This is a genomic window from Holdemania massiliensis AP2, from assembly GCF_000327285.1.
GTDB classification, from domain to species: Bacteria; Bacillota_I; Bacilli_A; order Erysipelotrichales; family Erysipelotrichaceae; genus Holdemania; species Holdemania massiliensis.
In genome coordinates, this window is the sequence record NZ_HE998567.1 from 1,017,594 (window position 1) to 1,073,600 (window position 56,007).

The window sequence follows — 56,007 nt, forward strand, 5'->3', positions numbered from 1 at the left end:
AACAAACAAAAGAAAAACCGGATTGCTCCGGTTTAGAATTTCAATTTTTTTACGCGCCCGTAGCCTAACGTCCGCGGTCCAGTATGCGCCATGATAATCGGTCCCATGGCATGTATCGTTACCGGCTGACCAATGCGTTCTTCCATTTGCTGCTTTAACTCTTCAGCTTCTTCTTTCATGTCCGCCTCGACGATCATCCATTCATATTCGTTGGGATCATCAACTTGGGCAATGGCATCCAGTCCCACTTGATAAGCTTTTTTTACCGTCCGAACTTTGCCAAGAACATCAATGCCGCCGTGTTCCACTTTCAGGATTGGAACAATCTTTAAAAGATTACCCAAAGCGGCAGCCGCTGCGGATATCCGTCCGCCTCGTTTCAGATATTCCAGCTTCTCAGGAATTAAGGCAGCCCACAGCTCAGCCTCTGCTTCAATCTTATTCTTGATTTCTTCGCAGCCATGTCCTGCCTGGATTTGATCCTGTGCCCATTGGCACAACCAGGCTAACGGATAACAAGCAAAGCGGGCATCGACAACGGTAACCCGTCCTTCAAAGGCCGCCGATGCAGTCAAGGCAGACTGATAAGATCCGCTTAAGCCTGAAGAAAGTGGAATATAAAGAATTTCATCATATTCCTTTAATAAATCGCTCCATTGCTGGATCAGTTTGCCCAAATGCGCCTGAGACGTTTTCACGATGGCACCTTGTTCCATCTTTCGGATAAACTCTGGTGTCTTGATCTCCATTTCTTCAATGTATTCCTGACCGTCGATCATCAGCGGGAAACGCATCACGGCCAATTTCATTGATTCAGCCTGCTGAGTATTAATATCAGCGGATGAATCTGTCATTACTGCAATTTTTGGCATCTTTTTCACCTCGTGCTTTACAATTATACCATAAGACATTCTAGGGCAGGGAAGACTTTTCTAAGTTTCCCCGGTTCTTTCAAATTTATTAGACAAATCTTTCAAATTGCCTAGTTCTTAGAAAAATAGCATTTTAAGAAAAAGGACACCTGAAACCAGATGTCCTGTAAGAACTATTTATGGGGCGATCGACGAGACTCGAACTCGCGAATGCTGGAGCCACAATCCAGAGTGTTAACCAACTTCACCACGACCGCCATCAGCGAGTATTATTGTAACCCAGATAACCGTATTTGTAAAGCATAAATTTAAAAAAAAGATAATTGTCTCAATTGAAAAGTTAAGCAAAAACAAAACAGCCGTCCGTTGTTCTGCATTGAGAACAAACGGACAGCTGTTTAACTAAGCTTTAATGTTAATTGTATTGCCGTCTGGGCCAGGTGTTGTCGTCAAATATTCAACGATCTTCGTCCGGGCATCCGGCTTGCTTGGCTTGCAGGCTGAAGCTGAGGCAACTTCACCGGCCACCATGGCTTCCGCCATACCGGAACATCCGGCAAAGCCGCAGCTTCCGCAGTTGTAGCCTGGAAGCATGGCCGTTACCTTTTCAACGCGTTCATCGACTTCAACTTTGAACACGTTGGAGGCAATCCCCAGAATCAAACCGAGAACGGCACCGACCACAAACATCATGATAATTGCTGTAATCATTCTTTATTCTCTCCTTTTGATTGTTTCAACACAGGGTTGTGAGCGCAGGAAGTAATCTTGCAGCCCTCACACTCCGCCGTCAGATCCTCGCATCCCTCAGGTACCGGCGTTTTACTATTCAGATAGTAGAACAGACCAAACAAAGCCCCCAGCCCCAACAAGACAAGGATTGCGATCATCATCGATTAAACCAGTCCGGCAAAACCGCTGAACGCCAGCGCCATCAGCGCAGCAACGATCAGAGCGATTGGATTGCCCTTGAATGAAACCGGGGAATCCGCCGCATCCAGGCGTTCCCGGATCGTGGAGAAGATGTAGAGAACCAACGTAAAGCCGATTGGGATGCCAATCGAATAGACCAGCATTTCAGGGAAAGTAAAACCCTGCTTAATGTTGTCCAATGCTACACCCAAAACAGCACAGTTCGTTGTGATCAGCGGCAGATAAATTCCCAACGACTTGTATAAAGCCGGAGAGAACTTCTTGATGAACATCTCAACAAACTGAACAAAGGAAGCAATGATCAGAATGAATGACAGCAGATCCATATATTCCAGCGAATTCGGTTGCAGAACCAGCTTGTACAAGCCATAGGTCAGAATTGAAGCACCGAAGATAACAAAAGTTACCGCTGCGCCCATGCCGATTGCTGAGCTCTTGTTCTTGGAAACACCTAAGAATGGGCAGACCCCAAGAAACTGCGACAGAATGACGTTATTGATCAGCACTGCCGAAATAAATAAAGTAAACAAGTTAGCCATTGTTACTTAGCCTCCTTTTTCGCAGCCTTCGCCGCCTGGGCGTTTTTATACGCCGTCAATGCCGCCGCCAACACCGCAAAGGTCAGAAATGCGCCGGTTGGGGAACCAAACATCGAGATTGTGAAGCTTTCCGGAATCAAACGGACTTCAAAAATCAGCTGATTTGTGAATGGATTAGTAAAATTAATCAACCCTGTCGCAAGAATCTGACGGATCAGCGACATGACGATTAACGCACAGGTATAGCCTAAGCCCATGCCCAGACCATCCAGGGCGGAATCTAGTACGCCGTTTTTACTGGCGAAAGCTTCTGCACGGCCAAGGATGATGCAGTTCACGACGATCAGCGGCAAAAACAGACCTAACGCAGAGTCAATCGAAGGTGCATAAGCCTTGACTAAAAGTTCAATACTCTTAACCAGTGCCGCAATGACGACGATATAAACAGGAATTCGGATCTCATCCGGAATAATCTTACGCATCAAAGAGATGATGACGTTGGACAGAATCAAAACGATAATAACGGAAACGCCCATGCCGATAGCATTATTGAGCGATGTGGTGATGGCTAGTGTGGAACAGCATCCCAGATACAGCCCGAATACGGGATTTTCGCGGATGAAGCCCGCTGTAAAATTTTCTTTACGATTCATTGTTCATCCACCTCATTTCTGGCTGGCCGCGAACGCCGCGCGGACAGCTTCAATTGCGGAATTGCTGGTGAAGGTCGCGCCGGATTTCACGTCAACCTTGGCAATTTCATCCTCCGACTTCAAGCCGGCAAAACCTGCCAGATAGTCGTCGTTGACGGTATCGCCAACGCCTGGTGTATCGTTGAAAGCGGTCATCTTCACGCTGACAACTTCCTGCTTTTCGGTGTCAATTACAACTTCATATTCGTTATCACCCTGAAAACCTTTTGCTTTTACAGTATAGGTTTCAAGGGCGCCGTCAGCAGAAGTCAGCACAGCGGCATCCTCGCCCGCATTGTCAGCTCCGGCTGTCGGCTGATCAGCTTCCACAGTAAAGACGGCATTCCATGCCGCTTTGACAGCGTCAATCGCAGAATTGCTCGTATACGTAGCGCCGGATTTCACATCAACTGCACTGATCGCATCCGCGGTATTCAAGCCGGCAAAGCCTGCCAGATATTCATCATTAACAACATCACCAACGCCTGGTGTATCATTAAACGTCGTCATGGCAACACTGAGGACTTCCTGGCTGTCCTTATCAATCACAACAGTATAAGTGTTGTTGCCCTGGAAGCCTTTTGCTTCCACGGTAACGGTAACCTGGCTGCCGTCTTCCTGCTGATCAAGAACCGTAGCGGATGAAGCTGGTGCTTCCGGTTCCTTCGTCGTTTCCGGAGCTGTCGGTGTGCTCGGTGCCGGAGCTGCATTGCCGCTTAAAGAAGCATAAACGGCTTTCGCTGCATCCAAGCCCTTAACCACGGCCGTTGAGGAAATCGTAGCGCCGGAAAGCGTATCGACCTTATCACCGGTCGTTTTGCCAATTACTGTATTTCGGAAATCATCTTCCGCTACACGGCTGCCGATTCCGGAGGTTTCCGAAATCGAAATTACATCATATCCTACAATTTTGGAATCATTATCGATGCCCAAAACAAACTTAATCGTATCTTTGAAACCAGAAGTTTCGACCTGGAACATATAACCTTGGCCTTCGGCCTGATAAACTCCAGTGACTAAGCCGGATTCATCCGTATACTCTGTCACTTCGGCATAGGTTGTGCCCGGGAATACTTTTTCCAGACTGCCCATCACTTCAGCCAAAGCATTGGCATTGATCTTAGCCGCGGTAACTTCATTGACTGCCGCCAATAAACCGCCCGCCAAGGCGCTGACAATGGCTAAGAAACAGGCCAGATATAAAGTTTTTTTCATTTCTGACCCTCCTTAATTTCCGGCTGACAATGCCTGAAGCACTGCATCTTTAGCCGATTTGCTGGTATAAGTTGCACCGGATACGTTATCCACGGCATTGACATCCGCTTCACTCTTCGCTCCGACAAACTGGCTCAGGTATTCATCATTCACACCATCACCAATGCCCGGCGTATCGTTGAATTCCGTCATCTTGACGCTGACAACTTCACCCTTGGCCGTATCGATAACCACTTCAAACTGGTTGTCACCCTGGAAGCCATGCTGCGTTACATTGTACGTTGTTTCCGTACCGTTGGTTGCACCCGCTTCAGCTGAACCGGCAGCAACCGGCTTGATCGTGCTGCCGACCAGCAGCGTAATCGCTAAGCCTGCAGCAAACAGAATCACCAGATTCCGGATATTCTTGGATTTCATCTTGATCTGCTGACCATCAGTTAAACTTTCAATCCACGGCGTCAGCATGTTCATGATCAGAATTGAATACATAACACCTTCCGGCAGATTGGAACGCAGACGCAGCACAATCGTAATCACCGCGCAGCCGATCGCAAACATAATCCGGCCGGCCGCACTGGTCGGATTGGTCACCGGATCGGTCATCATGAAGACAGCACCGAACATTGCACCACCCGTCAAAAGATGGAACAGAGCATAGCTGATCGGAGCTCCGTGCATCATTCCGACGCCCGCTCCCAAAACAAACAGCGTAATCAAATAGGTTGCCGGCACACGCCAGTCAATAACCTTGCGGATTGCTAAGATCACACCGACGACCAGAATCACCAATGCGCTCGTTTCTCCGATCGCGCCCGGATACAGACCGACAAACATATTGCCCAAACCGCCAAACGGCTTCAGGAAGCTGCTCATGCCTTCGGCAGAATTAATGATCCAGTTCTGCGCCGCCATCGAAGAAGTCGGCGTCGCTCCGGTAACGATATCGGCTGTCGCAGCCCCTGCAAACGACGCAAAGATCGTTGCCCGGCCCACCGCCGCCGGATTGAAGATATTCTGTCCAAAACCGCCGAAGACCAGCTTGCCGAAGAAAATTGCGATCACGGTTGCCACCGCTAAGGCATAGTATTCAATCGACAGCGGACACATCATCGTTAAAATGATGGCAGTTACCCATGGATAAGAATTTTTTAAGCTGTTCAGGATGTCCTTTTTAGTAAAGACACACCACAGAATCTCCGTACCGCAGGCACTGATAATCGCCGTGATCATCAGCAGAATTGCCCGCAAGCCGTAAGATGCTGAAAAATTGCTGAAATAGTAATACAGTGAAAATGCAAATACCGCCAACAGCCCCAAGGTCAGCTCGCCCATGATCCGGCCGGTGCTCTGACCATCACGATAGTTCGGGGACGGTTTAAAATTAAATTTCATACAAACTCCCCTCCTTATTTCTTAGCGCGCAGAGCCATGTAGCGCTTCGCTCTCCGGACGCCTTCAGTGACGTCGATTTTCGACGGGCAGACAAAGCTGCACATGCCGCATTCAATGCAGTCCATGATGCTCAATTTTTCCAACATCGCCACATTCTTGGACTTTTCCGCCTGATTGATCCGCACCGGCTGCAATCCGGCCGGACAGTGATCTGAACAGCGTCCGCAGCGCAGACAGGCAACCTGATTGACCGGCTTGTTTTTCAAGACTGTCAAGGCGTTGCTGTACGGCGTGATGACAAACTGATCGGTTGTGATCGTCTTGCCCATCATCGGACCGCCCGCGATCAGCAGCACATCTTCCGCACTGTATCCGCCGCAGGCTGCGATGACATCGGCCGCTTTCACGCCCACCGGAACCAGTACGTTGGCCGGCGTATTGACGCCGTCACCGCTGACCGTCACATATTTGTGAGTGATCGGCATGCCCTTGCTCAAAGCCTGACCGAAAGCGATCGCCGTCGTCGCATTGTTGACGATGACTCCAACTTCACCCGGCAGCTTTTCATAACGCTTCTTGGTAATTTCGTACACCAGCGTCCGTTCCCAGCCCATCGGATAAACATCCGGAACTTCCTTGACATTGATGTTGCTGTAATCCTTAAAGGCTTCGACAACGGTTGGAATGAAATCCTTCTTTGTCGTCTTGATCGCGATGGCCGCTTCCTTGGCACCTGACATTTTTAACATCGCTGCTACGCCAGTAACCAGATCCTGCATATTCAGGCTGGTGTTCTTATAATCCGCCGTAATGTACGGTTCGCATTCGACCGCGTTAATGATCAGCAGATCAATGCCCTTGCAGCCTCTGTACTTGATATAGCTTGGAAAACCTGCGCCGCCGCAGCCGACGATGCCGGCATTCATCATGAAGGTAACTAATTCCTCCTGCGTTGCCGTTTGATAGTTCAATGTGCCGAATGGCTGTTCCTCTTCGTTTTTGCCATCATTTTCAATGACAAGATGATCGACCGGCCGCAGGCCAGCATGCATCATTTTCTGGATGCCTTTGACCGTACCGGATACAGATGAAAAGTAAGGAACTGTAAAATGATCATTCCGCTTGGCGATCATTGTTCCGACTTTTACACTGTCACCTTCCTTAACCAACACTTCAACCGCTGTTGAATTACCGTTAATTAAAGGAATGTATACAAGGCTGCCCGCTTCAACCTTGACAAGCTCGGTATGACTTGTAAGCTCTTTGTGACCATCCAGATGCTTGCGCATCGGTCCCGTTAATAGTGACATTCCGTCCACCTCTTCCTTTCCTCAAATACCGAAAGCTTTGGCAAACACAAAAAATCGACGATGATCGATTTTTTCATTATCCGCCTTGCGCTTCGGAGCTATTATAGCATTATCGCTATTAATTTTAAACGTTTTTTCCCTATCTATTTAATGAAATTTTAAGTTTTTTCACGATATCCCGGCTTTGAAAATGTTTCCTTTGGGTAGTATCGCTCTGCGTTTTATGCTAAAATCATCACGGGTGATTCAAATGAATAAAAAATGGATGCCGCTGGCATTCTGCGGCCTATTGATGTTAGGCGGCTGTCAGAGCCGGCCCAAGGAGCCGGAACTGACGCGTTATTCCAACATGGCGCTGGACGCCGGTTTTGATACGGTCATGACGTTGACCGGATATACGGAAACAGAAGATCAGTTCAATCAGTATTTCGCTGAAATGAAGCAGCTGTTTCTGCACTACAACGCACTGTTTGACGTGTATAACGATTACGCTGGACTCAACAATATCAAAACGATCAACGACAACGCCGGCATTGCCCCGGTCAGTGTGGATCCTGAGATCATCGAGCTGTTAAATACCGCGCGGCAGTTCTACGACCTGTCTGAGGGCGAGTTTGACGTCACAATGGGCGCCGTGCTCAAAATCTGGCATACCTATCGGGATGAAGGCATCGCACAAAACAACGCCGGACAGCTGGGACAGGTTCCTTCCGTTGAGCAGCTGCAGGAGGCGCAAGCCTGTACAGGATGGGATAAAGTTGAAATCAACGAAGCGGACAGTACGGTCTATCTGAATCAAAGCTGCGCTTCGCTGGACGTCGGCGGGATTGCCAAAGGCTTCGCCGCCGGCAAGGTACAGCAGCGCTTAATTGAAGCGGGTTTAGTCCACGGTACCGTGGATGCCGGAGGCAACATCTGTACGATCAACAACAAGCCGGGCAATCAGGACTGGCGCGTCGGCATCCGCAATCCATCCGGCAACGGCTCGCTGGCAATCGTTGAGCTTCCAGGCTCCGCAGCCTTCGTATCCAGCGGAGATTATGAACGCTTCTACGCGGCTGAAGACGGCAGCGTCTATCATCACATCATCGATCCGCAGACGCTCTTTCCTGCAACTTATTACCATCAGGTCACGATCATCACGGAGAATTCCGGATTTGCGGATGCCTTGTCCACCGCTTTGTTTACCATGAGCTACCAGGACGGGCTGGCCTTGATCGAACGATTCCGCAACACCTATCCGGATCAGCCGATCGAAGTCATGTGGGTGATGGATCCCGATCAGGTGCCATCCGGAGTAACCAGCACAGCCGCGGGCGAATATGCCGTGATCATGACGGACTCGATGAAGAACTATCTGGCTCAGTAAAATTATCTGGAAAAATCTCAGCTTGCTTTCGGCTGAGATTTTTTATTGTCTGTATAGCAAAAAAAGCGGCTTAAACGGCCGCATAAGACTTTATACCCTCACGGGGAAGCCCTGATATCATGCGGATTTGCGCATAAGCGCCTAACCCTTCCAATCCCATCGAAAACAATCGCGGCAAGCAGGATAGGCACTTCTGCGATACGGCATAATAGATAAAACCTAAATTCCGGAGAAGAACTTCCAACTGTGAAGCGTTGGGCAAGGCAGTACAAGCGGCCCTTACCCGGGATTGGGGAAGACCCCAACGATTTAGAAGAACAGGCCTGCCGGGAAAAATGATTGTTATCTGCGAATTCATGAGATGGCTAATCTGATCTTAATGCATGTTTATCCTGTCTGTATGAACTTGAAAACAAGGATGAACAATACATCCATAGGGCTGAGCTTTTTCGGCAGCGTTATTCAGTTCGCCTTCGTCTTCAGCCTTAAAATATTGAGCAGCGAAGTAAAAAGTGAATTCCGCGGAATTCACTTTTTTAATCAACGATCAAGTTTGTCCGATTAAATAGGACAAACGGACATGAAGCATCCGTTTAGTTTTTGCCCAGCAGACGGAACATGTTTTTCTTATAAACCTCCACGCCCGGCTGATTAAACGGATTTACATTCAGCAGATAGACGCTGACAGCGCAGGCCTTAAAGAAGAAGTAGCACATATACCCGAAGGTTTCTTCCCGCATATCCGGCATCGTAATGATCAAGTTCGGCACATTACCGGTAACTTCATGCGCTTCCAACGTTCCCTGACAAGCCATCTTATTGACCCAATCCAGACTCTTGCCGGCCAGATAGTTCATGTTATCCAAATTTTCCGCATCGCTTGGGAAGGTCCCGTCCAGTGTCGGCGCTTCCACCAACAGCAGGGTTTCATAAAGCATCTTCTTGCCTTCCTGAATAAACTGTCCCAAAGAATGCAGATCTGTCGAGAACGTCGCGCTGCATGGCAGAATGCCTTTGCCTTCTTTGCCCTCCGACTCGCCAAACAGCTGCTTCCACCATTCGGCAATCATCGCCATCTGCGGTTCATAGGTTACTAACATTTCTGCATCTTTGCCGCTGTTTTCCAAAATCCGGCGGGCAACCGCATACTGATAAGCTGGATTGTCATGCAGATCCGGATTCTTGAGGTCTTCATAAGCCTGTGCAAAGCCCTTCATCACCGCGTCAATATCAATCCCAGCCAAAGCCATTGGGAGTAAGCCCACCGCCGTTAATACCGAATACCGGCCGCCGATATCATCCGGAATCACGAAGGTTTCATAGCCTTCCTTATCCGCCAGCTCCTTCAACGTTCCGCGCGCCTTGTCGGTCGTTGCCAAAATCCGCCGCTGGCATTCTTCCTTGGAATATTTCTTTTCCATCAGCTGCTTCAGCATTCGAAACGCCATCGCCGTTTCCGTTGTTGTTCCGGATTTGGAAATCACGTTCAAAACGATTTCCTTATCCTGAATATACGCTTCTACCTGCTTGAAATACGTGCTGGAGAAGGTGTTGCCGATAAAGATCACTTCCGGCTTATTTTGACAATACAGGCCGCGCATCATTTCGATCGCTGCCCGCGCGCCTAAATAAGAACCGCCAATGCCGCAGACCAGCAGCACGTCGCATTGGCCTTCCAGCCGCTTGGCTGCCGCTTTAATTCTTTCAAACTCTTCATGATCATAGCTGTTCGGCCATTCTACCCAGCCGACAAAATCATTGCCCGCGCCGCTTTTTTCATGCAGCTGTGTGTGCGCCAGCGTTACGGCTTCCTGATAATCGAAAATGTTTTCCTGCAGATGCGCATGCGAAGTGTCAAATTTGATCATACTGTTTCTCCTTTATTTGCTTCCTCGATCCAGCGGTCCAGGTTTTCAGCCAGCGACCGGAATCCAATTTTCATGACTGGCAGACGACTGGCCTTCCCCCGGCCGCGTTCCTTCCGGAATGCCGTCGGATGCAGCGCTTTTAAAGACAGCCGGGCCTGGTGCGTGGATTTGTCAAAATCGATAATTTTGACCTTTACACGGTCATGGACGTGAACGAAATGATTGACATCCTTGACGAAACCTTCCGAGATTTCAGAAATGTGAATCAATCCCGAGGTTTCCTCATCCAGACTGACAAATGCGCCGTACGGCTGAATTCCCGTGATCGTCCCCTCTACTATTTGTCCGATTCGATACTGCATAGACGCCTCCAATCTTTTTTTATTATATCACCTCCCAGGGTTTTTGTGATATACTAATTCTCGAGGTGAGCACCATGCTTCAACAGATGTATCCTTTCTGGGCTGCGATTGTGGCCAATTTGACAGCGCAGCTGCTTAAGCCCGTTATCCGCTACATACGAACCCGGGAATGGGATTGGCATATGGCATTGGAGAGCGGCGGTTTTCCCAGCTCGCATACCTCGACAGTCGCGGCTTTGACGCTGGCTGTCGGAATCACGGATAATTTCTCGTCGACATTGTTTGCCGTGACCTTGATGTTTTCGCTGATCGTGGCTTATGACGCCGCCAACGTTCGTTATTATGCCGGCCAGAATATTCGGATTACGCAGCAGCTGATCAAAGATATTCAAATTTTAACGCAGACCCGTCTGGACGATCCAATCTATCTGACCAAGGTAAAAGAAGTGCTGGGTCACAAATGGATTGAAGTGTTCGGCGGCATTCTTCTTGGCCTGATCATCGCCGGGCTGATGTATTTTATAAGATAAGGTGAAAAATATGGAAACAATGGAAACGCAAGTTAAAAATGTAATTGAAAAGATCCGTCCGTATATTCAGCGCGACGGCGGCGACGTGGAATTCGTCAGTCTGGAAGACGGTGTTGTCACTGTTAAAATGCTGGGCGCCTGTTCTGAATGTCTGTCGTTGGATGCAACGCTGAAGGACGGGATCGAAGCCATTCTTCTCGATGAAGTACCAGGCGTAACAGAAGTACGGCTGGCCCCTTCCGAGCCATTATTCTTCTAGATTCAGCAATGCCGTGAAAGAAACGCATGCGGATGCGGTCCTCTGAAAGTGAAATCAGCTTTCAAAGATCAGCAGCATGCGTTTTTTTGCTTTCCCGGTTTCGGTTTATCCACAGCTAAGCAACCTGCCCGACCATCAGCTGCGGAATCTGTCCCTGAACGATTTGCATGACCAGCGGAATCTTCACTTCGATCTGCTGCGGATCAAGCAGAAAGGGACTGATCACCAACATTTCCACGCTGATCTTTAAATCGATTTCCAACAGCGTGCTGTTAATGCCGTAGGCTGAGGATACGGCGTCAATCTGACCGACCAGGCTGTTGACCGCGCGCATTCGTATGTCAATCGAAGGTCCGACATTCGCCAGCAGCACGGATCCCGTCAACATTCCGACCGGCAGAGAATAGATAATTCCTTTGTCGTAATAGACAAGATGGGTATGCGGGTCCGTTTCCCCTTCTTCTGCAGCGTTGAGCGATTCCTGTGCGGCGTCCAATGAGCGGCTCATCAGTTCATTCATCCGCTGCGTATCATAAATAATGTCCGTAATATTGCCCTGACTATCCCGCTGGATGCGGATCAGATCTTCCGTCTTCAAATCCAGAGAATCCACCGCCCGCTTAATCACCGCCGAAGCCGCGTTGCGGACCTCACTGGCCGCCACCTTTTCGACATGAGGTTTTAACAGGGCGTTAAGCTGATTCAGCGTCCGATTGCCCAGCCACAGGACAGCGGCCAGAATCAGCGCCGCCGCCAGCCAGCGGCGGTTTCTATCCCTTTTCCGTTTTTTCATGCATCACCTTCAGCAGCGCTTCCTTCCCGCTCATTCCTATATATATTCCTGCACGGGCCGCGGTTGACGTCATCGCTGTAATTTTTCCATCCAACAGTCCGGTTTTCCCCGGTTTATAAACCTGAAAGACCGGAATCTTTTTTTCCTCCAGAGCATCTAGATCCCAGCTTTCATCGACTAAGACAGCTTTTGTACTGACGATCATCCGACATGTCCAGCGAGGCAGAAATAATGAAATATCAATGAATCGAAACGCTTCGATTTCCAAGGTTTTTAATTCGATCATAGCCCAGCCTCCTCCTCTATCAGTATAGAGAAAGACAGAAAAAGGGTGCCTCTTTTTCCCACTTTCAAATGGAAATTCAAGCCTGAACCATGGAATATGCCGTTCAATGTCAAACGCTCAGGCCCTGCTGTTCACCGCAGACATAAAAAAAGCCCGAATCCGTCTTGGGTTCGGACTTATCCAAGCGTTATGACTTAATAGTTTTTAACTTCCTGTTCAAAGTAAGCCTGCGGATGGAAGCAGACCGGACAGACCTTAGGAGCCTGTTTGGCGGTTACGGTATATCCGCAGTTGCGGCACTTCCAGACGATCTGTTCCGCTTTCGCAAAAACCGTATTGTTTTCAACGTTGTTCAGCAGCGCCAGATATCGTTCTTCATGTCCCTTTTCAATCTTCGCGACTTCGCTCATCAGCCGGGCAATTTCAGTAAACCCTTCCTGCTTGGCGGTTTCCGCAAATTCTTTATACATCTCTGTCCATTCATAGTTTTCACCATTGGCCGCGTCTTTCAGGTTGACGGGCGTTTCCTGAATCTTACCGCCGTGCAGAAACTTATACCAAAGTTTGGCATGAGCGTTTTCATTCGCCGAAGTTTCTTCAAAAATCCCGGCGATCTGACCATAGCCGTCCTTGCGCGCCTGATCCGCATAATAAGCGTATTTGATTCGCGCCTGACTTTCTCCGGCAAACGCCGTCCATAAATTCTGTTCTGTTTTTGAGCCTTTCAATTCCATTTTACCATTTCTCCTTTCCGGTATGGATTGCAATTTCAGCCCGGATCATCTGCCGCAGCAGCACTGCCTGCCGCAATGCCAGATCAAAGGTCTGAATACAGCCGGGATCGAGCTGATCGGCGATGCCTTTTTCCGCTAGATGAATCTGATGTTCGGCCACCGCTGCCAATTCAGTAAGCAGACTGTTGGTCAGATGACTGCGGGTAATCTTCTCTGCTTCCTCTTCACTGAGTGATCGGAAATTAGATGCGTCTGCCTGACATTTCGGACAGCGGTCCTGGATCAGCTCACTGTCCAGAATTAAACCGCAGACTTCACATTTTTTCAGCATGTACTTCCTCCTTATCCTTTTTCTACTGGTCAGTATGCCCTTGTCTGTTTCGGTCAATCCCTCTGTTTTTACAAATTCATTATTTTCTGTTTAAGGCCGATTTTTTTCGGCAATTATCATTATTTTCGCCAACATTTTTACGCTGAATTCGATTTTTTTCTCGTTTTTCTCTATTTTTTTTAACTTTTTATTGACTCCGCATCATTTTGGAATAAAATTAAACCATGTTTTTTAGGAGGAAGAGTTATGAAAATCACAGATCCGTTTGATGAATTTGGCTGTCTGCTTTTTGATGAAACGCTCATGCAGGAGCGGCTTCCGTATCCAATTTATAAACGCTGGAAAGAAACCGTGGCCAAGGAAGATTCATTGGACCGCAATACCGCAGATGCGATCGCGCATGCGATGAAGCGCTGGGCGCAGGAAAACGGTGCAACGCACTTCACGCATTGGTTTCAGCCGATGACCGGCTCGACCGCGGAAAAGCACGATTCGTTTATCGAACCGGACGAAAACGGCCAACCGTTAGTCCGCTTCTCCGGAAAGTCGCTGATCAAAGGGGAACCCGACGCTTCGAGTTTTCCCAGCGGAGGCCTGCGTGCTACCTTTGAAGCCCGTGGTTATACATACTGGGACTGTACCTCGCCGGCCTTCATTCGTGATAACATTCTGTGTATTCCCACAGTCTTCGTTTCCTACAATGGCGAATCGCTGGATAAAAAAGCACCGCTCCTGAAGTCGATTGAAGCGATCAGCGCGGCAGCTACCAGAATCGTCAACATCTTCGGGGATAAAGATGTCAAACGCGTCATTCCGATGGTGGGTCTGGAACAGGAATATTTCCTGATTGACAAGCGTTACTTTGAACAGCGCGAGGATCTTGTGCTGACCGGACGCACCTTGTTCGGCGCGATGCCGGCCAAGGGTCAGGAGCTGGAAGATCATTATTTCGGCAGCATTCCAAGCCGGGTGGCGGCCTTTATGAAAGAAGTCAACCAGGAGCTGTGGAAACTAGGCATTTACGCAAAAACTGAACACAATGAAGTCGCGCCCTGTCAGTTTGAGATTGCGCCGATCTTCAGCAGCGTCAACATTGCGGTGGACCAGAATCAGCTGACGATGGATGTCCTGCGCAAAACCGCAGATAAGCATGGTTTTGCCTGTCTGCTTCATGAAAAGCCGTTTGCCGGCATCAACGGTTCAGGCAAGCATAACAACTGGTCATTGGTTACCGATGATCGGCAGAACTTATTTGAGCCGGGAGATAAACCAGCCGAGAACATTCGTTTCCTCGTGTTTGTCTGCGCCTTTATCAAAGCCGTAGATCAGCATGCGGAACTGCTTCGGATGTCATCCTCCGGGGCCGGCAATGACCATCGCTTAGGCGCCAATGAAGCTCCGCCGGCAATCATTTCGATCTATCTGGGCAGTTACATCGAAAATGTCTTAAACTCGTTAAAAGGCGCCGCGGCGGCGGTCGAGGATCAGCAGGACAGCTCCTTTACGCCCATCAGCGGTCTTTCCTACATTCCCAAGGACAATACCGACCGCAACCGGACATCCCCATTAGCCTTCACCGGCAATAAATTTGAGTTCCGCATGCTTGGTTCATCCCTGTCAGCTTCCTTCGCTAATGTCGTTCTCAACACGATTACCGCTGATGTACTCAATAACATCGCGCAACAGCTTGCGGACCTGAAATACAAGCAGGATATTCGGGCCCGGGCGTTGGAAATCTGCACGCAGATTCTGAAAGATCATGAACGGATCCTGTTTTCCGGCGATGGTTATTCCCAAGAATGGGTGGCTGAGGCCAAACGCCGCGGTTTACCGAACATTCCGTCCTTCATCGAATCAGTCAGCGCGCTGACTTCCCCGAAAACGATTGAGTTGTTTACCCGCAATCACGTTTATACAGAGAAAGAGCTGATTGCCCGCAGTGAGATCATGAATGAACAGTATGTCAAGATCTCCGAGATTGAAGCCAAAGTTCTGATCGACATGACCCGTACAGAACTCCTGCCGCTGCTTACCCGTGAAATTCAGCCGCTGGCAGCCGCACTGCGTTCCTTGGATCAGCCTGCTTCTTACTTCAGAAAACAGCTCATTCATTTAAACGAACTGATGGACCGCATGGATAAAGGAGCTGAGCGGCTGGAAGGGAAGCTGAAAGAGATTGGAGTGGTCAGCGATTATCATGAGCGCGGCATTCGGTTCTACTATGAAGCCGCTCCGTTGATGCAGCAGCTGCGCAGCGCCATTGACGAGCATGAAACAATCTTTGATAAAAAACAGTATATCCTGCCGACCTATGAGGATATGTTGTTTCACAGCAATTAACAATAGAAAGCTGCAGCATCATCGACTTTTCCGATAAAGGCTGCAGCTTTTTTCTATTCTGTGATTGTTGATGTAGCCTTCTGAGATCTTCTGAGGTTTTCTCCCTCTAAATCTTCATTTGAATTATGCTGTTTATTTGCGTTTGCGGTCTATTTCGAGGCTATTTTTTAACAGAAGAAAAAACGAGCATCCAGCCCGTTTTACAGCATATCTTCAGATTGAATATTCTTCTCTTTCAGCCTTCCGCTGACAAAACCGCGGACAACGACATAGAGAACGGCGAAGATCGGTACCCCCAGAAACATGCCGAGAATCCCAAACATGCCGCCGCCGACAATGATTGAAAACATGACCCACAGACTCGGCAGTCCTAACTGATCGCCCAGGATCATCGGACCCAGGATATTGCCGTCAAACTGCTGCAAAAGCAGGACAAAGACCGCAAAGATCAGGGAATAAATCGGATCGACGATAAAAAGGATGAAAATTCCCGGCACCGCGCCGATAAACGGACCAAAAACCGGAATCATATTGGTCAGCCCGACGATAAAGCTGATCAGCACCGCGAACGGCAGCCGCATGATCAGCATGCCGACAAAACAGATCACGCCGATAATCAGAGAATCAATCAATTTGCCGATGATAAAGCTGTTGAACATCCGCGACGTCAGCCTGCTTAATTGAATCAGCGATTCTACCTTGGCTTTGGGCAGTACCGCATAAGCCAGCTTTTTAAATTGGCCGGTGAAGCGTTCTTTTTCCAACAGAATATAGACGGCGATGATGACCGCGATAAAAAAGTTGAAAGTCTGACGGACAAACAGCCAGGAATAGCTTAAAATCTTCGGCACATAATCCTTGGCCATCCCCAGCATGGACTCCAGCAATGCCTCACTGGAGCTGAACAGAATTTCCAGCCAGCCTGTCTTGAACCCCAGCCCTTCCGTAATTTCGTTTAACAGCGTGTTCGCCTTACCCAGATAATCGCTGAGCTGGGTTGACAGCGTCATGATGCTTTCCAGCAGCTGCGGGATTAAAACCGCCATAAAGCTGATCAGGATGAGAAATAGGAAGATGATCGCCGCCGCAACGCCGATCTTGCGTTTTGTGGAAGCCTTCATTTTTGACTTGGCCAGCCATTTCTTTTCGACTCTCGTTGTAACCGGTGCTAAGAGAAAAGCCAAGGAAAAGCCTAGAATAAATGGAAGCAGAATTCCGATCACATTCCCCAAAAACTGCTTGAGCAGCGGAAACTGAGTGACCAGAAAATAGAAACCTAATAGTAAAATCCCCGAACAGGTCAGGGCTAAAATATTCTCTTTGGTTTGTTCTTTGATTTTAAATTTCATTATGCAATCTCCCTTATTGTTATTTTAACACACTTGACTCTTTTCTATATTTAAAATTCTATTAAATTGACGAGGATTATGCTAAAATAAGACTGTAACTTAAGGAGGAAATCATTCATGAGAGGTATTTTATTAATTAGCCATGGTCAGTATGCAGAAGCTTTCAAAGGTTCTCTGAAAATGATCGCGGGCGAAGTTACAAATTTGTATTCCTGCTGCCTGCTGCCGACAGATGGCCCAGATCAGTTTAAGGAAAAGCTGAACGAACTGAAGCCGGAGTTGGACAAGTATGACGAAGTCTTGGTTTTCGCGGATCTGTTCGGCGGTTCCCCATGCAACACAACGTTTGTTGAATTCGCTACAAATCCGAAGTTCCACTTCGTTGCCGGCATGAACTTCCCAATGGTTCTGACAGCGATTCTGTCCGAGGGTGAATCGGTTGAAAATCTGATCGCTCAGGGACGCGAAGGCATCGTTGATGTCAAAGCTTTCATGGCAAGCATGAGTTCGGACGAAGACTAATTTATTCAGCGTTCATAAAACAAAAAGGCGGGAAACTCCCCGTCTTTTCTTTTGCCTGAATATACCGCACAACGCCGTATTTTTGATCTGCCGCTTCAGGATGCGGCTAATTCTTCATGATAGAGCTGCTGAGCAAGGTTATGATAATGGTCATGGATTCGTTCCAAATCTGTCAGCACCTCACTGAATACCACACACAGCGAACCGTCAATCTGTTGATTCCGCAGACGCTGGATTTGATCCTGACGGCTCTTTTCGCAGCATTGATCCATTTGTTCCTCCAGCTGATCGATGTGCTGCAATGTATCTGCACGATGATATTCTTCAATGGTCGGAAGCAGCGCGGCAGTCTGATTCAGAATTGTCTGCAGCTCTGCCAGTTCCCGGCTTGCGTGCGGTGTGATCTTCTGCTTTTCCTTCAGAATCTGGGAAGCATGTTCCGATAAATTAACGACATGATCGCCCATCCGTTCCAAATCATTATTAATTTTAAATAAGACATTCAGCCGGCGGGAATCCTCAACGTTCATCCGCGCCGTGGCCACGACCGGAATCGCGTCGATAATCGTGCGGTGGATCGTATCAATCTCGCTTTCCTGCGCCAGAATTTTTTCTTTATCCCATTCCAAGGTTGTCAAGCCGCAAAACGCTTCGTCAAGACTGGACTGAACCAGGTGATACATACGGTTTAACAGTTCGCTGATCTCATGCAGTGAAATCGTGACATTGCCTAAACGCTGTTCCGGAATGCGTGTGATTTCAATAACCGGTTTGACTGCTTCCTTTTCCTGCGGCAGCAGCTTTACTGCCAGAGCCGCTAATCCGCTGCCTAACGGAAGCAGAACCAACGTCGTCACCACGTTGAAGAGCGTATGGAAGTTGGCGATCTGCGCCGCTGGATTGGCCGGCGTAAACTGAGCAATCCAATCGGTCAGCGGCAGCAGCAGCACAGCTCCGCTAAACAACAAAGCGCCGCCGACATTAAACAGCAAGTGAACCAAAGCGACTCGTTTTGCATTTCGGTTGGAGCTGAGTGAAGAAAGCACTGCCGTAATGCATGTTCCGATGTTCATACCAAATAAAATGAAGACGGAATGCTGCAGCGTGATCAATCCATTGTTCGCCAATGTTTGTAAAATTCCGATGGAAGCGCTGGAGCTTTGTATGACAGCCGTAAAAAGCGCCCCGGTAAGCACCGCGATCAGGGGATTGTTAAAGGCGGTAATCAAGGACAGAAAGGCTGCGTTATCCCGCAGCGGCGCCATCGCATCACTCATCATGCCCATACCGATGAAGAGAATACCAAGCCCGCCGACAATCATCCCGACTGCGTTGGTTCTTTCTTTTTTCAGGAACACAACCATGACGACGCCGATCAAAGCGATAGCCGGTGCCGCAGCGCCAATATCCAACGCGATCAGCTGGCCGGTAATCGTGGTGCCGATATTCGCACCCATAATCACACCGACAGCCTGCGGCAATGTCATTAAGCCGGCATTGACAAACCCTACCGTCATGACTGTGGTTGCGCTGGAGCTTTGAATCAAAGCGGTAATCAGGGCGCCGACAATCACCCCCATCAGCCGATTAGAAGTCAGTCGTTCAAGGATTGACTGCAGCCGATCCCCTGCGCATAACTCCAATCCATCACTCATCATTTTCATTCCATATAGAAATAAGGCCAATCCGCCCATTAAAGCAATGATAAAACTGATATCCATAACGTTTAACAACCCTTTCCTCTGCTTTAGCATGCCCATTATAAATGAAAAAAAGAGTTTCTGCGTAACGAATTTGTTAAGTTTTCGTTAACAGAAGATTCTCTTTCTTCCCTTTCACAACAAAAAAAAGCAATGTCCGAAGACATTGCTTGTAAGCGTTTTGAATTAAGCCAAAACTCCGAAGAAAGCCAGAACGATAGCGAACAGAACAACAACGAGAATCAGCTTGTTGGAGTTCATCCACTTCTTACCCAGCATCCAGTAGCACAGAGCTGCGAATAATGCAGGGAACAACGCAGGCATGATGCTGTCAGCATATTTCTGCAGGTTGAATTCATTGAACATTTCTTCGCCAGTTTCCGGGTCAACACCTAAGCTCATTTTCAGAGTAGCCAGAGGGAACTTAACGTTCAGCGCGATCATGCCGCCGACAACCGTCAGACCTAAGACAGAAGCAGCTTCTGTCAGAGCGTTCATCGTGCCAGACAGGGAAGTAACCAGCTTAACGCCTTGTTCATAGCCCATGTCAAACATTTTCATACGTGCGAACAGAACGACAACCATCCAAACTTCCCAAATCATGATACCTAATGCGTTGCCTTCCAGAGCCATCGTTGCAGCGATAGATCCGAAAACCGCGCCCGCGATCATGCCGAAGATTGTATCGCCGATACCAGCGAATGGTCCCATCAACGCTGTCTTAATCGAAGCGGCAACATCCAAACCTGTACCAGATTCTGCTGTCTGTTCTTCGATAGCGACATTCATACCAACAATGATATCACCCATTGCAGGCTGTGTGTTGAAGAATACAGAATGAGTTCTCAATGCCTTCTGCTTCAGCTCAGGACGATCGCCATACAGCTTGTCGATAACCGGCAGCATGGTGGTCAGGTAGCCTAAGCCCTGCATACGTTCATAGTTCCAGCCAATCTGAGAGTTCCAGATCCAGCGCAGATTCAGGCTTCTTAATTCTTTCTTAGTGAACTTCTTACTATTCGTCATAATCGTCGTCGCCTCCCTGTGCAGTGCCAGCAGCTAACTTAGCAGTAGCATTCTGGTAAGTAACTAACGCTGCGGCTGTACCGATTAAGGCGATACCCAGAATCGGCATATTGATATAAGCGGCTAATACGAAGCCTAAGATAATGAACTGCGGCTTCTTCAGAACTGGCAGGTAACGCATCAAGATTGCGAAACCAACGACCGGCAGCAAGCCGCCAGCGAATTTGAAACCGTTCATGATGAATGCCGGAATGATCTTGATCAGAGTGTCAACAACGCCCTGGCCAGCAACCAGCAGTAACAGAACAGGCAATCCACGGGACAGGCCCCAAGGAATAATACCTAATGTGTTCATCAGCGCGATACCCTTAGTGTTGTCTTCTTCAACATACTTGTCAGCGATGTGCTGGAATGCAGTGTTGGAGAAACGAGCCAGAATATCCAACTGTGTGAATAATGCAGCTAATGCGATACCGATTGAAGAAGCCATTGCAATCGGGTCAGCGCCGGAAGCAGCGCCTAAGGCTGTAGCGATCATACCCGAAGAAGTGATGTTCGGAATCGAAGCTCCTCCGTATGTGCCAGCGCCTAACTGTGTCATCTGTAACGTACCACCAACAACTAAGCCGTATCTCATATCGCCTACGACGATGCCGGTGAATAAGCATGCAAGAATACAGTTGTTGAAACCGATGTTCCAAGACAAACTATCGATGATGCTCCAAAATGCCCATGCTGTAATCAGCAGGATTTGGATAATACTCAACCCTCCAGACATAAATAGTCCTCCCTTTCTAACCTTTTGTGTCTTTGGTTTTTTCCGGTTGCCCGGACCCTCGAAAACAATTTATCCGCCCCTCGGCCTACGTGGCTTCTTACGCAGCGCCGCGGTTCAGATGTAACCGTTTTCTCGATGATTAAATGATACACTAGAAAGTATGATTTGTAAAGCCTCAACACATATTTTTCACATAATTCAAAGAAATTTTCACAAAATTAGAACTGCAATTTATGCATTAAACAAACAGATGAATCTTCCCAATTCTCCCTGTATACAAGCATTATTAATAATTATGATCATGAATTCTGCAAGTCGTTTTCCTCCCGTTTCCCCTTCTAAAACTTTCACAATTTTCCCGTTTGTTTCATAAAATTGTTATGTTTTCCATATCAAATCCAGCTTTTATTATTGTATTCGCGGCCCTGCCGTTCTAGAACGCCTCAGATTTGAAATAACAAGAAACTGAGCTTTGCATGCAGAACGGCTTCATCTGCAAAGTTTGCGATGATATCCTGCAAGGATTTCAATGCGGCCCCCGTATTTTGCAAAAGTTTTTGACCTCAATTCCTTATCGCCGTATTCAAGATGATCTGACTCTTCAACCTTATATAACTCCCGCGGATGGATCAGACAAATTCGCGCATCAATCTTGCTCTGTCTGATTTTGCTTTTCAACACGGCCGATGAAACTGTTTTTTGCTGCCGGCTTGATCGAGTCTTATCCTTCATCCGAACCCTTTTCTCCTTTTTAACGACATTGAAAAGAAAAACAGGATTGCTCCTGTTTAAGAAATTTGTTTAGCAAGTTCGGTCAGATCTTTGGCTAAAGCTTCGATTTTTTCACGTTCCACTTCATCGTCATGATTCGTCGCCGTATTCTCAACAATCAGCGAACCATTCATATTTTTCCCGCGGCAGACGATCATTCCTTTTTCATAGAAAGACAGCGACGTATACTTCACGTGATCTTCATCGACCAGGCTCATGTGCAGCTTGGCTTCCTCATCCCGGCGCTTCACAATCGCCTCCAGCTTTTCCGCATTGCCTTTGCTGGCTTCAAAATAGCCAATTCCCAAGCGCGGTCCTTTGCCGACACAGTCCAAAATAATCACATTGCGGTCCTTAATCGTATTGGGAAGTGCATCCCGAAGCATATAGTCGCCGACGTGCGTTCCGTTTCCGCCGTCAGTCAGCACAAATGCCACCTGATCCCGAAGCTTTTCCGGCAGCTGCTGAGCAATCAGATAGGCTGCAATCACCCCTGAAGTATTCCGATTCAGATTTACTTTGTTGCCGATGCGGAATGTCATCATAAAGGAAACGACAATCAGAAGGGTCAATACCGCCAAAATCAGCACGGACAGAACGAAATTATCCTCAAAATTAATCCGCCGGCCCAAGCCCAGCAACAAAATCAACCCCAGCACCATGCTTAAGATCACCGGCGTATTCATCGGCAGGAAAGAGGAAGAAAAACTGGCGTTGCCGTCCATCGGAAAATAACGAATCGGATTGCCGAAATCATGATTCAGCGTATCGTAATGGGCTACAAAAATCGTTTTTGCCTTGCCGACATTGCCGATCATCAAATTCATACCCTTCGTTCTTTTTTTCTTTCCCATCGCGCCGCGTACAGAATACCCCAACGCCTGGAAATCCTTGCCGATCTCATTGCAGAAAAAATTCTTTTCCTTGCGGGTAAACCGGCGCCCGATTGTTAAACCATATTTTATAATCAAATCATCAATATTCATCATAACCTCCAGCGGATATTCAGCTTTGCCGTCCGCTTATTTCTTTCTGCCCCACTTCTCCGGCCATTTAAACGGCGAATTTTTCATCTTTGCCTGCTGCTGACGATGGGCTTCCTTATCCGGTACAAATTTGTTGAAGCAATGCACCAGTTTGGTACTGCTGTAAGCATTGATAAAAACAAATTCTTCCTCGCTGACGCGAACCACCAGCATATCCATTCCGGCTTTCCCCTGACGGAACACCCATTCCTGTACCTCATCCCAGCGAACCATCTGGCACAGCTCTTCATCGCCCCGCGTGTAAACGACGAAATAATCCGGGTAAGCCTCTAACAAAATATAGTTAGGCGTCTTCCATAAAACCAGCAGCGCGACAACAATCAGAACAGCCCCGACAATCCAAACAAATTTTGCTGCAATCATCAAAATTCCAACCAGAATGCAGACAATAATCGATACGTACGGCTTGATATTAATCGAAACAACCGGTTTTCCCGACTGCGGCAAATCGGCGATCCGACACAGTTTCGCTCTCATTTCTTCCATTGATTTCACCTCTTGCGTTTCATTATAACAAAATTCCCTCTGTTCGTCATTCAAAATTCGACGCGAAACCGAAAGCGCTGTCAGAATCCTATTTCGCAATTCTTCATTTTCCCTCGTTTTTTCCTGGATTTTTGATATAATGGAAAAGAAAACCGAATCAATCAATTGAGGAGTGAGGATGTATGTGGATTGTAGCGTTTATTACCGTGGTGGCTGTATTGATTTTCGCCTCGCGGATGAAAGAGTTGAAGAATGCGCGCGAAGCGATCGCCGCGGCCGGGGGTATCAGTTCCAAATATCAGTGCATGGATTTTTCCAAAGGTCCGAAAACCGCTTATCTTATCCTGTCGGTCGTCGGCATTATTTCAGGAATCTACGGTTATACAATTGAGGATTATACGACAGTTGCTCTGGGGGTTCTGATTTTCTTTTTGTTTCTGGCGGAATTCTTCATGGCCAACATTCAGTACAAGTTCTATTACAGCAGCACAGCCTTTATCAACCGCGGTAAAGTCGTGCGTTACAAAAGCATCAAAGACTTTGAGAAGAAAAAAATGCCGATGGCCTTTGTTGCCGTCATCACCTTCAGCGGCGACAAGCATTTAGTTCCGCCTAAGGCTCTGGCCATCATCCAAGAACAGATGCAGAAAAAGGAAAATAAAAAAAGAAAATCCGCCGCGCGCGGATTTTTTATTTTCGTTTTTTTTCGTCTGTACTATTCTTCCATCAGTCTTTCAAGCGCTTCCGCCACGGAACTGACCACGATCTGCGCTTCCTGTCTGACTGAAGCCGGAGAAGTATGGAAGGTAAAGCTGGGGGCGGTTGAACGCAGCAGAGGAATATCATTATAAGAATCGCCGATTCCGGCAATCGTCTTGAGCTGCAGATGACGCTTAAGCACCTCAATCCCGAAGCCTTTGGAACAGCCGCGCCGGGCTACATCAATCCAGACTTCATTCTGAAAGGCCTCCAGTTCAGCAAACGTGCGATTGATCCGATCCGCCTCTAACCGCGCTCGATCCTCTGTGCCAGCATACAAAGACAGTCCAAAGATTTCGGCCGTCAGTTCATCCAACCGCGAGAAAACACGGTATGGAATGGCTGTCAGAATCGAAGCGGAAGGCGGAATCTGACCATCCGGCTGCCTTTGACAGAAGGTCCCTTCACTGGTCTGATAATAAAAATCAATTTCTTTGTCCAGCGAGCCGCTGAGCCGAAATGCGGTTTCCCGGTCAATGCAAGCTTTATACAGCGTCCGGCCGGCGTGGTCCAGAATCAGCGCCCCGCTGCTGAGAATCATAAAGTCACAGCGCAGCCGTCCCCGAATTGGCGCAGCAACCCCTGAAAGCGGACGTCCCGTACATAAGCCAAACAGATGTCCCTGCTTTTGAAACATGCGAATCTGTTTGAGATCATCGCTTTTAAACTGACCCTTAAAAAATAACGTACCGTCAAAATCACTGGCTAATACCTTCATGGACACAGTTCTCCTTCTTAATTGTTTCCTCAGCTCCTGTCAAACAGGATTCCGTACTGCTTATCATTATACTGACTGAACATTTTCTGTCAAAGCCAAACAGATTCATACTGGGAAATATCATCAACCTCATCAGCAAAAAAAACAGCTGAATCCAGACTTACCCGGTTCAGCTGCTTCTTCTCATTTCAGTTATGCTTAACCTGATTAAAGATCTTTAATCAGCGGCATGAAGTCGATTTTTTCTTCTGTCGGAACCATCTGCGCTGTAAACTTAACGCCTCTGTCCGTCAGTTCTCTGAAAGCCGCGACATCTTCCGGCGTAACGCTGACTGACCGCTTAACCTGCGTCGAGCCATGCTTGTTGGACATGTTGCCGACATTGACAACCGGGAACATATAACCGGCATCCGCAACCTGCTTAATCGTCTTTGGACCTTTCAGAACGACAAAGATACGATCCGTCGGATAAGCTTCGCTTTTCAGTCTGTCCGCCGCTTTTTCAGCCGGCAGAATCGACAGTTTAACTGTGGATGGGCAAGCCATCTTCAGCGCGATTTTCTGAATTTCATCCTTCGCTGCCATATCATCGATAACCATGATACGCGTAGCGTTTAAAGTATTCGTCCAGACAGCTGCAACCTGACCGTGGATCAATCTTTCGTCAATACGAACATTTACAATTTCCATAAGTGTATTTCCTCCCTTTGTAAGCGTTTAATTTGACTATTCCCATTTTAGCGTAATTCCAGGGTCGTGTCAATATTTCCATTTGGACACTCCCTGAGCTTTGTCTAAATGTTATTTCGGTCGGCCCTTGAAAATCACGCTCAACAGAGGTGATTGAAGGTGTTTTTTCAATTATTAAGCGCTTACATTGAAACCCGAAATTTTCTTCAGCTATAAATTTTTTTGGTTAGCGCCTGTGAACTTTCTGTGAAACTCTTTCAGAAACAACTTTTCATCCCTTTTACTTTGTAAAACCCAGTAAACTTGAGTATAATGAAAAACGGCGGTGATGAAATGACCTGTTTAAAGGTAATGACCTTCAATTTAAAAAATGATTTGTTTTTTACCCGAAAGAATCTGCGCTGGGATACCCGCAGGCAGTATGTCCGCAATCTGATCGCTTCGACCTCTCCCGATATCATCGGCGTCCAGGAGTTAAGCGATTTAATGCGTGAACAGCTGCAGGCGCTTTTGCCGCAATATCAGTTTGTCGGCCAGGCCCGCAACCGCAGACGGCAGTTCATGAACGAACATTCGGATATTTTGTTTCTGAAAGATCGCTTTGATCTGCTGGGCGAAAAAACATTCTGGCTTTCCAAGCAGCCGGATCAGGCCGGCAGCCGCACCTGGACCAGTATTTTTCCGCGGATCTGCACGATGGTTCATTTGAAAGATCGTGAAACCGAACAGGTTTTCCGAGTCTTCAATACGCATCTGGATCATCTGTTGTCGTACACCCGGACCTTTGAGGTCCGTACGATTATCAGTGAAATGCAGCGGCTGCAGAAAGAAGCGACCTGTCCTCTGATTTTAATGGGGGATCTGAATTCCACGCTGTCCAGCCCGGCGCTGCAGTTATTGACGATGCCGGAAAACCGGCTGCATTTGAAGCCGGTCTATGATTCCTCGGCCATGTTCAATACTCTCCACTATGGCAAAGGCCGGCTGAAAGAAGACCGGCAGCCGATTGACTACATCTACGTCAGCGAAGAATTTGATGTTCATTCAACGCGGATTATCACGACCTGCTTCAACGGATTGTATCCATCAGATCACTATCCGGTCATTTGTCATCTGGTTAAGAAAGGAAACACAGAATCATGAGGGATTATTGGGAATTATTTGCAACCTTCAGCAAGCTGGGGTTGTTCACCTTCGGCGGCGGTTATGCCATGCTTCCGCTGCTGGAATCAGAAATCGTAGAAAAGAAAAAATGGGCGACTTACGATGAAATCACCAATTACTACGCCGTCGGCCAATGTACACCCGGCATCATTGCGGTGAACGTATCAACATTTATCGGTTATTATCAAAAAGGGATCTTGGGCGCAGTGGTTTCGACCTTCGGCTTTGTTTTCCCCTCGCTGATCATCATCGTGATCATCGCAGCTTTCATTCAAAACTTTGCCAGCCTGGCGGTCGTCCAGCATGCGCTTGCCGGCCTGCGCGTCGGAGTGTGCGTCTTGGTGCTGACCTCGGTCTACAAGCTGATTAAAAACGGCGTAAAAGACAGCTTTGGCATCGTCATGTTTGTCTTCGCGTTTCTTTTGTCGCTGTTTACAAATATTTCAGTCGTCTTTATTACGCTGGGCGCCGGTTTGTTCGGCTTTTTGAAATATAAGCTGGGAGGGAAGAAAGCATGAGCATCCTGATTCAGTTATTCCTGGAATTTTTCAAGATCGGTTTGTTCGCCGTCGGCGGGGGATTGGCCACCATCCCTTTCCTGCATCAGCTGGCTGAAAAATATACCTGGTTTACCGTCGAAACCTTAGTCGACATGATTGCCATCTCAGAATCTACGCCGGGGGCTATGGGTGTGAATATGGCCACTTACAGCGGTTTTACAACCGCCGGCATCTCCGGTTCGCTCATCGCAACCTTAGGCTTGGTTCTGCCGAGCATTGTGATCATCATTATCATCGCTCACTTCTTAAAACAATTCAGCGACAGTCCGGTTGTCAAAGCGATCTTTACCGGTTTAAAACCTGCGGTCGCGGCCTTGATCCTGTGCGCGGCGCTGAATCTGGTCAATGTATCAGTCATCAATCTCAGTGCCTTTCAAGCCTCCGGCAATCTGATTGATCTGTTTCCATTAAAAAACATTCTCCTTTTTGCGGTCTTGTTAATAATGACGACCAAAATCAAAAAACATCCGATTGTCTGGATCGCCTTATCGGCAGCCGCCGGCGTTCTGTTTCAGTTCTGACTGTAAACTCTCTCCTTAACCGGGGAGATTTTTTATGCTTGCGCAACGTGTGCGCAGCAAGCAAAAAGAATATCGGGATGGAAGCTGAAATAATGGCGGACAACATTCAGCTTTTGAGAAGCAGAAAAGGAACGGCAAACTGAACTAGACAAGCTTTCTTCCAATTTCAATCGTAGTCAAGCAAAAACCCACGGACTAACCGCGGGCAATTTTCGCCGGATACCATTTTTCAAACGCGACGGTAAACACGCCCATCGCCATCGGGCTGAGGATATTGATCAGAATTGCAACCTGCGGCCGCCTGCTGAGCATCAGGATTAAAGTCCAGAAGGCGCTCAGGACATAAAGGCTGCCCCAGCAGCAGGACAGAATACGATTGGTCTTCATGAATACCGGATTCTGCAAAGCGTCATCGCCATGATAATTTTCCTTTACATAATGAGCGCTCAGGGGAATCGCGGTGCTGCAGGAAACCAGCCACAACAGCCCAAAACAGAGATAGGAGAGCGGAACAAGCAGTCTTTCATCGCAGCCCTGCACCGCCAGCAAGCCGATCCCGCCGACAAGCAGTCCGGACAGTCCGTCATAAACTGTCAGCTGCCATTTCTGCCCGGCCAAAGTTAATAGGAGTGCAGCAGCGACTGCCAGGTTTCCGCCGAAATTGTGAGAAACCGGCAGCAGCGTCCACAGACAGCACCACGGCAGAAGCAACAGCAGCATGTTGGTCTTTTTTCTGGTCTGAGCTTGATCAGCCTGACTTTGCGGAGCGTGCGGACCGCTGAAATAGCGGTCCCATTCCATTAATAAATGGAGATCTCCCAACGTTTTGTAACGGCCTTCCATCATCGCCTGATCGCCCCGCATTTCCCCGCGGGCAATCGCCTGCCAGACGCTTAGCGGCGTTTCAACGCGGGTCGTATAGGCCCCGGCATTCAGCGCACGAAGTTCACAAGTCTTCCCCAGCACAAGCTGGTATCCAACTTCAACATCCGTATAGAAAATCTCAAATACCCTTTCTTTACCATCCAACGAGATGGGATTGTACATGGCTGCCATCTGCCGCGTAAATCGCTCTGCCTGACGGATTTTTGATGATTGGGAATCCGCCGCCTCTTTAGGATTGGCAATATTCCAGCTGGCATTGGCCAAGGTAATGAACTGCTCTCTGGGCAAAAGCGGTGTTCTTAACCGCTCCAGCGTGGGGACAGACAGCGCCTGCGAAACTGCATATTCCCGACCAGCCTGGCGCACATGCGTCAAATAGGCCGAGGTCGCCGCGCGCAGCTCCGGCCGGGCAAAGAGCTCACCCTGCGGACAAAGAATTTTTAAGCCATCCCCAAAGGTCAGATCAAACTGCTGGATCAACGCCTCATAATTCTGATTCACCGTATAAAATCCGCAGGTTGAAATCATGAGCGTTTTGGCCTGGGCTTGAGGATAACGCCTCGGATGAATTGCGCGACCGTCCGCCCCGGCTTCAATAAAAGGCAGATTCAGCGGCAGACAGCGGTCAAGGACGGTTTTTACCGGTCCCGGCATGCCGTAGTAATAGAGCGGAAAACTCCACAGAATCCAATCGGCGTCCAGCATTTCATCCAGGATGCCAGCCATCTCATCCGCGATCACGCACCGGCCCGGCGTTGCCGTCCAGCAGCCGAAACAGCCGCGGCAGGGATCAATGCGCAGTTCGCTGAGATTCAGGGTCTTCACGCTCAGCTTGGCTTTCAGCTTGTCTTTCATGCCCGCAACGAACGCCTGCGTCAGTTGATACGTATTGCTTGAAGTCCCGCGCGGACTTCCGTTAAGCACCAGCATTTTCATCGTGATCATCCTTTAGCCTTTCAATACAGCGATAAACCCAATCCAGACACATTCGGCTGTAAGCCAGCCCGAAGTCTGCGGTCATTTCCCAATACAGCGCATCGCGGGATGCCTGAGTCAGCGTCTGATACTGAGCGATGACTCCGCCGATCCTTTCCATCTGTCTTAGCTGAGCCTGATAGGCCTGCGCTAATTGCTGAAGACTTTCTATATTGTTCTGCGGCGGTCGCTTGGCAGAAAAGAATAACCGCAGCAGCACTTCGCTGCGCGTCGGCAGCATTTCCGCAGGCAGTTCGCTTTCCAGCCAGCGCTGCAGTTGTGCTTTGCCAGCAGGCGTAATCGAATACACCCGCTTATTGGGTTTGTCCGCCTGTACCTCAATCCGCGACTGAAGCCAGCCTAGAGCTTCCATCTGATTCAGTTCCCGGTAAATCTGACTTGTCTGCGCCTGCCAAAAATAAGACAGCGAATCGTTAAACGCTTTAGCCAGCTCATAACCTGTCATTTCTCCATAATTCAGCAAGCCGAGCAGTCCTTGCCGCAAAGCCATCGCAATCACCCCGCAATATTCTACTTGTAGAATATCATTCTTCGATAATAATGTAAAGCGGCAATTTAACAGCCGCTGAGACAGGATGCTTACGAATGCGAACAAAGCTCTGCCGGCTTCCCCGCAAACACAAAAAAAGCCTTCGTTGGAAGACTTTCTTTGTGACCTAAAGGGTTGATATGATTCCCGGCAATAACCAGGTGGGTACCCTGTTCAGATTTTTAGGATTCTCTGATAAATCAGAGTTTTCAACACCAAACTGAAACGTCCGGGTTCCCATATATCAAGTGTTGGAAATATATGTGTTCCCTTTAGGCATTAGTATTATAGCACGCATTTTTTTATTTATGAATGCTTGACATTTGGAAACTTATAGAAAGTGTTATTTTTCCAGAGCAATATGCAGTTCTTTCAGCTGTTTTTCATCCACTGTATTCGGAGCTTCGCTCATCAGATCCGAAGCGCTGGCAGTTTTCGGGAACGCCACGACATCGCGGATGTTGTCCGTGCCGGCTAAGATCATGACCAATCGTTCCAGGCCGATGCCCACCCCGCCATGCGGCGGCGTGCCGTAGCGGAACGCATCAATGAAGAAGCCAAATTTTTCCCGGGCCTCCTCCATCGACATGCCGATCGCTTCAAAAACCTTCTCCTGCACCTGCTGATCATGAATCCGGATAGATCCGCTCAGCAGCTCATAGCCGTTGAGAACCAAATCATAGGCGCGTGAATAACAGTTTTCCGGATCGCTCATCAGCTTGTCCACATCTTCCAGATTCGGGCTGGTAAACGGATGGTGAGCAGCGACATAGCGCTGTTCTTCCTCACTGTATTCAAACATCGGGAAATTCGTAACCCACAAGAAGTTAAACTGACTTTCATCCATCAGCTTCAGCTGACGTCCCAGCTTAATCCGCAGGGCCCCCAATGCCGTCTGAGCAACCTTGGCCTTATCGGCAATCAGGAAGATCAGATCGTTGTCTTTTAATTCCAGTGTTTCGATCAAGGCCGTCTTTTCTTCCGGTTTCAGCACCTTCGCTACCGATCCGCTCAGTTCGCCGTTCGCCATTTTCAGCCAGGCCAGCGCCTTTGCCCCGTAAATCTTGACAAATTCCTGAAGCTTATCTATTTCCTTTCGGGAAAACTGATCGGCAGCCTGAGCAGCGACGATCGCTCCCACCATTCCTTTAGGCTGTTCCAGTACGTTCTTAAAGACGGTAAAATCTGTATTCTGAAACAACCCGCCGACATTCTGGATCTCCATACCGAAACGGGTATCCGGTTTATCTGTACCGTAACGAGCCATGCATTCGTTATAGGTTAACCGCGGGAAGGCTGGCAGCTCCACCTGTTTCAGGTTCCGGAAGATTTCCTTCATCAAGCCTTCAACGACCGTCCAGACCTGTTCTTCATCGACAAAGCTCATCTCGATATCAATCTGTGTGAATTCCGGCTGACGATCCGCACGCAGATCTTCATCACGGAAGCAGCGGGCGATCTGGAAATATTTTTCAATTCCGCCAACCATCAACAGCTGCTTGTAGATCTGCGGCGACTGCGGCAGAGCGAAAAACTTCCCCTTGAAAATTCGCGAAGGCACAAGGTAATCGCGGGCCCCTTCCGGCGTGGATTTGCACAGAATCGGCGTTTCCACTTCAATAAAGCCCTGATCCGACAAATAATTGCGCGTCAGCATCGTCACCTTGTGGCGCAGCATCAGGTTGTTCTGAATCGGTGCGCGGCGCAGATCGAGATAGCGATATTTCAGACGCGTATCTTCCAGCGCGTCGGTTTCATCGGCGATGATCATCGGCGTTGTTTCAGCCGTGTTGACGATCGTGACCGCTTCCGCATAAACCTCAATGTCGCCGGTCGCCATCTTCGGATTTTTATCCTGCCGTTCAACGACCTTGCCTTCTACCTGCAGAATGTATTCATTGCGGACATCCTTCACTTGTTCCGCCAGCTTTTCATCCACGGTAATCTGAACAATCCCGCTGCGGTCGCGCAGATCGATGAATACCAAGGCGCCTAAGTTGCGGCGGCGGCTGACCCAGCCGACCAACGTGACCGGCTCGCCGACGTGAGCTAAGCGCAGCTCTCCATTTTGATGTGTGCGTTTCATGCTTGTTCTTCCCCTTCCTGTTGGAAATAAGCGTCCAGTGTGGCGATCAGTTCATCCTGATCAATCGTAATCTGGCGCTGCTGATCAATAAATTTGACGTTCACTTGATGATTTGCGGCTTCGCTTTCCCCGGCAATCACCGCGACTTTGGCTTTGCGCCGATCTACCGATTTAAACTGTGCTTTCAGCGAACGCGGCTGAATGTTGAATTCGGTATGGTAACCGGCAGCCCGGCACTGCGTCGCCAGTTCCAGCGGCAGCGTGCCAACCTCACCTAAGGCCATGACGTAGACATCCAGGCTTTCTTCTTCGCCCAGTTCCACTTCTTCAGCTTCGGCCAGGATCATCAACCGCTCCAGCCCCATCGCAAAACCAACGCCCGACATTTGAGGACCGCCGAAGTATTCGACCAATCCATCATAGCGGCCGCCCGCGAAAACAGTGGCCTGCGAACCGGATTCCGGATGCGTGGAAACAACCTCAAAAACGGTATGCGTATAGTAATCCAGCCCCCGCACCAGCTTATCGTCAATTTCATACGGAATTTCCAACGCATTCAGCGCCGTCAGCACCTGATCAAAATAGTCCTTGGATTCCGGAGTTAAATATTCCTGCAGCGATGGAACATTCTGCATGCTTGGATGCTCGCTGTCAACCTTACAATCGAGTAAGCGCAAAGGATTTTGTTCGTAGCGCCGCTGACAATCCGCGCACAGCTCACCCACATGGTCTTTGAAATGCTCGCGCAGCGCCCCGCGGTAGGCCGTCCGGCTGGCGTCATCCCCCAGCGTGTTGATCAGCACCTTGACCTGACTTAAGCCTAAAGCCTTGACGATGCTGTATCCCAGCGCGATGACTTCGGCGTCGATCAGCGGACTCTTCATCCCAATGTTTTCAATTCCAAACTGATTAAACTGACGGTAACGGCCTTTCTGCGGACGTTCATAGCGGAACATTTCACCCATGTAATAGAGTTTGGCCGGCATTTCCAGGCGGCCGTACATCTTGTGCTGAACAAAGCTGCGGACAACCCCTGCCGTGCCTTCTGGCCGCAGTGTCAGTGAATCTTCGCCATGCACCGAGAAGGTATACATTTCCTTATTCACCATATCGGAGCTGTCGTTTTCCCGTTTGAACACCCGCGTATCCTCAAAGACCGGCGTGCGGATTTCTTCATACCCATAAACATCGCAGAGATTGCGGATTAAATCTTCAACTTTCTGCCATTTGCGCGTCGCCTCCGGAAGCAAATCCTGCGTACCGCGCGGAGTCTGGTAATTCTCCATCATCATTTCCTCCTTTACCTGTTCAAGAACCACTACGATCATTCCACAAAAAAAACGCCCTCTAAGGACGCTTCATCTGCGTGGTACCACCTTAGTTCACGAAATCCCTTCGTGCCCTCTTTCCGATAACGCCGGAAATTCGTCAGCAGCTACTGCTTGTTCACTGCCGCTTCTTGCAAGTGTCGGTTACCGGAGGTGATAAAGGAAGCTTACAGCCTGGACTTCCCTCTCTTGCTTATCCCATTCCAGATCCCTCTTGGTCCTTGAATTTATCCCTAGTTTAGCACGATTTACTGCTTTGCACAAGGGCAAAATCGGCTTTCGCACAGCTTTGTAATACTCCCGCTTAATTATATAAACGGAGAGTTTCAGCCATTATGCCAAAGTCTTCAATTTTTCTTACTTTGTCTTAGCTTCGATGCTGCTATCCTTCGATTTCAATGATTTATTTGAACCTTCCTTTTTTCTAAAGGGACAGATTATTAAAATTCCGATAACAATCGACAAGAGATATAAGCCTATCGTGTCAAGCCGGATATTCCCTTTATAATGAATGACCAAAATCAAGCCACATAGGCTAAACAAAGACTCAAAACCAGCGGTAAAACAGCACTCACTTAAAACTACCTCCTTAAAATGTTTTGCACTCAATATAATTTCTGCTAGAAAACAAACAATAAACATCGGCATGGAAAACGTCAGCGCGTATAATAAAATGCGGATTGGATCTAGAAGCAAAAACAGCTCTCTTTCATTCACGCACAGGTGAAGCAAGCCCGGCAGAAATGAACTCAGAATTAGTATAATCGGACTTAAAAGATTTCTTCCCGGATCCTTTAAAATCATTTTTTTAATTTCTTGGTAAACTTCAAACATTACGATCACCCCTAATTATATTATACCGTATTTCCAATTTTTAACACAAACCAAAATCCATAATCTCCAACACGCTGCCGTTCACTTCTTTCCTTTTTCTTACAATCCGCATCTGCCACTAGTCTTTTATTTTTTCCTTGTGTATCATAAACTTACGAATTGAAGGAGGATCAGTTCATGCGTTATTATATTCGCCAGCGGTTCTTTTCCTGGACCGACAGCTTTGATATTACGGATGAGGAAGGTTATGCCGTCTACAACGTCCGTGCCGATTTATTAGCGTTATCGCATGTGCTTCGGGTCTTTGATGATCAGGATCAGGAAGTCGGCTTAGTCCGTGAAAAATTATTCCACTTCCTGCCGACATTTGAAGTTGAGCTGGATGGGGATCTTGTCGCCGTCATCCGCAAGGAATTTTCATTTCTGCATCCACGCTATCGCATTGACTGCGAAGGCTGGAGCGTTGAAGGAAACCTGTTTGGCTGGGATTATCAAATATATCGTGACGGCGAGCTGTGCGGAACCATCAGTAAGGAAGTCATTGCTTTGACGGACACGTATGTGATTGATTTCGATGATCCGCAGGATGAGCTGATGATTGTGATGCTTGTCTTGGCGATTGACGCCGCCAACTGCAGTGAGCACTAAAGCGGAGGCCCCTCATGAAAATTGTTTTAGGTGCAGGAGCAACGCAGTATGATGGCTGGATCAGCACACAGCAAAAACAGCTGGATTTATTGAAGCCGGAAACCTTCGAGGCCTTTTTCCAAGGAGAATTGGCCGAAGCCATGTTGGCGGAGCATTTATTTGAACATCTGACACTGGCCGAAGGCATGCTCGCAGCCCAGACGCTCTATCGTTATCTGCAGCCCGGCGGTTGGATCCGCGCGGCGGTACCGGATCGTTATTTCCGCAATGCCGATTATCAGCGGCTCGTACAGATCGGCGGCCCCGGACCTCAGGATCATCCGGCCGCTTCTCACAAAATTGTTTATGATTATAAACAGTTCTGCGCGGTCTTTGTCCAGGCGGGATTCGAGGTTTCCCTGCTGGAATATTGTGATGAACGCGGTGATTTCCATTATCGCTACGCCAACGGCGCGGATGGTCATATCGGCCGTTCCTATCGCAATGACACGCGCAACGCCTGCAATCATTTAGGCATGGTTTCGATTGTTCTCGATGCATTCAAACCGATTGTTATACCGCGGGAAGTGCAGGCTCTTGATCCAGACAAAATCCAGCAACTCAAAAAGCAGGCAAATTCAGCTGCCAACTAACAAAAACAGATCTGCGAACAAAGTTTCAGACAAATCCCGAAACCTTGGCAGGTCTGTTTTTTTGTTGCATCAAAGCGTAAAAATGATTTCAGCGTCAGGATTCAGCGCAGAATCTTACATCAGAAACTGAACGATCCTTTGTTTTTCTGCTTCCGTTAAGCTGTGCATATGTCCCCTGCCTTTCAATAGATAGGTTTCACAGTGGGGTATCATCTTTTCAGCCTGCGGAATTACCCGCGCCGCTGGAAACATACAGTCCTTTTCGCCAGCCAGCACAAGTGTTGGAGCCAGACATTTCTGCATGTCATTCACAGCTACATTGCTCGGCATGCCCGCCTTTACCTTTGCGTTATCAATACTGCACTTTGCGGTTTCAAAAGCATCGGGATCAATATTATCCTCGGTTACAGCCATCGGAAGAAGCGTTTTGATCAGCCACTTCTGCTGATGGGTAATCCAATACAACATCATGGGCAATGCCATACTGATCAAATTGATTGCCGGCGCATTTTTTATTCCGGATGGCACGTAAAGCACAGCTTTCTCAATTTTTTCAGGGGCAACGCACATCGTTTTGGCAAGTATACCCGCCCCAAAGGAACCGCCAAAGCATCGAATTTTCTGAAATCCCAGATTGGTAATCACTTCGCTCGCCCACTTGCCGTAATCATCGTTATTCGGCGACAGCGTCGTTTCCGCGCTTTTTCCAGGATGGCCGATCGTATCAACGGCATAGATATGAAATGGATCAAACAGGAACCTGCATGCTAATAAATTATAGGCGCTCGTTGCATTCCCGCCATGAAATACAAGCAAAGGCAAGCCCGCTGGATTGCCGGTTTCAATAAGATGCGTTTTGCCAAAGGAAGTATCCAGATAGATATCATAAAAGGATGTCTTAAGCCTCGATAACTGTTCATCATAAAGTGCCAAGATTTTCTGTTTCCCCTGCGGTGTGTTGTAAATCGTCTTCATGCATCCTCCATGCGAAAGAATTTCAATCTTCGCTGTCCGCCTTTATCCGTCAAAGGTGTATGCTTCCAGTTTAAAGCTGCCCAGCATAAAAGTCAAATCAGGTTAATCTCGTTAAAAACTGCTGTTTGCGGCCGCAAAGCTTTTTAGTCCGCGGATAAAGCACGTAAAATTAACAGCCGGTTTTCTACCTTGCAGATTCATTTGACACATTTCCAGAAGCATACCTTTCAGTTTAGAAGAAATTTTGAGCGGCTGCAGATTTTTTATTCATTTTTCAGACAATGCTGAAGCCGATCATACAGCTCATCCAGCACCCAGATCCGTTCCGGTTGACCGCCGGCATCCACGACGGTTTCCAGCAGCGGCAAAACCCGCGGATAAAAACGTTTTTCCCACACATCGGCAACATTCAGCGTTCGGGCATACCCATAGCTTTTTAACGCGTATTTCGGATCCCGTTCAAGCCACTCGTCCAGTTTCTTATCCGGCATCTGTTTGAGATCCCGCCGCCACTGCACCGCCTGCTGCCGAAGCCGCAGGCCTTCCGGATTCAAGGGCTTCATCCATACTAAGAGTAACAGAACAGCCGCCATGCTGAAATAACTGACTGCCAGCGGCAGCGATTGCAAAACATAGTATTTCATCACCCACTCCAGCAAGATCAGCCATAGAAGCCCTAAGCCTGCAAGCTGAATGCGGGAAACTTTCTTCCCTCGCTTCATCGCCAGAATACGCAAACCCAGAATCAAGGAGAGCCCCAGCAGGACTCCGTTAGAAAGCAGCGCTATAACGATGAGAGAAGTCTGATGAACCAGCATCCCGATCAGAATCACCGGCGGCAGCGCACTGAGCAGAATCAGCAGCCAACGCAAACCGGACAATCCCCGATGCCGCCATTGGGCCGCTTCCGACTGAGCCTGCTGCCAAGCCTCCTGAACGCAGGCCTGCCCCCGCTGGCTGATTTCCTCAATCGTCACGGAATTGCCGTCGCCCAGCTGAAACAAAGAATGCATAAATTGCTTTTCCCATTGCGGCTGATGAATCAGCGATCGCCGACGGAAAAGGCGCAGCGTCCGCCCGTCCATTTGTATCTGAATATAATCACGGGCTGCCCAATTCACAATGACCGCGGCCAACATTTCACCTTCTGCCTGCCGATGTGTCAGCAGCGCCGCCTGAACCGGATTGACGCCGTTAGGCAGTTCTCCCACAGCCCGGCGTTTTGCCGATCGGTTCAGTCCGCGGAACAATCCGGCCGCCAACAATACACCGATGGCAAACATCGACCAGAACCCCGTCGATCCGCGCATGGCATGATGCATAGAATACGGAATTTCGATCGTGAGGCTCACTCGATCATCCCCGGTCAGAGCCCGGGTTGATCTCAAATGCAGCAGCTTACCGTCTTCACTGCGGTCCATCGTCATCTTTTTATGATCGGCATAGTTCAAAATATTGTAAAAATCCGTCATCACCTCAAGGTCCTGAGGCATGCGCACCGTAACCTCCAGCACATCAATCTGCGCTTCATTCATCGTATCATCAAAGTTCAGACGCCATTGATCCGCAAGAGAAGTCAGCTCAATACGATAATCCAGAGTCAGTTCCGCCGCCTGAGTATCCGGCAGTTTCAAAAAGCCATATTTTGAAACCTCCAGCGTGGGATCGCTGATCACGACCTCTTTCAGCTGAGCGTCAGGATAACTGGGCCAGCCTAAAAACAAATCCAGCATCGGATCCAAATCATCACTTTGACGCAGCCATTGAATTTCCTGATGCACCTGTAAATCCATCTGAGGCAAGACCTCAATCTCTACACGCCAGAGGGTATAGCGGAAAGGCCACGAATAAACAGGAGCACTGGCAAACGTGCCTTCATCAAAATTCAAAGTCAGGTTGACGGCCTGATAATCCAGAACCTGATTGGAATCAAAGACAAACGTCTGATCCTGCCAGCGGCCTTCACCATACCGACATAGATTGCCGCTTTGGCCGCAGTCCAGAATCCAGTTATCCCGATGCAGCTCAGGATCCAGCTGCAGTTCAACATGCAGCTGCTCCGTCGGCAGATCCAAAGGCGAGTTGGCCAAATTCAGCGTCAGGGTGTCAGCCTGATCATTTTCGTCCTGAAACAGCTGCAGTGTGTATTCCAACTGCAGCTCAACTTGGGTATCGCGATTAAACCGGACACTGTTCCACTGCGGATCCAAAACAGCCTGATCGCTGATCAGTTTGACCTTTTCAGCCTTCATTTGTGAATTGTCCGGCAGATTTAAAAACAATTCATAATCATCGTGTGGGGGCAGCCTCAGCTGGAGGGTTTCCGTCACGGTGATCGTTTTATCCGAATGCAGTCTGGCCGCCACGGTACGGACGATAAGGCTTCCGCTTTCTGCCGCATGTACCGGCAGCGGAATAAAGCCCAGTCCCAGCAAGATCAAAATACTGAGCAATTTCTTCATCAATGCGGATCCTCCAGTTCAACCGGCCCAAAGCGCAGGTCAAGAATCTGATTTTTTAATGCAGCGCAGGCCGGATCACGCAGCAGTTTGTCGATCACGTCCTTGTCGCCGAAGGTATGCATCGGCGCAATCCATCGCAGATGACACGCCGCAGACCAACCTAACAACCCCAAATTGTACCCATCGTTTAAACGCGGATCCGTGGGAATCATCGCCAGATCAAACGTCCGACCTTTCACGCGTTCCAGTTCGCGATCAAAGCGTTGTTTCAAAACAGCATTTTCACGCCGGTCCTGCTCATTTTCCTCATCCCAATGCCAGTCGTTCAAATCACCGGCATGCAGAATCCGCCAGCCCTCGGCTTCTATGATGAACGCAACGCCCTCATCATTCGATTTCAGCGTTTCAACCGTCATTCCGTTAAGTTCATAACGCTGATGCGGCTTCACTTTGATATGATGATCATCCGAAACTCCAAAGATATCCCGGCTCAGTACATACCAGATCTGCTGGGTACCATGCTCAAGAATCGCTTTATCATAATGATCCGCATGATGATGGCTGGCAAAGAAGGTCACCAGTTTGCCTGCCGGCAGCGGCAGTCTGTCCTTGCCATAATAATCCAATACCAGCACATGTTCACGCAGCTCGATTAAAAAGCTGCTGTGCTCAATCCAAGTTATTTTCATAGCCCATCCCCCTTATGCTTCTATTTTACAGGAAAAAGCCGAAAAAAAACAGAATCCCGAACGACTCTGTTTCCCATTTTATTCAGCGCACAATCAAATTTTTATCGATGCGTTTTAAGGCCTGCGTGGCGACAATGCCGGTAAAGATACCCGTGGGGATTGAGGTAACCAGCAGCAGCGGAACGATTGTCATCATCGCCGCCGTCTTATACAGAACCATAACGATCACAACCTGACCGACACTGTGGCCGATAGCGCACAGCATCGACGTCGAAATCATCGACATCTTCAAGCCCTTCTTGATGATAATCAAAACAATCGAGCTGAGGATGACGCCGCCGGCTGAGATCCAAAAAGTGGATCCGAAGATTGTGCCTCTTAACAGATTGCCGATCACGACGCGCATCGTATTGACGACAATCATTTCCTGTATGCCCAGAATTTCAATCGTGATCAAAGCGATAATATTCGCCAGTCCTAAACGCATGCCAAACGGCAGCGACACAGTAAGCATGGTTTCCAGCAGATTAATCGCAATCGCCATTGCCGCCAGCAGCGTAACATAAACGAAATGCTTAGTTTTACTGATTTTCATATCAGTTATCCTTTAAGGTTACAATCACTTCATTCGGAATACAGACAATAGGAAAATAATCCTTAACACTGACCCAGCCGATCGAAGAACAGATATGGTTCGGACATTCCTCTTCCGTAATCCGCCATTTGCCGTCTTTGACTTCCAGTTTCATCTTGCCATAGGATCCGTCAAAATAGTAATCCTCATCTTTGTTGACATTAAACGTATGAATTACCTGATTTTTATACGTGACGATCCCATAAGTTTTGACGTTCATCCGGTTATAGATCTGAACGCCGACATAAATTCCCAGCGCTATAAATAAAATTGCGACTATCAGTTTAATTTCTTTTTTGCTCATCGTTTCACATCCTAATTCAGCTTTTCTATTATAACATGGTTGTTTATGATTGCAAGTGAAGGTTAGCTGAACATCGCCGCTGCAGAACTGGAAACTTATGCCGACTTTCCTCCGTGCTTTTTTCCTGACTTTCCTCTATAATAAAAACAGCATAAAAATTCAGGGGGATAAAATGATGCCGATGGAAGAAGCTCTGACGCTGGCTAAGAAGCGCCGCACAATCCGGAATTTTGACAGGAAGCCGGTAAACTTGGATGAAATTAAAACCTGTTTGGAAATTGCAGCCACGGCCCCCAGCGGTGCTGATATGCAGCCATGGCATTTTTGTATCATCACCAGTGAGGCAAAGAAAATTGAAATTCGTCAAGCCTGCGAACAGGTTGAACGGGAATTCTATGATCGACGAATCAGCGAAGTCTGGCGTCAGGATCTGAAAAAACTAAACCTGCAGGTTGAAAAACCGTTTTTGACAGAAGCACCGTGCCTGATTGTGATCTTCAAGCAATTGACACATGAAGATCAGCCCGGACACTGGGTTCCAAATTATTACGTCAATGAATCCGTCGGGATCGCGACCGGCTTTCTGATTCAGGCGCTGCATCAGGCCGGGTATGCGATGCTGACATACACGCCGGCACCGATTCATTTTCTTACAAAGCTGTGTCATCGTCCGGAAAACGAAATCGCCGAAATGATTCTGGTTGTGGGTCATGCGCGCCCAGACGCACCGCTGCCATCGTTGAAAAAGAAAACCCTGGAGGAAATCGCCGATTTCATCGATTAATTGATAAGAAGCACGATTCCGGCAAGGCTTTCCGATTGCCGGTATTGTTTTTTCGTACAATCGCCTCCATCAAAACGGCCGGAATTCTAACTTCCGGCCGTTTGAATAGATTCATTGAATTTTCCTGTTCACTTAGCCGCCTTCTTGCGGATCGGATGGCGAAGCACCGTCTTCTGTTTCGCCGGATCGCACTTTCGCGGATCGGACAAATAGATTTCATGATGCATCCGGACTTCGTTGAGCTCATTCTCATAGCCTTGGGCTTCGATGTAAGCGTCCATCTGCGCGACGCTGGCTGGTTCATCGTCATAAACGCCGATGTGCATCATCTGCACGCACAATCCCTCCTCAATCGTCAAAAACTCCGCGCTGGAACAGTCAATCTGTTTTTTTCGCTGAGCTTCCTCTGCAGCCCAGTCAAAATCCGCTTGTTGAATGAAATCCGGAACTCGGATCACGCTGATCCAGTGAAAATCGTTTTTATTCGCGTAATCCACGCCGTCAACACCCGGCTGCCACCAGAAGCCTTCCAGCGGCGGGACGACATATTCATAGAATCCCGCGATCTGACGCTTTCCTTTATAGCTCATTTTGAGCGTATAAGCGATAGCGTACAAAACGCTGACTGCCTTTTGATACGAGCCGCCCGCTTCGTTGGGATTGCCCTGCCCGCGGACCGCAAGATACGTCATCGGCGGAACTGTCACAATTTCCGGCTTGTTTTTCGGCATGTAGAACATCTTTGCTTCTTTCTTGAAATCATAGGCCATGTCAAACACCTTCCTTTGACTTCATTGTACCGGATCAAACATGACATCAGGATGTCAGATTCTAATAAAGTTTTTACCTTCTCCCGCCCCGTTCATCCGCGAAGGTAAGCCTTCACAGCCTTAACTGGCACATTCATCCTTTCCGCAATCGCTTCAATCGTCATTCCTTGATTCGCAAATCGCCGGCAGACAGCCTGCATCGCCTCGCCGACTTCAATGATATGTCCATCCGGATCACAAAACCGCACGATTCGCTGACCCCAGCTCTGCGGCTCGACCCGAGTGATGATCCGCACGGAAGTCAGCGCCTCAAGCTTCGCGGCAAACGCTTCGAATTGATCTTCCTCAAAATAGAGTTCCATCGCATTCGCTTCATAAACCACTTCAGCCCCGGTAAACTGTTTCCAGCTTTCCTCCGTCTGCAGAGCCAACCCACCGCTGAGCACCGCGTGAATTTCCAAATCCACCAACGTCCGTAAGCCCAGCACCTCTTTGTAAAAGGCTTCAGACTGTTTCAGGTCCTTAACAACGAGCATCGTATTCTTAAATTTCATCGCTAATTCCTTTAAAATTTGAGCAGGCCCTGTTGGTCATACTGGAAGTTCGGCCCCCAGGCCACTTCCCAGACATAACCGTCGAGATCGCTGAAATAAGCATGAACACCACCCCAGAAAACTGGCTGCGGTTCTTTGAGGATTGTGCCTCCTGCTTTCCGGACAAGTTCGATCACCTGATCGATTTCTTCTTTATTCTCAACATTGTAGGCCAGCGTCACACCGGAAAATCCCGGATTGCTCACTGGCGGATTCTGCGGATCAATATCCTGTGCGAGCAAATCCAGCGGATACAGTTCAAATTTGGTACCCGGCGTATCAAAGAAACACACAGCCGGGTTGTCTTCTTTACAATCTGTTTTATAGCCTAAGCCGTCGCGGTAAAAATGGAGCGCCTTCGCCATATCGCGGACGCCCAGACAGACACACGTAATTTTATTCATGATTTTCATTTCCTTTCTTAACCGGTTCAATCCGGTCAAACGCCATTAAAAACGCGAGATTTTCAATCGCCTTCCAGCTTTTCCACCACGTCCGCGCAACTTGAAAAGCTTCAGGATACAGACCGAACCAGCTCCAAGGGATTTCCCAGACGTCATTTTCAGGACAGGTATCGATCAAATAGTCCAGCTCCGCTTCGACCAACGCTTTCAGCCGAGGATAGGCCGCATCGGTTCGCGAACGGACGAAGTAAGACGGCCGCGGCGTGTATACCTTCCAACGTTCAGGATCCCGTTCCACCCGTTTTTCGATCAAGGTCACAATCCGCTCCTGGATCTGATCCTGGGAATAAGCGGATTGCGGCAGCTTATCCAATTGTTTCAGCCAGCCGCAAAAAGCGTCGACGCCCATTTCACCGAAATCTTCCTGTGTGAAAAGCAGATCCAGCGACTTCTTCACAATTCTTTCCGCTTTGGCTTTTAACGCTGCATCTTTGCAATCATGCGTCAAAATCTGACGCGCCAGTCCTAGATTCAACCCGAAGCTTTCCGCGTCATTCCGTTTTGGGTCATAGCCCATCCACGGAGCATGCGGATAGCCGTCGTTGGACTCCACTGTAAACGGCCAGCCGTCCTGATACGCCGTGCTTTCCTGATTTAAATACGCAAACGCCCCCTGATACAAAGGACCGTGCGGATCCAGCGGCAGCGCTTCCGCCAGCGTCAGCGCGGAACATGTCTGATAGGGGGAAGATTGCGGATTCATACAATCAGGCTCCAGCCCCCAGCCAAACCCGCCGTCCGCGTTTTGATAGCTGCCTAACGCCTCCGCGATCCGCGCAGCTTCGCCGGCTTCAAACCAATACTGCCAGCGCGCCCATTCCAGCGGCCGGCTGTTACGCAGGACCCAGCGGCGGATTTGTTGAAACTGAGCCTGCGTCATCCTTTTTGTCATTTACAAACACCTCCGGAGCCATTGTACCGGAATCAGCGTTTCGCTGTCTTGGAAAAAAACGACAACCGCTGGGAATGATATTTTTTAAAGAAATTCAACAGATGTGCCTGATCATAAAAACCATAGTCAGCCACTGTATCCTGGACATTGAAATCATGATCCTGCAGACACGCCTGCCAGATTAGCTGATAGCGGATCAACAGCGAAAGACGCTTGCCGCTGACACCGTAGAAATCTAGAAATTTCCGTTCCATCCAACGTTTCTTTAACCCCAGTTCGTCAGCCAGCTCCGCAATCGCCAGCACGCCTTTGCGGCGGATAATCAGTTCTGCCGCCTCATATAAAACGGGCGGAATGGGGTCCGCTTGCTGATGCTGAAGCAGGAAGGTTTCCCACTTCGGCCACAGCGCTTCCAGACTTTCCGCTTCGTCAAACGCTTGTTTTAAGCCTTCCGCCCAGCCGGGAAAGGTATTTTCCATTTGATCCTGCGTGTTGCGCACATTTTTTAGAGAACCGATACAGAAGCTGGCGACCGCCCAGAAATAAAAACGGATGCCGATCAGCCGAAGACCGGGACGGGTATTGTCATTCAACGAGGTAAAGGTAAAATCGTTGATTCCGCAGAAAAAAATTTCACTTCTACCGGCCTCATCCGCGCCCAGGATGATATCCATGCACGTATCGGGAATCACAATCTGATCGCATTGCTCCGTGTATACCCAGAAGCAGCGGATCCACGGCTTCAGCGCGGGACACGCTTCAATCTCATGGTATCCACTCCCCTGATTTGCCGTCAGCGGAAAATAGATTCCCGCTAGTGTTTCTGCCGACATCCGATTTCTTCCCCCTTCCCGTGGGTTCCAACAAGGTTAATCTATGTGTCATTATAGCATAGCTGAATACTCAGCGAAAACTATGGATCTGTTTGGGAAGGTATTCCCTTTCATGACCGATTTTTTGCAATAAGCTTAAAGTTTCCAAACAGATTATTTAAACTGATCTTCTTTTCAACGGCTTCACTTGGATTTCATTTATAATAGAGGTGACCGCTACCATCCGCTCAAACTAACCTGCGAACAGGTTTCAACAAGATCAGCCTTAAGTCATAAAGCAGAAGGCAGTCATGCCTAGGGAGGGAATTATGCGAAAGATTTTATTTTTATTTCTATCGATTCTGTTCTTGGCTGGATGTTCATCCCGTCAAGAGGCATCCGGCTCACCTTCTTTGGAACCTGAGCCAATTCTCAGCAGCACTCCCACTCCGATTGTTGAACAAGAGAAACCACGTTTTTCAAACTATCCTGAAACCATTACAGCCTTTGTATGTCACCAGTGGAAAGAAACAGAAATTGATCCTCGCTTCCGTTTACCTGAAGGAGAATCTGATTTTTTAAGAGATAGTTTAGTTTTTAACTTATATCCGTTAGACAAGGGTTACGCGCGAATTCACATTACCAGTCGTATGGAAACAGAATACGCTGAATGGATAGACGGCGACTATGTTTCTTTGGGTGATCATGCCTATTCATTTACCGTTCAATATGCCCGTTGTACAGAATTTGGATTTGATGGCTGCTCTATGGATTCCTTTGCAGTTGAAGGCGATGAGCTTTCTGGATATTTTATTATCCAAGATAAGACATTGTACTATTTAGGGGAATCTGACAATTTTTCAAACTATCAAAATTATCCGGCTTGCGAATTTTATTTTTCTGGAAAATAAGCGAACGTAAACCCTGTATCCAGTCCTGCTTTTCTTCTTATTTCCTTATCCGTCGTGTAGTAAAGCTTCAAAGTCATCCCTTTATACCCCGTTCAAGCTATGGACTCAAAACAAAAACAGAGGTACAGTCCTATCCGATACCTCTGTTTGCTTTTCCTTTTATTCCTGACTTCGGGCAATTCGCGCGATATGAATGACAAGAAACGTCACTTCTTCATTCGGCAGAATCCGTCCGTATTTATCGTACAGATAACTCTTAATCTTTAACGCGATTCCCAATTCTTTCGGATAGCGTGTCCTGACCTGTTCAAATAACAGATCGTCGTCATTTTGAAGCAGCTTGTCGGTAAAGAAGCGGTCGACAAAGAATTTGATATGCGTGATAAACCGGGCGGTGTGAATGCTTGAGGCATCCAGATCGCGGTTGAGTGAATAGCGGACAAGATTGATGATGTCGCCGATCAGCTTAGCATTGCGGGCCGCATCATAATCAGGATCGCTTCCTGCCTGAGCATTGGCCAAATGAAACGCGATATTGGCCGCTTCCTGTTCCGGCAGCTCTATATGGAGCTGCTTTCTGACCAGCTCAAGCGCATGTTTCCCAGCTTCAAATTCCTGCGGATAGAAGCTTTTGATTTCCCAGAAAACACGATTGGTAATCACTAAGCCGCTGCGGATCCGCTCCAGGGCAAAGTTCAGATGATCAGCCAGGACAAAGACCAGATTCTCACCCAATGGGGTATTTAAACGCTGCTGGGCATCCAATACAATTTCCTGCGCCAGCTCCAGCATCACCGGCGGAAGGCTGTTGACCAGCTCCAGGATCTGCCGTGAACGCGCGTTGTCCACCGGCAGAAACACCTGATTTTCCTGATTCTGGACAATGACATTGCCCGGCTTCTGGCCGAAACCGATGCCTTTGCCTAACAGGATCGATTCCTGATGCGCATCATCTTCGACCAGCACGACGCTGGAATTCAGCACTTTCTTGATCCGCATCCGCACTCCCCTGCCTTTCTGCTTCGCGATCGGACATTACTCCGTTTCAAAATCCAGACTGTTATTTTCAATCACTTTCTGCATCCAGTAAAATGAATCTTTTCTGATTCTATTATACGTACCGTTGCCCAGATCATCAAGATCAACGTAAATGTAGCCGTAGCGCTTGGAAATCTGTTTTGTCGATTCGCTGATCAGATCAATGCAGGCCCAGGACGTATAGCCCATCAGTTCGACGCCGTCCTCTTCAATCGCGTCAAGCATGCACTTGAAGTGCTTGCGCAGATAATCAATCCGGTACGGATCATGAACCTGACCGTCCGCTGTCAGTTCATCCTTGGCACCCAGACCGTTTTCAACGACAAACAGCGGTTTGCGGTAGCGGTCGTACAGATCGACCAAGGAAATCCGCAAGCCGATCGGATCGATCTGCCAGCCCCATTCGCTTGTTTCTAGATACGGGTTCTTGACCGCCAGAATCGTATTGCCCGGGGTCACGTCTAACCCGGTTTCATCCGCCGCGACGCAGCTGGACATGTAATAGCTGAACGAGACAAAATCAACGGGATACTGCTTCATGATCTGATCATCGCCCGGCTGCTTGACGATATGAATGTTGTGGTTCTTATAGTAGGACAGCAGCGTGGACGGATATTCGCCGAAGACCTGCGTATCGCTGTAAGCGTAGATGCTGCGCATCCGCCGCTGTGTTTCCAGCACATCCTCCGGCTTGCAGGTATACGGATAGTAAGTCAGCTTGGTGATCATGCAGCCGACTTGGGAGTCGGGAATAATTTCGTGGCAGATCTTGGTTGCCAGCGCCGAAGCGACAAACTGATGATGCATCGCCTGGTAACAGACCTCTTCAAAATTCTTCCCCGGAAAACGGTCTTCGATTAAGCCGCCGGTGGTGTACGGATGGCGGATCATGCTGTCAACCTCGTTGAAGGTCAGCCAATATTTGACCTTGTGCTTATATCGTTCGCAGATCGTTTTGACATACTTTTCAAAGAAGCCGACGACTTCGCGGGAATACCAGCCGTCATAGTTCAGAACCAGATTCAGCGGCGGTTCATAGTGCGACATCGTAACCAGCGGTTCAATGCTGTATTTTTTTAATTCATCAAACACGTCGTCATAGAACTGCAAGCCTTCTTCATTCGGCTGTTCATCATCCCCATTGGGATAGATGCGGCTCCAGGCAATCGACATGCGGTAGACCTTAAAACCCATCTGTGCCATTAACGCGATATCTTCTTTATAATGATGGTAGAAATCACTGCCGTGGCGCTTCGGATAGTTGACCTCATCCTCCGGATGCGCCAAAGCTTCTTCAATATCCCGCGTCGTGATTTGGTTATGCCGGCTGTAATCTTTTACATCCGCGTCGAAATGAGCGCGGGCTGCATCGGAAACTGACCACCCTTTGCCGCCTTCACGCCATCCGCCTTCAATCTGATTGGCAGCGGTTGCCCCGCCCCATAAAAAGCCTTCCGGAAATTTTCGCATCTTAGCCTTCCTTTCTCTGCGTCTGCAGAATGACGTCATGCTGATTTGCCTGTCCTGTTTTTACAACGACAACGTTCATATCCTGAGAATTGGTCACAACAACCGGGGTAATCGGATCCAATCCCGCATCCTTAATCGCCTGTATATCAAATTTCAAAAGCAGATCGCCCGCTTTGACACTGTCGCCGGCTTTGACCATCGGCGTAAACGGCTTGCCTTGCAGATTAACGGTATCCAAACCGACGTGGAACAGGATTTCCGTGCCGTTGGCGGTCGTCATGCCTAAAGAATGCTTCGTTTCAAACACCATCTGAATTGTGCCGTCGGCCGGAGCCCGCAGCTCGCCGACTTCCGGAATGACCGCAACGCCGTCGCCCAGCGCTTTCTTGGAGAACATTTCATCGCCGACCTGATCCAGGGCGACAACCTGACCGTCGATCGGGCACAGCACATTCAGGACGTCATGGCTGCCTTCCAGCGGTTTCACCGGCGCAGCCGCGGCCGCTGCAGCCGGGGTTTCTTCCTTCCAAAGAATCAGCGTGAAGATAAATGAGGAAACTAACGCCAGCACGAAGCCCGCAATCGCCCAAACGATATTCATTCCGTTCGTGCTGTCGATAAACATCGACATACTGGCCGCGCCCGGACCGACAACCGCAAAGGCTTTTACTGACAACAAGCCTAAGAACGCCCCGGTGATGCCGCCGCCCAGCATGATGCTGTAAAGGACTTTTTTATTCTGCAGCGTTACGCCGTACAAAGCCGGTTCGGTAATTCCCATAAAGGCGGAGATTCCGGCTGAGAAGGCCGTTGATTTCAAAGTTTCATTCTTAGCTTTCAGGGCCACCGCGAAGCAGGCGCCGGATTCTGCGATGTTGTGCGCTAAAGAAGCCGGCAGATAGAGCATTTCATAGCCCAGCTCGCCATAGGTGGCAAGCGCATAAGGAAGCAGTGTTTTATGCATGCCCGTAGCCACCATTAACGGCAGGATAGCGGACAGGACAGTCAATGCGACAAAACCGAGCTTATCATACAAGAACAGAATCGCCGTTGTGAAAATCTGGCCGACATTATAGCCTAATGGGCCTAAGAACAGCAGCGTAACCGGAACGGTAACGGCCAAAGCGACCATCGGGACAAAGAAAATCCGGATCGGCTTCGGTGAAACCTTGTTCATGAGCCGTTCCATCAGCGCCAAGAAGCTGACGCACAGAATCGCCGGGAATACCTGGGCATTGTAGGCGATGTTCTGCAGCTGAATGCCAAATAAGGATGTCCCTTCCGCGATCATCGCCGTGACTGCCGGCAATAAGGTAACCCCCACTGCGGCAATCGCCACCAGACGGTTGCTCTTCAGCTTGTTGGCGGTCGTGACCGCAACCATCATCGGCAGGAAATAGAAGGTAGCATCGGAGATCGAAACTAAAATTTTATACAGCGCGCCGCCGTCATCCATGACATGCATCGCGACCAACAGAATCAGAATGGATTTCAGGACGCCGGCTCCTGCAATCGCCGGAACCAGCGGCTGGAAGATTCCGATCAGAAAATCGAGCGCCGTCTTGCTTAATTTCTGTTTTTCCGCCGGCGCGGCCGCTGTCTGCTGATCTTTGAAATCGATCATCTTCAACAGCGCGTCGTAAACTTCAACGACATCGTTGCCGATGATGATCTGAAACTGATTGCTGCGGACAACACCCATGACGCCCGGAACGGCTTTCAGTTTTTCCTCATCCACTTTTTTCTGATCGTTCAGCGTGAAACGCAGACGGGTCGAGCAGTGCTCAAGCTGAGCTACATTTTTTTCCGTACCGACATATTTCAGTATTTCGGCAGCCGTTTGTTTATAATCCATGATTTTTCTCCTCCATGTACGCCAAGAACTTCGGACTGTTTTTCCGGTGTTTTCCCGCTCTGGCCAGAAGCGCAGAAAACAAAAGGCAGGACCATCATAAAAGTACGTCTTCCTTTCGGAATTTCGTCTTTTTATGAGATCCTGCCTGCATTACCAGTTACATGTCCCTTTGTCTTTTGCGAGCTTATTATAAGCTTGCTGAAAGCGCTTTGTCAATCCCTATTTTTCAATTTCATCCTTTTTTGAAGTTAGGATTAACGGCGGCTGCGCCGCTTCCAGCTGCTCCCTTTCCAACGGCTTGGGCTTTAGATCCGCCAGCGCCTGGCGGTTAAAGATCACGATCACCTTGAAAAAGTCACCGTCGGTCTGAATCGTAAAGTGGGCATGCTGACTCTCCGCAAAGCCTTTGGCAATCGCCAAGCCCAGTCCGGAACCTTCCGAATTACGGGATTTATCACCGCGCACAAACCGTTCAACCAAATCGTTGGGATCAAAATCAATCTCCGTTTGCGAAATGTTGCGGATCGACAGCACAACTTCTTCTCCCCGCTCAATTAACGTCAGATACACCCGGGAACCGCGCAGCGAATACTTCGTCACGTTGGAAATCAAATTTTCAACAATCCGATAGGTTTTCTGCGAATCCAGCGGCAAGACGATTTTATCATGACTGTACGAGGTCTTGATCGTCAGTCCGGCGTTTTCAATCGCCGGCGCCAATTCAAACAGTGTTTGGGTAATCAGCGAAACAAGATCAACATCGACGACATTCAGCTTCAGATCCCCGCTGTTGGCTTTGCTGACCTCAAATAAATCTTCGATCAGATGCTTTAAGCGCATGGAGTTGCGTTCCAGCACGGCCAGATATTCCTGCCGCTTCGCCTCATCCGTTTCCTGCTTCATCAAGTCGATATAGGAAATCAGTGACGTTAACGGCGTTTTCAAATCATGAGAAACGTTGGAAATCAATTCCGTTTTCATTTTCTGACTTTTGGTTTCTTCTTCAATCGCCATATTGAATCCATACCGAATATCATCCAGCTCACTGTGCAGCGGCTCAAAAATTCCCAGATCCTCATGAACTTCCGTTTCCAGATCTCCCCGCGCCATCCGGCGCGTACAGCCCAGCAAGGTTTCATAATCACTGCGCAGCCGTTTCAGCGCCCGCATGATGATCAGATACAGAAAGACGGTGTAGATCAGCGCCGCATAGAAATCATGCAGAAGCAGACACAGCATACTGATCAGGGCAACGTTGACAATCATCAGCCGAATCAGACGGGAATGCGCCTTTTCCGAGAAATCAACGGTAAAACATTCCTTCGTCCACTGCTTGAGCGTCGACCAGCCCTGTCCAAGTCCATGCCATAACCGCTGCCACAGCGTGATCGTTGCCATCTTCCGCCACGTTGCACGCCAGCCATCATGCAGAGCCAGACGAATCCAGTAAATCATGCAATACAAGCCGAAACATTCAAACAAAAATGTGAATTCATAGGAAAGAACCTGGAAAAATCCCGTCATATCGTCGATCGATTGGGAGTACACATCCATCATGATTCCGCCTAGATTGTAAGACATTTCCTCCATCAAAGCCAGCGCGAACACACTGATGATGACCTGTGCTTCCAGCGGAATCCGGTTCAGCAGTTTTCCGATTTTGGATTCCCGCATTTTGCTGCGCGTAAAATACAAAGCCCCCAAAAACAAGATGAAATACAGCACCAGATTAATCTGGGATGCCAGCTGCCGATAGGAAGAATATTCATTGTTTTTAATCAGCATAGCCAGCTCGTCATCGCTTTCCAGTTGATTGGGAATGCCAAAGACCAGAGTCATATCCTTGAGTTCCGGCTCATACAGATCCAGCGGGAAATTCCCGTAATACTGGATGGAATCCGCCAGATTGGCCATCGGATAAAAATCCGCGTTGCTGTAACCGCCGTTGGACGTGACAGTGAGCACGCCGTAGCTGTCATACTCCGCCCGAATCCAAAACTGATAAGCCTCGGAAAGCTCGCGGTCGCTCTGACCCAGCGCGTTGTTTTTCGGTCTGCGGACGGTGGTTTTCGTCGCGTTGTCAATCGCGAAAGCATGCAGATTCCCCAGCTGCAGACTTTCTTTATAGTTTTGCTGCAGCGACCATTCGAGCTGATTTTTTTCCTCATTGATCTCGCTTTGCGTCCAGCCCTGATCCAGCAGCTTCTGCAGCTGCGCTGAACTGAGATACAGATCCGCATATCCCAGATCCGTATGGTTTGTTTCATTGATCAGATCGCGGATTATCGTTACTGCATATTCGTTGATCCAGGAACGAACCGCGCGGCTCTGACTGAATAATTCACGGCGGCTTTCCGGTCCGGCATTCTCACTGATCGATCCGGCCGACGGGACAAGGATCAGGCTCAGGAAACACACCATAACTAAAAAAACAGCCAGAAGTTTTTCTGAAAATTTGGATTTCTTCATTCCTTTATCCCTTCTCTATTTTGTAACCGACACCCCACACCACTTTTAAATAACGCGGATTGCGGGGATCGATTTCGATTTTTTCACGGATGTTGCGGATGTGCACCATCACCGTATCGGTAGCGATCGCTTCCTCGTTCCACACCCGTTCATAAATTTCCTCGGCGCTGTAGACCCGGCCGGGATTTTTCATTAACAGCTGCAGAATCCGAAATTCAATCGGCGTCAGTTTTACCGGATTGCCGTCCAGCATCACTTCCTTAGTGTTGTTGTTCAGTTCCAGTCCGCCGACAGTATAGACTTGTTCATCTTCACTCTGATGTTCTTTCAGGCTTAAAAACTTAGCGTAGCGGCGCAGCTGAGAATTCACCCGCGCCAGCAGCTCCATCGGTGTAAACGGCTTGGTGATATAATCATCCGCTCCCATGTTTAAGCCGGTGATCTTGTCCATATCTTCCGACTTGGCAGACAGCACGATAACCGGAAAATCATAACTCTGACGCAGCGTCATGATCATCGTCAGGCCATCCATGACCGGCATCATCAGATCGACAATCGCCAGATGGATTGTCTGACGGGATAAAATTTCCAGTCCTTCCTTGCCGTTATAGGCGCGGTGGACGCCATACCCCTGGTTCTTCAAATAGATTTCAATCGCGTTGCCGATCTCGACTTCATCTTCACAGACTAAAATTTGATAGTTTTGCATGATTTCGCTCCCTCACTGATTCTTCTTTTAGTATAGAATAAACTCATGAAGTTGCAATGAAGAAAAAGCTTAAGAATTAGTAAAGATTGCGGTGAACACGAAATTCAGCGGCAGAAGCGGCTTCTGAAAACGGCAGAATTTGTTCCATCAGCGGATCCTGGAAACGCCCATGAAGCAAGAGCGCACCGCCGATCAGAAGCCGGATCCGCCGCAACATCGCCTGAGCTTCGCGTTTCAGCGTCGGATCATAGGCTGTAATGTAGCCGGCCTGATCTTCAAAGGCTTCCAGCATATCTTTCAGAATCTCCGGCCGCAGCGAATAGGTCAGACTGTTCTGGCGATGGGTATTGTAATGCACCAGCGTATCCGGAACAATCACCGTCTTATCGGCTTTCAGCAGAATCTGTCCGATCAGCTGAACATCTTCAAAGACCCGGCCCTCCCAAAACTGCAGGCCGTCGAACAATGAGCGGCGGATCAGCTTGCCCCAGGCATAGTTGCGCACCTGGCGGTCCTTCATCAGCATTTTCATCAGTGTCCGTTTATGCGGAACCAAAACACGGCGGACATGCCGGCGGGTTGTCACCCGTCCCTCATTGACGTTGCCGCAGATGACCACATCAGCCTCATACCGGGCCTGAGCAGCCGCCAGAGTTTCCAATGTGCGCCGTTTCATCCAGTCGTCGCTGTCCAGAAACAGCACGAAATCCCCCTTCGCCGCTTTCAAGGCTGCATTGCGGGCGGCTGAAACACCGCGGTTTTCCTGATGGATGACGGTGATCAGTTCCGGATAGATTTTGGCATAGAAATCCAGCCGCGAACCGGTTCGGTCTGTCGATCCGTCATCGACAACGATGACTTCATAATCATGATAAGTTTGCTCCAGTAAAGAACGGATGCAGGTATAAATCTCTTTTTCACTGTTATATGCAGGTATTAATACGCTGATTTTCATGGCTTATCCCTTCGCCGGCACGAATGCCGCTTTGCCTTTCTTGTCTTGATTTTGCGGGTTTAACTGACGTTTTAATGCCCGTTCCCGGCGCTTTTTCATCACGGTCCGATAGAGGAGCAGCCCCGCGCCGCTGAAAACAATCGTAATTGCGTAAATCCAGAAGGCGGAAACGAAATCCTGCTGAATCAGCTTATCTCCGGCCAGCGTCGAAGTGATCACCGACGGAATCCGCGCAACCGTGGTAATGAAGAGGAAATGGGAGAATTTAACCGGAGTCAGGCCGGCGAAATAAGTGATGATATCCTTGGGCGTTCCGGGAATCAGGAAGATCAGGAAGATCAGATTATCAAGCTTCTGTTCATCCTTCATAAAGGAAAGCTTATCCAGTTTTTCCTTCGATACCAGACATTCGACTAAACTTGAACCATAACGGCGAACGAGCCAGAAAATCAAGGCCGTGCCGATCGCGGCGCCGACCAGGCAGAGAATCATGCCTTCCATAGGTCCGTAGGCGACGCCTGCACCGGTTTCAATAATTTCTCCCGGAAGCAAGGCAACCAGCACCTGTAAGGCCATCATGCCCGTCAGCACGATCCGTCCCAGCCAGCCGAACTGATCCAGCCAGATTTTGAATTGCGCAGGATCGGAGGCCACGCTTTGAAATAAAACGAACAACACCGCCGTCATAACGATTGTAAAGATAATCACCGCGCTGATGGAGAACCAGCGCACGCGCTTCTGCCACTTTGATTTCTGTTCCATAGATTCAGACTCCTTTTGTTTTCTGGTTTTATTCTACCCGTTAAACATGAAGATCCCCTTCTGGAAATTCAAAAGAAATTCTTAAGCCTTGCTGAAGAAGCCATGAAGGCCGAAATTCTATACTTTTTATTGCCGCTTTTAGCGCAGTCCTTGGCTTTTTACACTTTACGCGATATAATAAACTTCCTGATCCTAATGAAAAGCAGGAGAAACGAGGAAGCGAATGAAAATCATTTATACGCTGCAGCATCCGCAGTCCCAGCATCATCTCAACGGCATGGTGGGTTCCTGGACAGATTGGGATTTAAGCGAGCTGGGAGTACAGCAAGCTCAGCGCATCGCTTTAAATCTGAAAGCGGAGTTGGCCGGCAAGTCCGTCCGCCTTCTGTCTTCGGATCTGAAACGAGCCTGGCACACAGCTGAAATTGTCGGCGAAGCTTTAGAGATCAAAGCCGAGAAAGAGCCGCGGCTCAGGGAACGGTATCTGGGCGAAGCCGTCGGTCAGTCTGTCGCCTGGCTGAAAGCGAATCTCTTAACACCGGAAATCACGATTGACGACCGGTTATTTCCCTCAGCTCAAACACGGCGCGAACAGGCCGAGCAGTT

General features: G+C 48.6%; 58 protein-coding genes, 1 tRNA gene and 1 other RNA gene (1 of these 60 cut by a window edge). 13 read left to right on the forward strand and 47 right to left on the reverse strand.

Translation table 11 applies throughout. The annotated features are described in order from the left end of the window. Positions 1-32 precede the first annotated feature (32 nt). The 9 genes from BN162_RS04740 to BN162_RS04775 all read right to left on the reverse strand — a co-directional run bounded on the left by BN162_RS04740 (position 33) and on the right by BN162_RS04775 (position 6,953). Positions 33-872: a DegV family protein gene (locus BN162_RS04740; RefSeq protein ID WP_020223936.1), complete on the reverse strand. Its 840-nt coding sequence runs from the start codon at positions 870-872 to the stop codon at positions 33-35. A gap of 180 nt (positions 873-1,052) precedes the next feature. Next, a tRNA-His gene (locus BN162_RS04745) sits at positions 1,053-1,129 on the reverse strand. A 145-nt stretch (positions 1,130-1,274) separates the two neighbouring features. Beyond that, on the reverse strand, positions 1,275-1,583 hold the full coding sequence (locus BN162_RS04750) for an RnfABCDGE type electron transport complex subunit B (protein ID WP_020223937.1): 309 nt from the start codon (positions 1,581-1,583) through the stop codon (positions 1,275-1,277). Next, positions 1,580-1,765 carry a hypothetical protein gene (locus BN162_RS18275; RefSeq protein WP_081587820.1) on the reverse strand — a complete coding sequence of 62 codons (186 nt, stop codon included), beginning with the start codon at positions 1,763-1,765 and terminating at the stop codon, positions 1,580-1,582. Before BN162_RS18275 ends, BN162_RS04750 begins: the two co-directional genes overlap by 4 nt. A 3-nt stretch (positions 1,766-1,768) precedes the next feature. Further along, positions 1,769-2,344 (reverse strand): electron transport complex protein RnfA, encoded by a 576-nt coding sequence (locus tag BN162_RS04755; protein ID WP_020223938.1) that lies wholly within the window; start codon positions 2,342-2,344, stop codon positions 1,769-1,771. 2 nt (positions 2,345-2,346) lie between these two features. Further along, on the reverse strand, positions 2,347-2,997 hold the full coding sequence (gene rsxE / locus BN162_RS04760; RefSeq protein ID WP_020223939.1) for an electron transport complex subunit RsxE: 651 nt from the start codon (positions 2,995-2,997) through the stop codon (positions 2,347-2,349). 12 nt (positions 2,998-3,009) lie between these two features. Continuing rightward, positions 3,010-4,251, reverse strand: coding sequence for an FMN-binding protein (locus BN162_RS17730; protein ID WP_020223940.1), 1,242 nt, complete (start codon positions 4,249-4,251; stop codon positions 3,010-3,012). Between the two features lie 12 nt (positions 4,252-4,263). Continuing rightward, complete coding sequence (locus BN162_RS04770; RefSeq protein WP_020223941.1) at positions 4,264-5,643, reverse strand: RnfABCDGE type electron transport complex subunit D; 1,380 nt, start codon at positions 5,641-5,643, stop codon at positions 4,264-4,266. Between the two features lie 14 nt (positions 5,644-5,657). Continuing rightward, positions 5,658-6,953, reverse strand: coding sequence for an RnfABCDGE type electron transport complex subunit C (locus BN162_RS04775; RefSeq protein ID WP_020223942.1), 1,296 nt, complete (start codon positions 6,951-6,953; stop codon positions 5,658-5,660). A 250-nt stretch (positions 6,954-7,203) separates the two neighbouring features. Between BN162_RS04775 and BN162_RS04780 the strand changes: the two genes are divergently transcribed. Next, entirely contained in the window at positions 7,204-8,322 is a 1,119-nt protein-coding gene (locus BN162_RS04780; protein ID WP_020223943.1) for an FAD:protein FMN transferase, read from the forward strand. 593 nt (positions 8,323-8,915) lie between these two features. On the opposite strand, the gene BN162_RS04785 is transcribed toward BN162_RS04780, so the two are convergent. Together BN162_RS04785 and BN162_RS04790 are read right to left on the reverse strand one after the other, a co-directional pair. Continuing rightward, the gene (locus tag BN162_RS04785; protein WP_020223944.1) at positions 8,916-10,190 is read right to left on the reverse strand and encodes a glucose-6-phosphate isomerase; all 1,275 of its coding nucleotides are present in this window, start codon (positions 10,188-10,190) and stop codon (positions 8,916-8,918) included. Beyond that, complete coding sequence (locus tag BN162_RS04790; RefSeq protein ID WP_020223945.1) at positions 10,187-10,552, reverse strand: CvfD/Ygs/GSP13 family RNA-binding post-transcriptional regulator; 366 nt, start codon at positions 10,550-10,552, stop codon at positions 10,187-10,189. The genes BN162_RS04785 and BN162_RS04790 overlap by 4 nt, the downstream gene beginning before the upstream one ends. A gap of 74 nt (positions 10,553-10,626) precedes the next feature. Here BN162_RS04790 and BN162_RS04795 point away from each other — a divergent pair, with 74 nt between their 5' ends. Both BN162_RS04795 and BN162_RS04800 read left to right on the forward strand, forming a co-directional pair. Beyond that, positions 10,627-11,082 (forward strand): divergent PAP2 family protein, encoded by a 456-nt coding sequence (locus BN162_RS04795; RefSeq protein ID WP_020223946.1) that lies wholly within the window; start codon positions 10,627-10,629, stop codon positions 11,080-11,082. A gap of 10 nt (positions 11,083-11,092) precedes the next feature. Continuing rightward, complete coding sequence (locus tag BN162_RS04800; protein WP_020223947.1) at positions 11,093-11,341, forward strand: NifU family protein; 249 nt, start codon at positions 11,093-11,095, stop codon at positions 11,339-11,341. A gap of 115 nt (positions 11,342-11,456) precedes the next feature. Here the strand turns inward: BN162_RS04800 and yunB are convergent, their stop codons facing one another. The 4 genes from yunB to BN162_RS04820 all read right to left on the reverse strand — a co-directional run bounded on the left by yunB (position 11,457) and on the right by BN162_RS04820 (position 13,485). After that, on the reverse strand, positions 11,457-12,134 hold the full coding sequence (yunB, locus tag BN162_RS04805; RefSeq protein WP_020223948.1) for a sporulation protein YunB: 678 nt from the start codon (positions 12,132-12,134) through the stop codon (positions 11,457-11,459). Continuing rightward, positions 12,112-12,420 (reverse strand): DUF1805 domain-containing protein, encoded by a 309-nt coding sequence (locus BN162_RS04810; RefSeq protein WP_020223949.1) that lies wholly within the window; start codon positions 12,418-12,420, stop codon positions 12,112-12,114. Before BN162_RS04810 ends, yunB begins: the two co-directional genes overlap by 23 nt. 194 nt (positions 12,421-12,614) lie before the next feature. Next, entirely contained in the window at positions 12,615-13,154 is a 540-nt protein-coding gene (rbr, locus tag BN162_RS04815) for a rubrerythrin (protein ID WP_020223950.1), read from the reverse strand. Position 13,155: 1 nt separating this feature from the next. Next, positions 13,156-13,485, reverse strand: a complete 330-nt coding sequence (locus BN162_RS04820; RefSeq protein ID WP_020223951.1) for a rubredoxin-like domain-containing protein — start codon at positions 13,483-13,485, stop codon at positions 13,156-13,158. 246 nt (positions 13,486-13,731) lie between these two features. Between BN162_RS04820 and BN162_RS04825 the strand changes: the two genes are divergently transcribed. Next, positions 13,732-15,825 carry a glutamine synthetase III family protein gene (locus BN162_RS04825; RefSeq protein ID WP_020223952.1) on the forward strand — a complete coding sequence of 698 codons (2,094 nt, stop codon included), beginning with the start codon at positions 13,732-13,734 and terminating at the stop codon, positions 15,823-15,825. A 200-nt stretch (positions 15,826-16,025) separates the two neighbouring features. On the opposite strand, the gene BN162_RS04830 is transcribed toward BN162_RS04825, so the two are convergent. After that, positions 16,026-17,174, reverse strand: a complete 1,149-nt coding sequence (locus BN162_RS04830; protein ID WP_020223953.1) for an AI-2E family transporter — start codon at positions 17,172-17,174, stop codon at positions 16,026-16,028. Positions 17,175-17,291: 117 nt separating this feature from the next. On the opposite strand from BN162_RS04830, the gene BN162_RS04835 reads away from it, so the two are divergent. Then, positions 17,292-17,696 (forward strand): PTS sugar transporter subunit IIA, encoded by a 405-nt coding sequence (locus tag BN162_RS04835; RefSeq protein WP_020223954.1) that lies wholly within the window; start codon positions 17,292-17,294, stop codon positions 17,694-17,696. 95 nt (positions 17,697-17,791) lie between these two features. Here the strand turns inward: BN162_RS04835 and BN162_RS04840 are convergent, their stop codons facing one another. From BN162_RS04840 to BN162_RS04875, 8 genes are all read right to left on the reverse strand, one after another. Then, on the reverse strand, positions 17,792-19,417 hold the full coding sequence (locus BN162_RS04840; protein WP_020223955.1) for a Na/Pi cotransporter family protein: 1,626 nt from the start codon (positions 19,415-19,417) through the stop codon (positions 17,792-17,794). Between the two features lie 165 nt (positions 19,418-19,582). Further along, positions 19,583-20,422 (reverse strand): PTS system mannose/fructose/sorbose family transporter subunit IID, encoded by an 840-nt coding sequence (locus BN162_RS04845; RefSeq protein ID WP_020223956.1) that lies wholly within the window; start codon positions 20,420-20,422, stop codon positions 19,583-19,585. Continuing rightward, positions 20,412-21,200, reverse strand: coding sequence for a PTS mannose/fructose/sorbose/N-acetylgalactosamine transporter subunit IIC (locus BN162_RS04850; protein WP_020223957.1), 789 nt, complete (start codon positions 21,198-21,200; stop codon positions 20,412-20,414). Before BN162_RS04850 ends, BN162_RS04845 begins: the two co-directional genes overlap by 11 nt. Before the next feature lie 489 nt (positions 21,201-21,689). Continuing rightward, positions 21,690-21,932, reverse strand: coding sequence for a hypothetical protein (locus BN162_RS04855; RefSeq protein WP_020223958.1), 243 nt, complete (start codon positions 21,930-21,932; stop codon positions 21,690-21,692). Positions 21,933-21,988: 56 nt separating this feature from the next. Then, positions 21,989-22,957: a hypothetical protein gene (locus tag BN162_RS04860; protein WP_020223959.1), complete on the reverse strand. Its 969-nt coding sequence runs from the start codon at positions 22,955-22,957 to the stop codon at positions 21,989-21,991. A gap of 36 nt (positions 22,958-22,993) precedes the next feature. Further along, positions 22,994-23,503: a hypothetical protein gene (locus BN162_RS04865; RefSeq protein ID WP_020223960.1), complete on the reverse strand. Its 510-nt coding sequence runs from the start codon at positions 23,501-23,503 to the stop codon at positions 22,994-22,996. 715 nt (positions 23,504-24,218) lie between these two features. Next, entirely contained in the window at positions 24,219-24,980 is a 762-nt protein-coding gene (locus BN162_RS04870; RefSeq protein WP_020223962.1) for an HAD-IIB family hydrolase, read from the reverse strand. Positions 24,981-25,187: 207 nt separating this feature from the next. Continuing rightward, positions 25,188-25,670 carry a PTS sugar transporter subunit IIB gene (locus tag BN162_RS04875; RefSeq protein WP_020223963.1) on the reverse strand — a complete coding sequence of 161 codons (483 nt, stop codon included), beginning with the start codon at positions 25,668-25,670 and terminating at the stop codon, positions 25,188-25,190. A gap of 333 nt (positions 25,671-26,003) precedes the next feature. Between BN162_RS04875 and BN162_RS04880 the strand changes: the two genes are divergently transcribed. From BN162_RS04880 to BN162_RS04890, 3 genes are read left to right on the forward strand one after another with little or no spacing between them, the layout of a single operon-like run. Then, positions 26,004-26,813 carry an endonuclease/exonuclease/phosphatase family protein gene (locus BN162_RS04880; RefSeq protein WP_167539992.1) on the forward strand — a complete coding sequence of 270 codons (810 nt, stop codon included), beginning with the start codon at positions 26,004-26,006 and terminating at the stop codon, positions 26,811-26,813. Beyond that, positions 26,810-27,352 carry a chromate transporter gene (locus tag BN162_RS04885; RefSeq protein ID WP_020223965.1) on the forward strand — a complete coding sequence of 181 codons (543 nt, stop codon included), beginning with the start codon at positions 26,810-26,812 and terminating at the stop codon, positions 27,350-27,352. The genes BN162_RS04880 and BN162_RS04885 overlap by 4 nt, the downstream gene beginning before the upstream one ends. Continuing rightward, on the forward strand, positions 27,349-27,915 hold the full coding sequence (locus BN162_RS04890) for a chromate transporter (protein WP_020223966.1): 567 nt from the start codon (positions 27,349-27,351) through the stop codon (positions 27,913-27,915). Before BN162_RS04885 ends, BN162_RS04890 begins: the two co-directional genes overlap by 4 nt. 195 nt (positions 27,916-28,110) lie before the next feature. On the opposite strand, the gene BN162_RS04895 is transcribed toward BN162_RS04890, so the two are convergent. The 6 genes from BN162_RS04895 to BN162_RS04915 form a co-directional block, all read right to left on the reverse strand. Further along, entirely contained in the window at positions 28,111-29,736 is a 1,626-nt protein-coding gene (locus tag BN162_RS04895; protein ID WP_020223967.1) for an NAD(P)H-dependent oxidoreductase, read from the reverse strand. Then, positions 29,717-30,286, reverse strand: coding sequence for a PadR family transcriptional regulator (locus tag BN162_RS04900; protein WP_020223968.1), 570 nt, complete (start codon positions 30,284-30,286; stop codon positions 29,717-29,719). Before BN162_RS04900 ends, BN162_RS04895 begins: the two co-directional genes overlap by 20 nt. 159 nt (positions 30,287-30,445) lie before the next feature. After that, a non-coding RNA gene (gene ssrS, locus BN162_RS18280) (6S RNA) lies at positions 30,446-30,607 on the reverse strand. 61 nt (positions 30,608-30,668) lie between these two features. After that, a complete protein-coding gene (aspS, locus tag BN162_RS04905; RefSeq protein ID WP_020223969.1) occupies positions 30,669-32,411 on the reverse strand; it encodes an aspartate--tRNA ligase in 1,743 nt (580 codons plus the stop codon). Continuing rightward, positions 32,408-33,700 (reverse strand): histidine--tRNA ligase, encoded by a 1,293-nt coding sequence (gene hisS / locus BN162_RS04910; RefSeq protein WP_040451149.1) that lies wholly within the window; start codon positions 33,698-33,700, stop codon positions 32,408-32,410. The genes aspS and hisS overlap by 4 nt, the downstream gene beginning before the upstream one ends. Before the next feature lie 396 nt (positions 33,701-34,096). Beyond that, positions 34,097-34,573: a hypothetical protein gene (locus BN162_RS04915; RefSeq protein WP_020223971.1), complete on the reverse strand. Its 477-nt coding sequence runs from the start codon at positions 34,571-34,573 to the stop codon at positions 34,097-34,099. Between the two features lie 177 nt (positions 34,574-34,750). On the opposite strand from BN162_RS04915, the gene BN162_RS04920 reads away from it, so the two are divergent. Next, complete coding sequence (locus BN162_RS04920; protein ID WP_020223972.1) at positions 34,751-35,221, forward strand: LURP-one-related/scramblase family protein; 471 nt, start codon at positions 34,751-34,753, stop codon at positions 35,219-35,221. A gap of 14 nt (positions 35,222-35,235) precedes the next feature. Then, the gene (locus tag BN162_RS04925) at positions 35,236-35,853 is read left to right on the forward strand and encodes a class I SAM-dependent methyltransferase (RefSeq protein ID WP_020223973.1); all 618 of its coding nucleotides are present in this window, start codon (positions 35,236-35,238) and stop codon (positions 35,851-35,853) included. A gap of 114 nt (positions 35,854-35,967) precedes the next feature. On the opposite strand, the gene BN162_RS04930 is transcribed toward BN162_RS04925, so the two are convergent. The 5 genes from BN162_RS04930 to BN162_RS04950 all read right to left on the reverse strand — a co-directional run bounded on the left by BN162_RS04930 (position 35,968) and on the right by BN162_RS04950 (position 40,917). Beyond that, the gene (locus tag BN162_RS04930) at positions 35,968-36,828 is read right to left on the reverse strand and encodes an alpha/beta fold hydrolase (protein ID WP_020223974.1); all 861 of its coding nucleotides are present in this window, start codon (positions 36,826-36,828) and stop codon (positions 35,968-35,970) included. A 263-nt stretch (positions 36,829-37,091) separates the two neighbouring features. Further along, the gene (locus BN162_RS04935) at positions 37,092-39,290 is read right to left on the reverse strand and encodes a DUF2207 domain-containing protein (RefSeq protein WP_020223975.1); all 2,199 of its coding nucleotides are present in this window, start codon (positions 39,288-39,290) and stop codon (positions 37,092-37,094) included. Next, positions 39,290-39,979: an MBL fold metallo-hydrolase gene (locus tag BN162_RS04940; protein WP_020223976.1), complete on the reverse strand. Its 690-nt coding sequence runs from the start codon at positions 39,977-39,979 to the stop codon at positions 39,290-39,292. Before BN162_RS04940 ends, BN162_RS04935 begins: the two co-directional genes overlap by 1 nt. Before the next feature lie 82 nt (positions 39,980-40,061). After that, positions 40,062-40,574, reverse strand: a complete 513-nt coding sequence (locus BN162_RS04945) for a Gx transporter family protein (protein ID WP_020223977.1) — start codon at positions 40,572-40,574, stop codon at positions 40,062-40,064. Position 40,575: 1 nt separating this feature from the next. Further along, positions 40,576-40,917 (reverse strand): NusG domain II-containing protein, encoded by a 342-nt coding sequence (locus BN162_RS04950; RefSeq protein ID WP_020223978.1) that lies wholly within the window; start codon positions 40,915-40,917, stop codon positions 40,576-40,578. Between the two features lie 172 nt (positions 40,918-41,089). Here BN162_RS04950 and BN162_RS04955 point away from each other — a divergent pair, with 172 nt between their 5' ends. Continuing rightward, on the forward strand, positions 41,090-41,701 hold the full coding sequence (locus tag BN162_RS04955; protein WP_147612144.1) for a nitroreductase family protein: 612 nt from the start codon (positions 41,090-41,092) through the stop codon (positions 41,699-41,701). A 128-nt stretch (positions 41,702-41,829) separates the two neighbouring features. On the opposite strand, the gene BN162_RS04960 is transcribed toward BN162_RS04955, so the two are convergent. The 5 genes from BN162_RS04960 to BN162_RS04980 form a co-directional block, all read right to left on the reverse strand. After that, the gene (locus BN162_RS04960) at positions 41,830-42,471 is read right to left on the reverse strand and encodes a GyrI-like domain-containing protein (RefSeq protein ID WP_020223981.1); all 642 of its coding nucleotides are present in this window, start codon (positions 42,469-42,471) and stop codon (positions 41,830-41,832) included. Between the two features lie 92 nt (positions 42,472-42,563). After that, positions 42,564-43,025 (reverse strand): VOC family protein, encoded by a 462-nt coding sequence (locus BN162_RS04965; protein WP_020223982.1) that lies wholly within the window; start codon positions 43,023-43,025, stop codon positions 42,564-42,566. 11 nt (positions 43,026-43,036) lie between these two features. Continuing rightward, the gene (locus BN162_RS04970; RefSeq protein WP_020223983.1) at positions 43,037-43,468 is read right to left on the reverse strand and encodes a VOC family protein; all 432 of its coding nucleotides are present in this window, start codon (positions 43,466-43,468) and stop codon (positions 43,037-43,039) included. Continuing rightward, positions 43,461-44,420, reverse strand: a complete 960-nt coding sequence (locus BN162_RS04975) for a hypothetical protein (protein WP_020223984.1) — start codon at positions 44,418-44,420, stop codon at positions 43,461-43,463. The genes BN162_RS04970 and BN162_RS04975 overlap by 8 nt, the downstream gene beginning before the upstream one ends. Positions 44,421-44,452: 32 nt before the next feature. Further along, positions 44,453-45,253, reverse strand: a complete 801-nt coding sequence (locus BN162_RS04980) for a helix-turn-helix domain-containing protein (RefSeq protein ID WP_020223985.1) — start codon at positions 45,251-45,253, stop codon at positions 44,453-44,455. A 308-nt stretch (positions 45,254-45,561) separates the two neighbouring features. On the opposite strand from BN162_RS04980, the gene BN162_RS04985 reads away from it, so the two are divergent. Then, positions 45,562-46,143 (forward strand): lipoprotein, encoded by a 582-nt coding sequence (locus tag BN162_RS04985; protein WP_020223986.1) that lies wholly within the window; start codon positions 45,562-45,564, stop codon positions 46,141-46,143. 159 nt (positions 46,144-46,302) lie between these two features. On the opposite strand, the gene BN162_RS04990 is transcribed toward BN162_RS04985, so the two are convergent. The 7 genes from BN162_RS04990 to BN162_RS05020 form a co-directional block, all read right to left on the reverse strand. Then, positions 46,303-47,142: a PRD domain-containing protein gene (locus BN162_RS04990; RefSeq protein WP_020223987.1), complete on the reverse strand. Its 840-nt coding sequence runs from the start codon at positions 47,140-47,142 to the stop codon at positions 46,303-46,305. A 36-nt stretch (positions 47,143-47,178) separates the two neighbouring features. Continuing rightward, the gene (locus BN162_RS04995; protein ID WP_020223988.1) at positions 47,179-48,651 is read right to left on the reverse strand and encodes a glycoside hydrolase family 1 protein; all 1,473 of its coding nucleotides are present in this window, start codon (positions 48,649-48,651) and stop codon (positions 47,179-47,181) included. A gap of 1 nt (position 48,652) precedes the next feature. Further along, the gene (locus tag BN162_RS05000) at positions 48,653-50,506 is read right to left on the reverse strand and encodes a beta-glucoside-specific PTS transporter subunit IIABC (protein ID WP_020223989.1); all 1,854 of its coding nucleotides are present in this window, start codon (positions 50,504-50,506) and stop codon (positions 48,653-48,655) included. A 219-nt stretch (positions 50,507-50,725) separates the two neighbouring features. Continuing rightward, positions 50,726-52,975, reverse strand: coding sequence for a sensor histidine kinase (locus tag BN162_RS19025; RefSeq protein WP_020223990.1), 2,250 nt, complete (start codon positions 52,973-52,975; stop codon positions 50,726-50,728). Between the two features lie 4 nt (positions 52,976-52,979). Beyond that, a complete protein-coding gene (locus BN162_RS05010; protein WP_020223991.1) occupies positions 52,980-53,684 on the reverse strand; it encodes a response regulator transcription factor in 705 nt (234 codons plus the stop codon). Between the two features lie 76 nt (positions 53,685-53,760). Beyond that, on the reverse strand, positions 53,761-54,639 hold the full coding sequence (locus tag BN162_RS05015; RefSeq protein ID WP_020223992.1) for a glycosyltransferase family 2 protein: 879 nt from the start codon (positions 54,637-54,639) through the stop codon (positions 53,761-53,763). A 3-nt stretch (positions 54,640-54,642) separates the two neighbouring features. Further along, positions 54,643-55,401: a TVP38/TMEM64 family protein gene (locus BN162_RS05020; protein WP_020223993.1), complete on the reverse strand. Its 759-nt coding sequence runs from the start codon at positions 55,399-55,401 to the stop codon at positions 54,643-54,645. Between the two features lie 223 nt (positions 55,402-55,624). On the opposite strand from BN162_RS05020, the gene BN162_RS05025 reads away from it, so the two are divergent. After that, positions 55,625-56,007, forward strand: partial view of a histidine phosphatase family protein gene (locus tag BN162_RS05025; protein ID WP_020223994.1) — the 5' portion only. 223 nt of this gene lie beyond the right edge of the window; the window shows 383 of its 606 coding nt (coding positions 1-383); the start codon lies at positions 55,625-55,627; the stop codon falls past the right edge of the window.

Coding starts and splice junctions, on each gene's coding strand:
- BN162_RS04960 (WP_020223981.1), bottom strand. CDS start 42,471: ATGGCCTATGATTTCAAGAAAGAAGCAAAGATGTTCTACATGCCGAAA.
- BN162_RS04835 (WP_020223954.1), top strand. CDS start 17,292: ATGAGAGGTATTTTATTAATTAGCCATGGTCAGTATGCAGAAGCTTTC.
- BN162_RS04750 (WP_020223937.1), bottom strand. CDS start 1,583: ATGATTACAGCAATTATCATGATGTTTGTGGTCGGTGCCGTTCTCGGT.
- BN162_RS04965 (WP_020223982.1), bottom strand. CDS start 43,025: ATGAAATTTAAGAATACGATGCTCGTTGTTAAGGACCTGAAACAGTCT.
- BN162_RS04795 (WP_020223946.1), top strand. CDS start 10,627: ATGCTTCAACAGATGTATCCTTTCTGGGCTGCGATTGTGGCCAATTTG.
- BN162_RS04820 (WP_020223951.1), bottom strand. CDS start 13,485: ATGCTGAAAAAATGTGAAGTCTGCGGTTTAATTCTGGACAGTGAGCTG.
- BN162_RS04780 (WP_020223943.1), top strand. CDS start 7,204: ATGAATAAAAAATGGATGCCGCTGGCATTCTGCGGCCTATTGATGTTA.
- BN162_RS05015 (WP_020223992.1), bottom strand. CDS start 54,639: ATGAAAATCAGCGTATTAATACCTGCATATAACAGTGAAAAAGAGATT.
- BN162_RS04845 (WP_020223956.1), bottom strand. CDS start 20,422: ATGACGAATAGTAAGAAGTTCACTAAGAAAGAATTAAGAAGCCTGAAT.
- BN162_RS04860 (WP_020223959.1), bottom strand. CDS start 22,957: ATGAATATTGATGATTTGATTATAAAATATGGTTTAACAATCGGGCGC.
- BN162_RS04900 (WP_020223968.1), bottom strand. CDS start 30,286: ATGGCTTTGCGGCAAGGACTGCTCGGCTTGCTGAATTATGGAGAAATG.
- BN162_RS04990 (WP_020223987.1), bottom strand. CDS start 47,142: ATGCGGATCAAGAAAGTGCTGAATTCCAGCGTCGTGCTGGTCGAAGAT.
- BN162_RS04875 (WP_020223963.1), bottom strand. CDS start 25,670: ATGGAAATTGTAAATGTTCGTATTGACGAAAGATTGATCCACGGTCAG.
- BN162_RS04930 (WP_020223974.1), bottom strand. CDS start 36,828: ATGAAGACGATTTACAACACACCGCAGGGGAAACAGAAAATCTTGGCA.
- BN162_RS04995 (WP_020223988.1), bottom strand. CDS start 48,651: ATGCGAAAATTTCCGGAAGGCTTTTTATGGGGCGGGGCAACCGCTGCC.
- hisS (WP_040451149.1), bottom strand. CDS start 33,700: ATGATGGAGAATTACCAGACTCCGCGCGGTACGCAGGATTTGCTTCCG.
- BN162_RS04825 (WP_020223952.1), top strand. CDS start 13,732: ATGAAAATCACAGATCCGTTTGATGAATTTGGCTGTCTGCTTTTTGAT.
- BN162_RS05020 (WP_020223993.1), bottom strand. CDS start 55,401: ATGGAACAGAAATCAAAGTGGCAGAAGCGCGTGCGCTGGTTCTCCATC.
- BN162_RS04970 (WP_020223983.1), bottom strand. CDS start 43,468: ATGAATAAAATTACGTGTGTCTGTCTGGGCGTCCGCGATATGGCGAAG.
- BN162_RS04870 (WP_020223962.1), bottom strand. CDS start 24,980: ATGAAGGTATTAGCCAGTGATTTTGACGGTACGTTATTTTTTAAGGGT.
- BN162_RS04980 (WP_020223985.1), bottom strand. CDS start 45,253: ATGTCGGCAGAAACACTAGCGGGAATCTATTTTCCGCTGACGGCAAAT.
- yunB (WP_020223948.1), bottom strand. CDS start 12,134: ATGAAAAAACGGAAAAGGGATAGAAACCGCCGCTGGCTGGCGGCGGCG.
- BN162_RS05000 (WP_020223989.1), bottom strand. CDS start 50,506: ATGGATTATAAACAAACGGCTGCCGAAATACTGAAATATGTCGGTACG.
- BN162_RS04920 (WP_020223972.1), top strand. CDS start 34,751: ATGCGTTATTATATTCGCCAGCGGTTCTTTTCCTGGACCGACAGCTTT.
- BN162_RS04830 (WP_020223953.1), bottom strand. CDS start 17,174: ATGAAATTTAAAATCAAAGAACAAACCAAAGAGAATATTTTAGCCCTG.
- BN162_RS17730 (WP_020223940.1), bottom strand. CDS start 4,251: ATGAAAAAAACTTTATATCTGGCCTGTTTCTTAGCCATTGTCAGCGCC.
- BN162_RS04945 (WP_020223977.1), bottom strand. CDS start 40,574: ATGAAAATCAGTAAAACTAAGCATTTCGTTTATGTTACGCTGCTGGCG.
- BN162_RS04740 (WP_020223936.1), bottom strand. CDS start 872: ATGCCAAAAATTGCAGTAATGACAGATTCATCCGCTGATATTAATACT.
- BN162_RS04890 (WP_020223966.1), top strand. CDS start 27,349: ATGAGCATCCTGATTCAGTTATTCCTGGAATTTTTCAAGATCGGTTTG.
- BN162_RS04985 (WP_020223986.1), top strand. CDS start 45,562: ATGCGAAAGATTTTATTTTTATTTCTATCGATTCTGTTCTTGGCTGGA.
- BN162_RS04940 (WP_020223976.1), bottom strand. CDS start 39,979: ATGAAAATAACTTGGATTGAGCACAGCAGCTTTTTAATCGAGCTGCGT.
- BN162_RS18275 (WP_081587820.1), bottom strand. CDS start 1,765: ATGATGATCGCAATCCTTGTCTTGTTGGGGCTGGGGGCTTTGTTTGGT.
- BN162_RS04810 (WP_020223949.1), bottom strand. CDS start 12,420: ATGATCGAATTAAAAACCTTGGAAATCGAAGCGTTTCGATTCATTGAT.
- BN162_RS04785 (WP_020223944.1), bottom strand. CDS start 10,190: ATGATCAAATTTGACACTTCGCATGCGCATCTGCAGGAAAACATTTTC.
- aspS (WP_020223969.1), bottom strand. CDS start 32,411: ATGAAACGCACACATCAAAATGGAGAGCTGCGCTTAGCTCACGTCGGC.
- rsxE (WP_020223939.1), bottom strand. CDS start 2,997: ATGAATCGTAAAGAAAATTTTACAGCGGGCTTCATCCGCGAAAATCCC.
- BN162_RS04925 (WP_020223973.1), top strand. CDS start 35,236: ATGAAAATTGTTTTAGGTGCAGGAGCAACGCAGTATGATGGCTGGATC.
- rbr (WP_020223950.1), bottom strand. CDS start 13,154: ATGGAATTGAAAGGCTCAAAAACAGAACAGAATTTATGGACGGCGTTT.
- BN162_RS04755 (WP_020223938.1), bottom strand. CDS start 2,344: ATGGCTAACTTGTTTACTTTATTTATTTCGGCAGTGCTGATCAATAAC.
- BN162_RS04915 (WP_020223971.1), bottom strand. CDS start 34,573: ATGTTTGAAGTTTACCAAGAAATTAAAAAAATGATTTTAAAGGATCCG.
- BN162_RS04975 (WP_020223984.1), bottom strand. CDS start 44,420: ATGACAAAAAGGATGACGCAGGCTCAGTTTCAACAAATCCGCCGCTGG.
- BN162_RS04800 (WP_020223947.1), top strand. CDS start 11,093: ATGGAAACAATGGAAACGCAAGTTAAAAATGTAATTGAAAAGATCCGT.
- BN162_RS05010 (WP_020223991.1), bottom strand. CDS start 53,684: ATGCAAAACTATCAAATTTTAGTCTGTGAAGATGAAGTCGAGATCGGC.
- BN162_RS04855 (WP_020223958.1), bottom strand. CDS start 21,932: ATGAAGGATAAGACTCGATCAAGCCGGCAGCAAAAAACAGTTTCATCG.
- BN162_RS04865 (WP_020223960.1), bottom strand. CDS start 23,503: ATGGAAGAAATGAGAGCGAAACTGTGTCGGATCGCCGATTTGCCGCAG.
- BN162_RS04955 (WP_147612144.1), top strand. CDS start 41,090: ATGATGCCGATGGAAGAAGCTCTGACGCTGGCTAAGAAGCGCCGCACA.
- BN162_RS04775 (WP_020223942.1), bottom strand. CDS start 6,953: ATGTCACTATTAACGGGACCGATGCGCAAGCATCTGGATGGTCACAAA.
- BN162_RS04770 (WP_020223941.1), bottom strand. CDS start 5,643: ATGAAATTTAATTTTAAACCGTCCCCGAACTATCGTGATGGTCAGAGC.
- BN162_RS04895 (WP_020223967.1), bottom strand. CDS start 29,736: ATGAAAATGCTGGTGCTTAACGGAAGTCCGCGCGGGACTTCAAGCAAT.
- BN162_RS04885 (WP_020223965.1), top strand. CDS start 26,810: ATGAGGGATTATTGGGAATTATTTGCAACCTTCAGCAAGCTGGGGTTG.
- BN162_RS04950 (WP_020223978.1), bottom strand. CDS start 40,917: ATGAGCAAAAAAGAAATTAAACTGATAGTCGCAATTTTATTTATAGCG.
- BN162_RS19025 (WP_020223990.1), bottom strand. CDS start 52,975: ATGAAGAAATCCAAATTTTCAGAAAAACTTCTGGCTGTTTTTTTAGTT.
- BN162_RS04935 (WP_020223975.1), bottom strand. CDS start 39,290: ATGAAGAAATTGCTCAGTATTTTGATCTTGCTGGGACTGGGCTTTATT.
- BN162_RS04850 (WP_020223957.1), bottom strand. CDS start 21,200: ATGTCTGGAGGGTTGAGTATTATCCAAATCCTGCTGATTACAGCATGG.
- BN162_RS04880 (WP_167539992.1), top strand. CDS start 26,004: ATGACCTGTTTAAAGGTAATGACCTTCAATTTAAAAAATGATTTGTTT.
- BN162_RS04840 (WP_020223955.1), bottom strand. CDS start 19,417: ATGGATATCAGTTTTATCATTGCTTTAATGGGCGGATTGGCCTTATTT.
- BN162_RS04790 (WP_020223945.1), bottom strand. CDS start 10,552: ATGCAGTATCGAATCGGACAAATAGTAGAGGGGACGATCACGGGAATT.